Source organism: Indolivaga alginatilytica (genome assembly GCF_003201355.1).
In the GTDB taxonomy this organism is placed as follows: domain Bacteria; phylum Bacteroidota; class Bacteroidia; order Bacteroidales; family Dysgonomonadaceae; genus Dysgonomonas_A; species Dysgonomonas_A alginatilytica.
The window spans coordinates 230,687-280,998 of the sequence record NZ_QICL01000002.1 but is presented as its reverse complement, the minus strand read 5'-3'; the positions used below and the strand labels follow the sequence as shown (position 1 = coordinate 280,998).

Here is a 50,312-nt window from a genome sequence, read left to right as displayed (position 1 = left end):
TTCATATTCCTGTCATTTTAAAAGTCAAATAGACTTGGTTGGTTATTCATTTCTACTCGTTTGGCTTTCTTCTTGGGTTGCATCGCTCGGTTATAGGCTTCGTTATGTGCTTTTTGGATAGCTTCTTGCCGTGCCTCTTCTTTTTCTTCTTGGGTCAAAACTACCGTATGATTAACTACTACCTTACAATTAATCGGATTGCCAATTTCAATATCTGTTTCATCATAGTAATGAACCGCCATTGAGAAAATTTCTTCCCTCGTAAATCCATTGCAACCGCTTTTTTGAACAGCATTGAGGATGTAAGTAATACAGTCGTCAAGGTTCTTGTTTTCTTTTGTATATGCCCATTCAAACAATGTATCGCTTGCTACTCGTTCTTCCAGATAGGCTTGTATGGTATTCTTAAAATGATCGGTTGATTTCATGGTTATTCTGCTTTTAGGTTTAAAATTGTGTTTAACTCGCTTCTCTTATTTTTGGAAAATATCCACCCTGCATGCTTCTGCTCATTGTGGCTCAGTCTCGGATTGAATTTTCCTCCCATCGCTTTGAGTAAATCTTTGATTTCTTTGGTGTCTCCGAAAAGGGCGATTGCTTTCTCCGAATAATCCACTATCTCAAAACAGAGGTTATCAGATTCTATCTGTATGGATGCTTGTTCGTTCTCCTTTTCGTGTCTGTTCGGTTTAATATGGATGCCATCTGAACATCCTGCGATATACGAGAAGCCTTCTACTGCCTGTTCCTTATTACCGATAGGTTCTTTCTTGATTATCCAACCGCTGTAATAGCTTTCTCCTAAATAGTAACCTTTGCCCATGCTGTATTTCTCCCTGTTCTCATAGGCTTGGTTATACTCGGATAGGTGGATGGTTTCTTCAAAATTGGATGCACATTTTCTCATTTCAGAAAATATATCTCGTGTATGTTTGGAAAAACCAAGTATAACGGTACGCACGGTGGATGCTCCATAATAGTCGGTCTGTGAATCGGATTCGTTCTGTTTCAGGCAAGCGATAATGATAGCTTTGGTATCTTCGGGTAAGTTATCTCTTAACCATTCCCGACCAATTACTTTTACTGCTTCCCTGCGTTTTTCTTCTGCTCTCTGCTGTTCCATTTCATCTACTTGCTTGGCTTGTGCTTTGGCTAAAAGTTCGGCTACTTCTTCGTTAGTCTTGAATGTCGGGTTCTTATCATCGTAATACATACCGATACCGAATTTCTCACTCAATGGACGGATTAATTCACTGGTATGAAAAGAATAGTCTTTGAGGTTGATTAGCTTGTAATGTACTCCCCATTGGTCTTTCTTAATTTCATAGACTACATATTTTGAATAGCTATACCCCTCCAACTGTACGATTTGATTTACGCTTACTGTTTGAGTATCTGTATCTATTTCTTTTCCTGCGAATAGTAAAAATTGCTTTGTCATGGCTGTAATTATTTGTATAGGTTAATAATTGAAATGTTATTTGCTTTTGCCCTGCGGACAGTATAAGCCGTTCCGCTTCTGTATGTTCCATCGTGGTAGGCAATAAGCAGGGATGAATTATGTATCATGTAGTCGTTACGGCGAAGAAAACAACCATCATAGTATTGGCTTGACAGGATGATATTTACTGTGGCTCTGTCTGCTATATCGATATAGCGTAGTTTGTCTTCTTTGTCAAATGCTCTGTGATGCCCTGTGTAGGGAACGACACAAAAGAGTTGTATATCTGCAAACTCCTGTTGCAACTCCACTACTATTTCTGCTGCCAGCAAATCGAATCCTACTGCACCCCCTACAATAAATGTTGTATAGCCATTGTGGTACTGTTGGCGGACTGTATGTGTTAATTCTTCTTTCAAGGGAGCAATATTGTCAGCATTGATATGGCGATGCCCTGTAAATGCTACTGTTTTAGATTTATCTATGTTAATTGTTTGCATGATGATTTGGTTTTAAAGGATAAATACTACGATTGCCATGCAGATAAGAATCAGACAAAGCAGGGATACAAGTGAGAGTATAATCCGAATCGACAAACGGATGATTTTAAGGATGCTACGGAGAAGTATATATATTCCTGCCATCCACAGAGGTGATGCTCCCGTTTTGGTCACACACCACACGCAAATACCCAACAGAGCCACTGTCAACACCCATTTTATGCTAAGTGGAAAGTAGGAAATATTGTTTTCTTTATTTTTTTCTGTTCTTTTCATATCCATCGACTTTTTTTTTCTGCCGGAGCGGAGCCAGTGAGGTTTCTATTGTTTCGTAAGGCGGCAAAAGGTCAGATTGGCGGTATGACAAATTTTTTGAAGAAAATACGCTCGCCGTGCAACGGAAAGAGGAAGATTATTTTCAAAACCCCTTGCGGGCCTGAATTTTACGTCGTACCGGGAATCTGGAGTACCTTAGCCGAATGAACAGGGAAAGCTCACCGGGTTTGTTTCGTGCGAAGAGGAGATGAGATAGGAAAAGAATGGAAAAATCGTTGGAGCGAGAATCATTATCAGGCTGGTTTATCAAAACCAGCCAATGAAGGCTAGTGTACAACCAAAGATGTACTCTTGCTAAGTCTATCCGAGACTATCTTTCCGATAGTATGAAGGGCAGTATCCGGTGCTAACGGATATGATAGATAGTGACCAAATACGAAGAAGGAAGGGAAGAGGGTCGCAGGATAAGTTTATAAAAAAAACGGAAACGGTTTTTATTTTATGTTCGATAAATTATATACCTTTGTTAGTGAAAGAGCTATTTGAATCTATGAAAATCAAAGTAGAGTAATGAGTCTCGGTTGTTTCTAAGTCGTTACCCATTCTCTTTTTTACGATTGTAATATTCTGTAAATTAGATAGGTATATTATTTCTGAGTAGTCTTGATGTTTGTATGCCCCATCATCTTGCTGACCGACTCTATAGTAAATAATTGATATAAAGTTGATTATGTAGTAAATGAGCTTTGTCTTAGTCGTGGCTTTTTCTGATTTTTAGTGTCTTGACTTACGAACAAAATTACTACCTTTTACCGCACATTATCATTCGGCAGTCCTTGATTAAAGAACAAAATACCTACTTTGTGGTTCTATTAGGAGTAACCAATTATATAATAAATCAAGAATGACAGTATATAAATATTATTCAGTGCTAGTACTGCTATTCGTATCCTTATCCATAAATGCTGCAAATGACAAAGAGGCTATTTATAATGCCTTTATAACAGGAAATATGGCGGAATGGAAAACTATTATAACGGATATTGAATCGCGCAAATTAACTTCTGTTTCCGATAAACTGGAACTTATAAACTATTATTATGGATACATCGGTTACAGCCTTGGTATAAAAAATAAGAAAGAAGCAGCAACATATGTCGATAAAATGCAGGCTATCTTGGATGAATTAACCCAATCGAACCCTAATACTGCTGATGTCTATGCCTATAAGGCGGCTTTGGTTGGTTTTAAGATTGGCTTATCTCCTTACAAAGCTCCTTTTATTGGAAAATCGAGTGGAGAGAATGCTAAAAAAGCACTCGCCATAGATGCTGATAATATTCAAGGAAATATAGAACAGGCAAATGTTTTGTATTATTCTCCATCCGCTTTTGGCGGAGACAAAGCAAAGGCAAAAGAGTATTACAAAAAAGCTGTATCTCTTTTCGAGAACAATCCTACACTACTAAAACAAAATTGGTTGTATTTAAGCCTGCTTACCAAGATAGGGCAGATACAGGAAGAGGAAAAAGATTTCAAGAGTGCAAAACAAACTTACGATAAGATATTGACCATAGAGCCCAATTATTCTTTTGTTAAGAACGAGTTATTGCCGAATCTAAAGAAAAAAATGTAAGCTATTCGATAAAAACATCCCTGTCTTTCCATCTCAATGACCTCCGTTTGCGATGCAGTAACGCAATGCTTATAATTTTTAAGAAAATAAAGTGCTGATGCACCATATACAGGAGATTGTTTTTGATCGACTGTTTACTCGCTTTTGATATAAATACTCTTATCAGAACGATAGAGCAGACGTACATTGCCGATGCGTAGCCTCCCAGCAAAAAGTAAAGTACTACGGGAGATAGGGTCGTGAAGGCGGCAAACAATAACCCTGTTACAATGTTTCCACCAAAAAAATCAAAGATGTTTTTAGAAAATCCGTCAATAGACTCATTCAGAGCGTTGTACATATTGCATTGTATATCTTCGTTGCCAAGAATAGTACTTACACGCATTTTCTTTTTCTTGTAATACCTGCAAATAGCAATATCCTCTACCTTGTTTGCTTTATGTACCGCATGCGGTTCCAGTAGTTTGTAAGCCTGTGCCTCAAACAACATAAACTGCCCGTTGGCAGCCGAAAAAGAAGTCCAGCTCGACCAGCGAATCAAAATCAGAGGTAACAAACTCAATAATATCCAGTTCATAAGCGGAATAGCAAGCAGCGTCTCTTTATTGCTGATTATTTGTTTGGGGAAGATAGACAACAACTTAAGCCTTTGTTTCTTCATCAAATAAACCGATTGTTCTATCAACTGACGACTTACTCTTACATCTGCATCTAAAAATAAAAAGTACTCTCCTGTGGCTTTAAAAGCCAAATTATTGCAGGCAAAATTTTTCCCTAACCATCCATTTCCCAACTCCCCTCCCTCTATAAGTTTTATATTGCGATTTTTACATATCACTTGTTTGACAATGTTTGCAGTATTGTCGGTCGAACAATCGTTGTATACGATTACTTCATAATTAGTGTAGGATAGATTCTCAATATCAGCTAACAGTTTACCTATATTTGCTTCTTCGTTTCGGGCAGGTATCAGTATCGAAACTTTCGGATGATTTTCAAGACGAACACCCTGCGGAAGATACACATTTGTCAACAGATTAACGGCAGACACGAGCAGCCTGATGAATCCTAAAAACAATATGGCATATCCTATATATATCATTTCTCAATCTGGTTTTTAATACATTCGTGTGCAAACCGGGTAAAGTCTTGCTGAATAGTTACGATGTCTATTTTGTTCCCCACATAGTACGGTGTGAAGTAAATATTCAATGAAGGCTTCTTATAAGAGAAGTAATCCACCAAATTTACATTAAAAACGATTTGTACTTCGCCGTTCAGTTTCTTTAAAATATATTCCACTCCTTTCTCAAAAACAAAATCGTGTGTATATAATGTCTGGATTTCTCCCTGAGGAAAAATCAGTATCATATTCTCTTTTTGCTTTAATAAATCAGTTGTATATGCTAAACTTTCTGCTATATCCCGACTGTTTTTTCGGATCGAAAAAGCTCCTCCTTTATTAAGAATCATGAATTTGCGAAGCTGTTCTTCGAGCATCATTACATACAATTTTCGCTTGAATATTTTCTTGTTAAGCCACACTTGTATAAAACCATCCCACCACGAGAAATGGTTTGCAATCAGCAATACAGGCTTTCCATTGTCTTCAAAATCACCTATTACATTTACTTCTCTGAAGTATCTCTTGAGTTGTATCTTTGCATATAAATCAAAGAAGCGAACTCCTAAATATGTTCTATTGGCTTTTATCATTTTATAAACAACAGGCTAAAAATACTTATTATACCAAAAAATAGCATTTGAATCCAAAACAAGGCTCCTGCGGATTTATTATCGACCGAAATCTTAAATGATACCAGCAAAGTGTGATAGAATAATGCGGCTAAGAACCAGGTTACAAAATTTTCGACAGGCGGATAGAATGTCTTGAAATGCCACATCTGCATGGGTGGGGCTGCCAACTCCAGTATTAAATCATAGCCAATCATTAGCGAAGCTCCACCTATGATTTTGAGATATGCGTTATCTGTCAAACGAGAAATAATAGACTGCGAAGCATATACGAGAAATACCCAATTGAGCCCGATAATCAGAGGAGTATTCCATAATTTCAGTCCTAAACTTACATCATATTGATATTCACCAAACAGAACGCCCGAATTGACGCCTGCCACTTCGAGAAAGAAAGAACTGAAAGCAATAAATGTGAATACTAAAATAGTAGACTTATTCCATTTTTTGTGATGGAAAAGTATGCAAGCAATAACCAATATAAGTGTAAGAGCAGTAATGCTGAAAAATAACTCCCGTGTGTAAGGTATTATAAATAGTAATAAGCCGACAAAATAAAAACGCAAGAAGGTTTTAGGTAATTCTTCTTCCGAAATCATTTTTTTCAACACCTCGTTTTTCATGCCTATTATCTAATTTTCAATAACTACTGAAGATATTTCTTTACATACTATTTCGGAGCTGGCAACACAAAGCGGAATACCGCCGCCCGGATGTACGCTTCCTCCTACAAAGTATAGATTTTTTATGCTGCTAAGCAAATTGGGATGTCGTAAAAAAGCGGAGAACATCGAATTGGATGCCGTTCCGTATAAAGCACCGCCATAACTGAGGGTGTTTTTCTCTATTGTCAGCGGCGACCCGATACGTTCGAAGTCTATATACTGCTCAATATCGGTATTTAAAGCCTTATTTATTTTTGTTATGATGTTTTTCCGTGCATCACTTATCAGTTTGTCCCAATTCTGACCGCAATCAGCAGGCACATTAATCATCACAAACCAATTTTCGGATCCTTGCGGAGCATCGGATGGTACGACCTTCGAACTGATAAATATATATACTGTAGGGTCGTCAATAATAGTTTTACTCTTAAAGATATGGGTAAACTCATCTCTATACCGATTACTAAAGAGAATATTATGCACATCGAGATTGTGAAATTCTTTTTTTATACCCCAATAAAATATCATAGCTGATGAAGAGGGTACGGCATTGTTCAACCGTTTTTTTAACGGATGATTCAGCATATTATTTGCCAGATATTTAGCGTCAACGTCCGATACGATTGTATCGTATAAATGAATTTTGTCGTTTACCCGAATGCCTGTTGCTTTCTTATTCTCAACCACAATCTCGGTAACTAAACTATTGAATCTGAATTCTACACGCTTTTTTAGTGCCAGTTCGTAGAGGCTTTGCACAATGGCATACATTCCATTTTTTGGAAAAAAAGCACCGATATTGTTTTCCAGATGGGCAATCATATTCAGCGTGGCAGGAGCTTTATATGGGTCAGAACCATTATAGGTTGCATATCGGTCGAAGAGTTGCACCAGCCTTTTGTCATTAAATGATTTTTGATTTGCCTCGTGCATTGTTTTGGTAAAATTCAGCTTATGCAATTTAAATACTATATTCCTGAAAGGTGGCGTATTGAAATTCGATAATTTATGAAAATCGTTAAATAGAAAAACGGGGGCACTTATTGTATATAATTCCTCCGACTCTAATAAACGCTTTTGTATATGTTCGTATTTTTCAATTGTTTTCGATTCAATTTCTACCTTTAGCTTTTCTTTATCGTGGTAAAAGTTGAATTCCATACCATCAGGAAAGAAATACTTACAATTATTATCAAGTAATTCATAGGGCAAATAATCTTTCAGATTTTCGCCGTTTTCAGCAAAAAGATCTTCCAGCAGGTGGGGTAAGGTAAACAAAGAGGGACCTGTGTCGAAACGATAGCTATGCTCTTTTATTTCTGCTATTTTACCTCCGGCAGTCGAGTTTTTTTCGTAAACGACTACCTGATGCCCTTTATTTGACAAACGGATAGCCGAAGCCAGCCCTCCAATACCCGATCCTATAATTGCTATATTCATACCAATTGCCTTTCTATATATTCATGGTACCCCTCTATGATAATTTTAAACCAAGCAGTGTATCCATCGGGATTTCTTACTATATCTTCTCTGATGTCATTCAGATACATATACTTAAAATCATTTACTTCATCCTTATTTATAGAGGGTAAATCATCCGTAAACCCGATAAAAACATGATCTATTTCATGTTCAGTCAACTCATTGTCAAAAGGAGCTTTATATTGAAATTTAAATAAGAACTTCAGTTCTGCATCTATTCCCATCTCCTCTTTGAGTCTCCTGTGAGCCGCCTCTTCGGGTGTCTCATCCTGATAAGGATGGCTGCAACAGGTATTCGTCCACTTGCCCGGCGTATGGTATTTCCCGATTGCACGTTGTTGCAGTAACAATTGTCTTTGCGAATTAAATATTAGTACCGAAAATGCACGATGCAACACCCCTTTTTGGTGTGCTTCAAGTTTCGACATATATCCAATTGTTTCGTCGTTTTCATTAACAAGAATTACCATATTGTTAGTTTAATTTCGTCGTTATATATGCTCTGCAAAGCAGAAATAGTTTTTGATGATTAGGTACACTGATTCGTTTTTTCATTAATTCGTCAGGGTTTGTTTTTTCAATCATCTCTGTTAATTTGAGGTAATACAGATAAGCTGTATACACTCCTAGTTTCGATTCATTTGGCAATCTTTTTATACCGATCATCGCTTGTTCGTAATCTTTGTATATATCTTGTAATATTATATCTTTTGTCTTTTTATTCAAGGGTTGATTTTTCAGTATCGGAAAATATGTTCTACACAATTCTTCTGTATCATGTTGTAAATCCCTTAGAAAATTGACTTTCTGAAAAGCTGCCCCCAATCGCATGGCATAAGGTTTCAGTTCATCGTAATATTCTTTATTGCCTTTTACAAAAACTTTAAGGCACATCAATCCGACAACTTCTGCCGAACCGTAGATGTATTCGTTAATTTCCTGCTCGTCAAATTTCTTCTTTTTCAAATCACTCCGCATACTTTTCAGAAAAGATTGTATCAGGTCATCTTCTATCGAATAAGCCTTTACTGTTTGCTGAAACGAATTAAGTATCGGGTTTAAACTAATTCCATGCCTTAACGCTTCGTAGTAACACTTTTCGTAATTATCGAGTAAAAACTCCTTATCATGCTCATGAAAGGTATCTACTATTTCGTCGGCAAATCTTACAAATCCATATATGCTATATATAGCATCTCTTATAGACTCATCCAAACAACGGACTCCTATGGCAAAAGATGTACTATACTGCTTGGTTACCATCTTACTGGTCTCGAATGAGATCTGATTAAATAGTTTTTCCATAACCTGTTTCCTTTAAATAAGAATTTGCTAATTCTGAAACAATCTTACCGGAAATAATTGCCGGAGGTACTCCCGGGCCGGGAACAGTCAACTGTCCTGTATAAAATAAGTTTCTCACTTTTCTGTTTTGCATCTTGGGTTTTAAGAAGGCTGTTTGTAATAATATATTTGATAAGCCATAAGCATTGCCTTTATAGGCATTATAATCCCGAACGAAGTCGCTTGTTGTAAAGCTCTCATAGAATAGAATTGATTCTTTTACTGATTGGTTAGTCAGCCTTTCAAGACGTTCTATTATTTTATCAAAATACTGCTGCCTGATCTCTTCCGAATCCTTCAAACCGGGAGCGATAGGTATTAAAAAGATGGCAGCCTCTTTGCCTTCTGGGGCAAAGGAGGTATCTGTAATACTGGGGAAACTGGCATAGAATAAGGGATTGTCAGGCCATACAGCTTTGTCATATATTTGCGAAGCGTGTATCTCGAAATTTGAGTCGAAGAATAATGTGTGATGAGATACATTTTCCAGTTTATTATCGAATGCCACATAATACATAAGGGCAGAGGGTGCAAAAACACGCTGCTTCCAATATTCTTGGCTATAATTACGATATTTGTTTTCGAGAAGTTTTTCAGTATGCTGGTAGTCGGCTCCCGATATAACTAAGTCTGCTGGATAAAATACGCCATCTACTGTAACTCCTGTCGTTAAATCATTCTCTACATTGATTTTTTCGACTGCACTATTCGTTTTTATGGTTACGCCATAGCTTTCTGCCAATTGCTTCATCGCTTTTACTAGTTCGAACATTCCTCCCTGTATATGCCACGTACCCAATACCATATCAGCATGGTTCATAAAACAATAGAATGCAGGTGTTTTACTTGGTTTTGCTCCCAGAAAAAGTACCGGAAATTCTAAAATTTGTCTGAGCTTGGGACTTTTTACTCCTTTTCTAATTTTATGACTGATGCTCTGTAGGAATTGAAACATACGCATAGCTGTAGCAGGCATAATCAACTCAAATATGCTCTTTCCAGGCTTATAAACAACTTTATTGATAGCTACATCGTAATTGAAGTGAGCTTCTTTCAAATACTTTTGTAAAAATTTACTGCTTCCGGCTTCCACCTTTTCAAATAGTTGGTATATTTTATTCAAATCTGCCGAAATTGATAAAGAATCATTTTTGCCAAAGTAAACTTCATAGCCGGGATCTAGCCGAATCAGCTTATAATAATCGGATGTTTTTTTATTAAAGTCAGCGAAGAACGAATCGAATATATCGGGCATCCAATAGAATGTAGGACCCATATCGAAAGTAAAGCCCTGTGTTTTCAATTGTCTGGCTCTACCCCCAATCATTTCATTTTTTTCTAAAACTGTTACCTGATAGCCTTCTTTGCCTAAATAACAAGCGGCAGAAAGGCTTGAAAATCCAGAGCCAATGATTATAATTTTTTTCATACTTATGATTTACTCCGGATGTTGATAAGGTTACCTATCTTTAAAATAATGTTGTAATTGAAAGTATATAAACAATATCTACAGATCGTTTATAAAACATAAATATAACAATTAGAGTTCGTTTTTGTTTTGAATCTTATGCTAGATGAGAACTATAAACATGTAAACAAACCTCATATATTTAACTTTGATATTTAATATAAAGGCTACAGATATCAAAGTTGTTATTGCAAATTTGGGAAAATCAAGTTTTCAAAATACTGAGAATAAATCTATTCTTATTCTACTATAATTATTTTCACTCATTTTACTCTTTTTTTAAATAATCCGGTAGACTCCTTTTCAATTATTCTAAACACCCTTAGTATAAGACAAAACCAGCGTTAAGGAATAATAGACGTCCTAGATAGTTTTGTATTTACTTAACATCAAAGTATGCGTAATTGTAAGTAGATTTATATCCACATGGCCCGATATCACGAAAGCAGAAGAACCAAACTATGAGCAATTTTAACAAAGAATATACAGTGTAAAAAAATGCAATCACCTATATAGGGTTTATGCCAAAGTAAGGATGAAATTAAAATTTAAACTTTATTTGTCTAATATTCAGAATCTTAAGATCTTATTGGCATTTTTCAAAGACCCTACATCTTACAATATAGTTTTTTATCATCTTTGTTTATTTAACTAGCTTAATTTTAACATCTAATTATGACAAATATTCTACGCAGAGTATATATCTAACATATTACATGAGACCAAAATTATGAAACGATATCTGTTCAGCTTCCTTCCTTTGAAAAGGACTCCAAAATAGCAAGCTAATTGAGCAGCACAAACTATTTTGGCTATAACTTGTTATGTTATAATATGTTTAAATACAAATCATGAAAGAGATTTCAATATTCTGGTTTCGTAGAGATTTTAGCATTGATGACAATGCCGGATTATTTCATGCCCTTAAGCAAACCCAGAATGTTATGCCAATATTTATTTTCGACCCAAACATCCTTAATATGTTTGAAAAGCCTTTGAATAGGCAGGTGCAATTTATTTATGATAATATACTCAGGCTTAATGATGAGCTTCAATGTCATAAAAGCTCTATTTTAGTATCCTACGACCAACCTTTAAACTTCTTTCAAAACCTGGCATCTAGATATCGTATCAAAGCAGTTTATACAAATGAAGATTACGAACTAGCAGCGATAAAGCGAGACCAAGAAGTAGAAGAATACCTCAAAACTAAATCCATTTTGTTTTATTCCTTTAAAAATCAAGTCATATTTAGTAAAGATGATATTCTAAAAAGCGATGGTAGGCCTTACACCATCTTTACTCCATACAGCCGAAAATGGAAAGAGACATTTAAGAGTGAAGATTCTAAAATGTATGATTGTAAAGTTCTATATAACAATTTATATAGATTTGAAAGCAATGAAATGCCTACTTTGGATGACTTAGGTTTTTCGTGCACCAAATTGGAGTATCCGCAAATCGATATAAGCGATGATCTGATTCGAGATTATGGCAAATACAGAGATTTCCCGGCTTTAGAAGCGACATCACATTTGGGTGTTCATTTGAGGTTTGGAACTTGCAGTATAAGAAAATTAGTAGAAAGAGCCAAATCCTTGGGTGAGGTGTTCTTAAATGAATTGATTTGGAGAGAATTTTATCAAAGCATAACCTATCACTTCCCACATATAGCTAAAGGTTTATCATTTAATAAAAAATACGATAACATAATATGGCGCGATAACGAAGACGAGTTTGCTGCCTGGTGTGCGGGCAAAACAGGTTATCCCATCGTCGATGCCGGAATGAGACAGCTCAATGCCACAGGTTTTATGCACAACAGGACAAGAATGATAACAGCATCGTTTTTGGTAAAACATTTACTGATTGATTGGCGTTGGGGCGAAGCATATTTTGCAAACAAATTGCTCGATTTCGATTTTGCCTCCAACAATGGCGGATGGCAATGGTGTGCGGGATCGGGGTGCGACGCCTCACCTTATTTCAGAGTGTTTAACCCCGAATTGCAGACAAAGAAGTTCGATAGAAATATGGAATACGTAAAAAGATGGGTGCCGGAATTAGGCACAAATTTATATCCTAAACCATTAGTCGATCACGATTATGCGCGAAAAAGAGCTATCGAAATATATAAAAACGCTTTAACTGTGGAACGATGAAGATACTTTTGACCGGAGCAACCGGATATATAGCGCAAAGGCTTCTACCTGTTTTAGTAGATGCTGGGCACACAATTGCATGCTGTGTTAGAGATAGGAACAGATTCCATTACGCTTCTGAGTGGGAAAAACAAATATTGGTAATTGAAGTTGATTTTCTCAATCCGCAGTCCTTGTCAAACATACCTGAAGATATTGATGCAGCCTATTACTTGATACATTCGATGTCAACTTCTTCGGGTAACTTCACAGATATGGAACAGCAATCGGCTCGTAATTTTATAGGAAGGATCGAACAAACCAATGTCAAGCAAATCATCTATCTCAGCGGTATTGTGAATGACAGCCACCTATCTAAACACCTGCAATCCCGCAAAAATGTAGAGTCCATATTAGCCTCTGGTAATACACCCCTAACTGCACTCAAAGCCGGTATAATTATAGGTTCGGGAGGGGCTTCGTTTGAGATTATCCGAGATTTGGTCGAAAAATTACCTTTTATGATTGCACCACGTTGGCTTAAAACAAAATGTCAACCCATTGCGATCAGAAATGTGATTCAATATTTGTCAGGTGTTTTGTCCAACGAAAGAACTTATAACAAGAGTTTTGATATAGGAGGTACTGATGTACTCACATTCAAACAAATGTTGCTCCAATTTGCCGAAGTACGCAAGTTAAAGCGGGTTATTTTGGTAGTACCTTTAATGACACCTAAACTATCATCCTATTGGCTCTATTTTGTCACTTCCACAAATTTCAATTTAGCTCAAAACTTAGTAAAAAGCATGTCGGTTGAAGTGGTATGTGAGCCAAACAATCTCAACGAATTGATAGATCTAGAGCTAATACCCTATAAGGAAGCCGTAAAACTGGCATTTGATAAAATTGAGCAAAACCTGGTTCTATCGAGCTGGACAGATGCTTTATCAAGTCAAACCTTGTATGAAGGTATTGCCAAACATATATCAGTGCCAACGATGGGGTGCTTCAAAGACGTGAAAAAGGCAAAATTGATTGATCCTGAAACTGCACTGAATAATATATTCTCAATTGGAGGTAACCAAGGCTGGTATTATGCTGATTGGCTATGGAAAATACGTGGTGCAACCGATAAGTTGTTTGGAGGAATCGGACTGAGACGTGGCCGTAAAAATGATACGGATATTTCGGCTGGTGAAAGTCTTGATTTCTGGCGGGTATTGGTTGCTGATAGAGATAAGAAGCACTTGATGTTGTATGCAGAAATGAAGTTACCAGGCGAGGCTTGGTTAGAATTTAAAATAAACCATAACAACGAAATGATACAAACTGCCACTTTTAGACCAGTAGGTCTTATGGGCAGATTGTATTGGTATTTATCGTTTCCTTTCCACGTATTTATTTTCAGAGGGATGGCTAATAATATTGCAAAGCATTATAAATCAAAAAGCTAATGCTAACATTGATCTCTATGGTTTGAGCTGGAGCATATTTTGTAGAAACGAGTTCCTACCATCTACTGTTTTCAAACATCTAGATCTAGTTTATTAAATAGCCTTCCTTATTGGGTATAGAGCTTCACTTATATCTACAAATCAGCATAACCATAACTAAATATTGCTGTCATGGATACCAAAGCAACGTTTAAAGCAGTGAGAGCAGAGCGAAAGTTTATTTGAACTCTGCCGAATCGTGATAATCGACTAATGCTATTGAATAAATAGGTCTGCAACCTTAAAGTTCCGTTAATGTGAATTTACCTGCTATGCGACCGGACAATATTATCATATCCTCTGCTATCTTATCAAGGGAAAGTTCGGCATAGCGTTGAGTCGTTTTTATGAATTTATGCCCGAGCATACGGCTCACAGTTTCGATAGGCACTCCCTCCGAGAGCGTAATCAGACTGGCGAACGTGTGCCGGGCGATATGGACGCTTATTTTTTTTGTAATGCCGCATCTTTTGGCAATAGCATTCAGCCCCGAATGTACTGTCATCTTATTGGGGATTATAAGCACTTTTCCATCTATCGATTCGCCCCTGTATTTTTCTATGATTGCCAGAGGAATATCCAATAAACGAACCCGATAGTCAACTCCTGTTTTTTGTCGTTTGGAAATGATCCACTGACTGCCGTCTTCCGCTGTTTTGATTTGATCGTATGTCAGATTCTTCATATCAATGTATGAAAGACCGGTGAATACTGCAAAAATGAAAAGGTCTTTCGATAGTTTTTGCTGCGTAACTCTTGGTTCTGACGATATAAACTTATCCAGTTCCTCCCTCGTTAGTGATTTATGAACTATTTCCATTGTTTCAGGCTCAAATCCGCTGAATGGCTCCCGATAGATGATCCCCTGGTTAACTGCATTTCGTACAACTTTGCGGAAGTAAATCAGGTATATACCACTTGTGCCGATCGAAAACTTTTTGTCTACCCGTAGGTATTGATAATAGTCTTCTATATGTGAGCAGGTCAATGCCCTGAATGGAATATCGCTCAGTTTGAGTTTTTTATGTATAAAACTTTCCAACGCATTATAGGCATGGATGTATTGCTCTGATGCTGCCCGGCTGTAATCAATGCCGACCCGTTGGCAAATCGTTTCATTCATTGTTCTGAAATGATCCAGGACGGTGGCTTGTGAGCAAGCAATACCCTGGCTTGCATTTTTCAGGTCTTTTGCTTCAACTGTCAGATGAATTTCTTTCAGCTCTTTATAGCGGGTATGAATGATTAGATTTACTCTGTTAATTTCCCGGTTGATGGCTAATGCCTGCTTACTCTTACCCGTCATTCTGCCTGCTTTGGTATCCCAGAGTTTAGCATCGGCATCTATTTTCAGACTGAATTGTGCCATCGTTCTGTCAACCCCGATACGTCCCATTACAGCGGATAAGCCGCTCTTTTTTGTTTCATTTTTTTTCAGGTAAAACAACACCTTTAATTCGGATTTCATCATGCTCATTTTTTGTGTATTAAAATTACATTCAAATGAGCTATATGAATCTATGAGAAAAAGAGACGATCAGCGTATAAAACTCCCAGCGAAAATTTGATTGCTCATCAAGCTTTTGTTTTGCTCTTTTGGCTGCTTAGACGAGTTGTTTTACTATCTTTGGCGTTGTATTTCATCACAAAAAAAGGGTAACGAATTGGTAACGCAAAGACTGCGTTAAACCGCTTTTTATACCTCTTTTCCCTTTTGTAATGTAATGCAAACAAATGCAGTATTGGCTGATGTACAACTGGTTGTAGTTAAATTTTAATAATCTGCTTTTATGTCGTACTTTTGTAACCTTTTCAATTATTAATCACTAGTAAACAACACATTAACAAATTTCAAAAAGTAACACTCAGTAGTCACCTTTGTCACCTTAATTGTTTACTTTTTGTTGCTAATGACACTTTTTTATAGCACTTTTCAGTTGCTGATTGGCATTAATAGTAAATATATAATACAACCTTATTTAAGTATAACACTTAGTTGCACTTATGCTTACCAGAGTATAACAAAAGGTCTAAAACCTTAAAAAGCATTTTAGACTACAAAAGTATTTCAATAAACGAAAAAAAGAAGTATTTTTGTTACGCAAACGTGAGAATTAAAATTTAGGACATATTATTTATTCAAACTAAAATAAACAAACATGAGAATCGAACGTATTTTCGGACGTGAAATCTTGGACTCAAGAGGAAATCCAACAATCGAAGTTGACGTAACACTAGAGTGTGGTGCATTTGGACGTGCTGCTGTTCCTTCAGGAGCATCTACAGGAGAGCATGAAGCTCTTGAACTTCGTGACGGAGACAAAAAAAGATACTTAGGTAAAGGTGTACAAAAAGCTGTAGAGAACGTAAACAATGTTATCGCTCCTGCACTTATCGGAGACTGTGCTTTGGATCAAAGAGGTGTTGACCTTAAAATGATCGCTCTTGACGGAACTCCTACTAAATCGAAATTGGGTGCTAACGCTATTCTTGGTGTTTCCTTAGCTGTTGCTAAAGCTGCTGCCAATGCTCTAGATATTCCATTGTACCGTTATATTGGTGGTACTAATACTTATACTCTTCCTGTACCTATGATGAACATCATCAATGGTGGATCTCACTCTGATGCTCCTATCGCATTCCAAGAGTTTATGATTCGTCCGGTTGGTGCTGCTTCATTCAAAGAAGGTTTGAGAATGGGTGCTGAAATTTTCCACGCTCTTGCAAAAGAATTCAAAAGCAGAGGTCTTAGTACTGCTGTTGGTGATGAAGGTGGTTTCGCTCCTAAATTAAACGGTACTGAAGATGCTCTTGAATCTATCCTTAAAGCTATCAAAGCTGCAGGATATGAGCCAGCTAAAGACGTAACTATCGCTCTTGACTGTGCTGCTTCTGAGTTCTTCGACAAAACTGCTAAAGTTTACGATTATACTAAATTTGAAGGTCCTAACGCAGCAAAACGTACTTCTGCTGAACAAGCTGCTTTCTTGAAAGAACTTTCTGAGAAATACCCTATCGATTCTATCGAAGATGGTATGGACGAAAACGATTGGGACGGATGGAAAAACCTTACAGATGCAATCGGCGACAAAGTACAACTTGTTGGAGACGATTTATTTGTAACTAACGTTGATTTCTTAAGAAAAGGTATCGAACTAGGTTGTGCTAACTCAATCCTTATCAAAGTTAACCAAATCGGTTCTCTTACTGAAACTTTAGATGCTATTGAAATGGCTCACCGTGCAGGTTACACTTCAGTAACTTCTCACCGTTCGGGTGAAACTGAAGATGCTACTATCGCTGACATCGCAGTTGCAACTAACTCAGGACAAATCAAAACTGGTTCATTGAGCCGTTCTGACCGTATGGCTAAATACAACCAACTACTTCGTATCGAAGAAGAATTGGGTGACAAAGCTGTATATGGTTACAAACGTGTACAACGCAAAAAATAAGAAGTAATTCTTAATTTATTAATATAAAAATCCCCTCTTAGAAAATTCTAAGAGGGGATTTTTTTGTAAACCGTTTTGTCTAAATTTAATTTGATTATTTTACTACGAATACAATATTGATATAATCATCGTAATTAGCTTTTTTAATAGTGGTGTAACTCATTACTCCATTAGCCGTGATTCCACTGATCGTGATTCGTGAGGGATTATGATAGGTTACATAATAATACAGATCGGTAGCATTGGCAAACTGAGGTACCGAAGTCGGTGCCCCCTCACTCGCAAACTCAGGCGTAGCAAACTGACTTTTATAAACAGCGAACAAGTCGATAGTTGAAGAACCCAGCGTTACTGTAGGAATATTTATTGATGGCATATAAAGAAAGCCCCGATTAAACAAAGTCAGACAAGTCCATTGGGGGGCCAACTCACTTCCTAAATTCTGAGATATACAGTTTTTATCAGTATCGTATACCAAAAGACTATGTGCAGGATTAATGATAGATGTCTTCTGCACAGTATTCATCTGAGGAATCAGTAATCCCTTATTATTACTTGAAGAAGGACTGTTTATATCCAATGCGGTACTTATATCGGGTGTATCTGAATAAATCCCGACCTGGCTGTAAGCCGGATACACAAAGAAAATAAGCAAACTTAGAAATACTATTTTTTTATACGTTATACGATCCATTATCAGTTATTTTAGTTGTTGAGCAGTATTAAGTAAATCTACCCGTATCATTGGATTAGTCTGAAATACACAATCTACCACATTGGCAGGCAAAGTCGTCTTGGAAAGAGCTGTTCCATCAGCCTTATAAGGCGCAATAGTAATAATATATTTACCTGTTGAGGCATAATTATGCGTTTGCCTGTATGTGGTAGTACCGGTTACTATATTTTGTGAAACCGTACCTGAGTTATCCCCGAAGTCCCATACGAGCCGGGAAGGCTGGTCGCTTAAAGGACCTGACATACTTATCTCAACCGTGAATTTAAAATCGTTGCCTGTACACAGGAATGATTTTTCCTTAATGTCCGCAGCAAACCACGATGCAGCAAAAGAAGGAAGACCTATCTGCACAGTTCCTGAGACAAAACCATTTGGAGTTTGGTATATTCTCAGGTTGTCGAAATCATCCGGATTATCTATTATACGCATGTTTGTCGTATTATGATGAGGCCAATATATACGTTTATCCGGACCCAGCTGTAAAGCACTGGTATAGGGAGTTGTAATCGCATAATACTTCTGAGTTACCTTAGATATATCGGATGTTGCAAAAAGCTCGTCGGCTTTATATACATAAAATCCGGATCCAGTAGCTAAATAAACCAACTTTTGGTTCGGAGAAAATTCAACTCCATATGGGCTATTGAAACCGATCTGTAGCTTGATATTGCTGAATTTTCCTGTGGAATTGTCAAAATCTCCCCAGACGAAGGGGCGATTCGCACTGTTGAAAGTGGACCACACGAAGTGTTTTCCGTCCGCTGTGATTTTTAGATAGCCGCATGCTATACCACCCGCAACAGACACCGGTGATGTTGTTACTACAGGCGACGTTGAAACTCCGCTACTGGTCAATAACCATGCATTAAAATAAGTAGGGTTGCCTCTTCCCGAAGCGAGTATCCAATAATCGGTTCCATTGGCATGCCGTACAGACGTTACGCTCTCTCCGGTATTACCCATTGCACCTTGAAACCGGATGTTTTTTTGGCTTGCCACAACATCGCCTAATCCTCCGCCCAGAGTCATATTAACTATCGAATACGACACATTATTCGCATCATTCATCCCCAATGTCACGGCCATATATTTATCAGGATCGCCCGGATACGGAACTATTATACCTGATTGTGCAGAAGAGTTGTTTCCGGTCATTCCACTTCCGTTAACCATTGCCTGATTATTCTTATTCCAGATTGTCATTCCGTCTGAGTAGAAAAGTAAGTTTCCATTAGCATCGGATAAACTGAAACAACCTTCCATTGTACTTATAGAGGAAGAAAAGCTGTTAGGCAAACCGGTTAAGGTTGCATCCGGAGTACCTGCCAACCCTGTTACGGCAACATCCCGTGTCGTATTCCATGTTAAACCACACCTAAGTCCAAAAGCCCAGTTGTAGGTCTGCTTCTGGGCATGACCTGATAAGTACATCACTACTATTAGAAGTAGTATCAGTATTTGTCTCATCGTTTTTAATCTTTTATTTAATCACAAATACTACATTCATAAACGAAGCGTAATCGGCTTCCTTTATAATATCGTAATTCATAACCCCACTTGCATTCAAGCTATTTATTTTTAAGACAGCGCTATCATAATACGTTATATAGTAATATAATTCGTTAGCAATAGGAAAATAAGGTATGGAGACAGGAGCATTTTCGCTCCTTACAGTAGGTGTTGCAAATTGCTTTTTATATTCGGCATATAAATCAAGAGTTTTGTTTTGCAGCAATGTCGAAGCATCTACGACTATAGAAGGCATATAAAAAAAGCCTGACTGATTATCTTTTTGAGATAAACAGACCCATTGAGGTACAGTGGCAGTACCCACATTTTGAGAAATACATTTGAGGGTTGTATCATAAACCAATAGTCCCGAAGCAGGACTTACAATTGCTCTTTTCTGACTGGTAGCCATACGGGGAAGCAATACCCCTTGATTAGTACTTTCTACATCCAAAGCTGCGCTCGAGTGTGGAGTAGTCGTATTTACCCCTATCTGAGCGTTAATTCCTAGAGATAGTAATATCCCGAGAATTAGTAAAAAATTCTTTTTCATTGTCGTTTTTATATGTATATGATAGTATATTAGTGGAGTCCTTTTGATAAATAGCAGAATAATATGTTAATTCATAGTTTAATAATCAAGTGAAATAATATTAAGGAATATATTAATAAGAAATAATACACCAATAAGAAAGAACAGTTATTCCAGTTCTAAATATTATCATATTATTTATAACAATATATATAGACAACAGCTTTCTTTATTGAATTACCACGCAGTAATCCCATCGATGATTGTTAATTCATCAGACACCTCGTAAATTAATATATGTGAAAATAGTGTCGTTTTTATCTTATAATATATCACAACAAATGTAATCGTTTTTTTTGAAAAAAAAATAATTAAATGCAATAATAATAGGTACAAGCCATATGAGAGGCTAAAATAAGGAAACTACTATTTAACAAAGAAGCCGGTATTAATTTTTAATACCGGCTTCTTTGTTAATAAAAGATTAACATTAGCTATAGTCTCTTTTTACTTGAAGTCAGATTCCACACACACTAAAGTAATCGTTATAATCATCTATCGAACGCCTGATAACTTCGTAGGCTACTTCAACGCCATATACGTGAGTAAGAATACATTTTCGTTCGCTATCACCCGGAATATCCTTATAAGTTGTAAAGTAGTGTTTCAAACGATCCAGTACTGCAAAAGGTATGTCTGTAATATCCCTGTAAGAGCTATAGATAGCGTCATTATCAAGAACGGCAATCAGTTTATCGTCGGCCTGCCCATGATCTATTAAACGGAAACCACCTATCGGACGTGCATTTACAATAATATCACCATGTGTAATATCTTTCTCCGTCAACACACAAATATCTACAGGGTCGTTATCCCCCACTATATCCGTCCTGTTGAGCCCCTGATTACTCAATTCTGCCACTCTGGATCCACTTATAGTCTGTGGTAGAAATCCATACAAAGCCGGTATGACATTCGAATATTTCTGAGGACGGTCTATACATAAATATCCGGTCTCCTTATCGACCTCATACTTGACAGTATCGGTAGACACAATCTCAATAAATGTTTTTACCACTTCAGGAGCACGGTTTCCTAAAGAAATACCATGCCAAGGATGCGACTTATATTTTCTTATCATCTTTTATATGAGTTTACAGGGTTCTTCTTAGGCGTTTTGTATTCAAATGTGAAAAATATACAAACATATCTCAAATATAGAAACTAAATTTTCTTCTTTTTATTATATTGCTACGTTTTTTGTTTCACAAAACAAAAAAAGACTACCTTTTATCTATATTTCGAGGATGATGTTCAATTATTTCTTGACGAAGATACTCCCTATCCATATGTGTATAGATTTCCGTAGTGGTTATTTTTTCGTGCCCCAGCATTTGTTGTATTGCTCTAATGTTTGCCCCTCCCTCTAATAAATGAGTTGCAAATGAATGCCTGAATGTATGCGGACTGATATTCTTTTTTATTCCTGCCAGTTCGGCATACTGTTTTATAAAGTGAAATACCATTATACGGGATATAGGCGTACCTCTCTTACTGAGAAAGACCATATCCTCTGATCCTTTCTTCACATCCAAATGTTTACGATCGAGCAAATAATTTCCGATCTCTTTAATCGCTATAGGTGATATAGGTACTAAGCGCTGCTTGCTGCCTTTACCTTCAACCCGAACAAATCCATCATCCAAGAATAGGTCTGAGAATTTGAGATTAGTCAGTTCCGAAATACGCAACCCACAGCTATATAGTACCTCAATAATTGCCCGATTACGTTGTCCTTCTTTTGTTGACAAGTCTATTACGGATATTATATTTTCTATTTCTTGAAGGCTCAACACAACAGGAAGTTTAAGTCCTATTTTAGGAGTCTCCAATAATTCAGTCGGATCATTCTGAATATAACCATCTAAGATTAAAAAGTTAAAAAAAGACCTCACTCCTGATAAAACGCGAGCCACGGAACGGGCATTAATTCCCAGATCATACAATTGTGTTACAAACTGTTGCAGATTCTCTAAACTTATATCTTGTATTTTAAGATTTTCTGCTTCAAAATACTGCAACAGTTTGGATAAATCATCCAGATATGCTTCGATTGAATTTGGCGATAAAGCCTTCTCTAACAATAAATAGGACTTATATTTTGAGATTAAACCCGCAGACTTATTTACTTCTTCTATAGATGCCATACATATTATTCATTATAACCAGCTTATTTGTCACATTACATCCAATGCAAATGTATACTTTTCTATCACGGTTACACAAAAATATTTCTATTTAGATATCATCTGATTAAATATCTTTATATTTGTATCATATTAATTTTTCAGATTCAATATGGAACAGTTAAAGAGAATAGGAAGATACATCCTCCAAAAATTCAGCAAAATACAGCTGGCAATTATAGTTGTCCTTATTATTTGTTGTTTTGTTATTGGAGATAGTAACATCTTCTCTCGTTTCGGCTATGATCTGGAGATTCATAATTTGAAAACTCAAATCGAATATTATCAGGAGAAAACAGAAACTGATAAGCGAAAATTAAACGAACTTCGCTCTGATAAAGACAATATTGAGAAATTTGCACGCGAAAATTATTTGATGAAAAGAGAAGACGAAGAAGTATTTATCATCGAATAAACTACAGACCTACAACTTATGACCAAACCCAAAGATTTTATATTTAAGCTTTCGGCTCTACTTATATTAGCAGCTGCAATATCTTACATCTTCAACCCTGCCGTAGCAGCATATATTATGGCTATAGGTGTACTCGGTTTCGCAGGTGTAACTTTTACGACTCCATATCCGGGGAAAAGCTTAAGAGGAAAACGTTTATTCAGTATTCAGATATTCGGAATTGCTTTTATGGCAATCAGTACATACTTAATGTTCGTACAAAAAAATGAATGGGTAATTTCGATGCTTGTAGCAGCTTTCTTACTTCTCTATACCACACTTATGCTTTCGAAGGAATACAAAAAGGAGAAAGACGAAAACAAATAAGCCTCAATCTATTGAATAAACATAAGTTGTTATCTGTTCCATTTTTCGTTTTCGCTTCTTTAATTTAGCAGCAGTAAACCACGCTTTAGGATTACTTAAGTTTAAACCTCCAATTATTACCCCAAATCCATTATCTGAAAGTCCGGGAGGATTAATCACCATATTTTCCAATCCTATTTTTATCGAATTATTTAAATAATCAACCGTGTATTTTTCTTTTTTCTCATTATCAACGAGTTTATAAGTAGAGAAGATATCTTCTCTCGATATTATCGTTTTATTTTCGGAAGCCGACAGTATCGATGATTTTAACTGGTCTTTTCGCTCCTGCTTTAACCCGATTTTCGAGGTCTCCAGATTCTGACTTCTTGCACATAAAACCAGAGAGAATAATATTCCCAATGATAAAAAAAACTTAGTGGAGCAGGTATTTTGTGGCATCAGATTCGTTATTATATAAGTCGGACAACTTCAATTACCTTCCCAAGATAGACATTAATCATTTAAAGCCCAATAGCGTTAACACTATATAAGACTACGATCAGATGCCCAAGGATTCGTGTATAAACATTCGAAATTCAGAAACCAATTAAATACAATAAGCTTCCTTATTGATAGAGAAACATCTTTAATTATGATCTCTAAAATCCTTCTTTTTAACTAAATTACTCTAATATTATTGGTACATTTGTAACTCGATTTATGAAAGTCTTATGAAACATTTCAGTATATACTTAGGGACATTGTGCATTATTGCAATGTCTTTGTTTTCTTGTAACACAAAGAAAACCCCAACGCATGATAACAGTATGGAGCTTGATACAATCCATTCCGTACAAAACTATCATTGGGATAACGATTCTACACAGCCATCATGCAATTTAAAGTTGACTTTTATCTACCCAGTATCTTTTGATGATAAGGCAATATTAGATTCTCTTCAACGCATTTTCATCTCTTCTTTCTTTGATGAAACCTATGCCCTTTTTACTCCTCAGGAAGCAGTAGACAATTACGCCAAAGCCTATATAGAAAACTACAAAGAAGATATAAAGATATTCGCAGAAAATAACGATGCTCATGATGATAGTGAAGAGTATTTCTCATATTATGAGACAACTTCAAATCAAATAACCTTCAACAAAGGGGATATTCTTGTGTTTCAAATTACTCAGTCTAATTATAAAGGAGGAACAAGTTCTTATGAATTTCTTAAGAACCATGCAATTAATTTGAAAACGGGAAAACTTATAACCGAAGATGATATCTTCAAACCCGGATATGAGAAGCTCTTAACTACTATCTTTAGAGATTATTTGATAAAATCAAACAAAGTACAGTCACTTAATGAACTTGAAGACTTGGGGTATTTTGGTATTGAAGAAATGGTTCCTAACGATAATTTCCTATTGGATGACAAAGGAATAACATATATTTTCAACAAAGGTGAATATTCTGCTTATAAACTTGATGCAATTAAAATATTTATTCCCTATAACGAGATAGAGCTGGTCTTAAAAGACGATTCTCCAATCTCTCATTTTTTTTCAAAATAAAATATCAATGGATATACTATTAAAATATTTCCCAAATCTCACAGATAAGCAGAAAAGTCAATTTGCAGCATTATACGATTTATATCTCGATTGGAACTCTAAGATAAATGTTATCTCAAGAAAGGATATCGAGAATCTGTATATACATCACGTTCTTCATTCTTTGGCTATTGCCAAAGTAATCAAATTTAAAGAAGGGAGTAAAATTCTAGACGTAGGAACAGGTGGGGGCTTTCCGGGAGTGCCATTAGCTATACTTTTCCCCGAATCAACATTCTTATTGGTTGACAGTATCGGAAAGAAAATAAAGGTAGCTACAGAAGTCTCAAACGCGATTGGCTTAACCAATATCAGTTTCAGACATTGCAGAGCCGAAGAAGAAAAAGGAAAATTCGATTTTGTGGTGAGCCGAGCTGTAATGCCTTTAGGAGATTTAATTAAGATTATCCGTAAGAATGTATCACAGGAACAAAAAAACCCTCTTCCCAATGGTCTTATCTGCTTAAAGGGAGGTGAGCTGGAGGGAGAGATATCTCCATTCCGAAAATATGCAGAAGTGGACGAACTTAAGAATTTTTTTGATGAAGAATTTTTCGACACAAAAAAAGCTGTATACGTTCCCATATAAGTTCGCCGACCTTTCTTTTACTTTGGTAAAAAGAATACCCGGAGCCCGTTAAAAGTATAGATACAACACTAAATAGGTATTACAACCTAATTGCATTTATGATGAATATCAAAATTTTCGAATTTAACCCTATAGCAGAAAATACATACGTATTGTATGATGAAACAAACGAGTGTGTTATTATTGACGCCGGCTGTTTTTATCCTGATGAGAAACAGGAGCTTCTCGATTTTATTCTGGACAATAATCTGGTTGTAAAACACCTATTAAATACACATTTACATTTTGATCATGTATTCGGCAATAAATTTATTCTGGATCAATTTCATCTAAAAACAAAAGCCCATCAGGCTGATCAGTTTTTACTTGAAGGCATGCCTGCACAGATGAGGATGTTCGGATTTAAAGATGGTGAAGACGCTCCGGAAATAGGTACGTATATAAAGGAAAATGACACAATTGAATTCGGCAATCAAAAGCTATTGGTTTTGGAAGTTCCGGGGCATTCACCCGGTAGTGTTGCGTTTTACAGCGCCGAAGGTAATTGTGCAATTGTAGGAGATGCCTTATTTAGAGGCAGTATCGGTCGTACCGACTTAGCTCAAGGAAATCAAGACCAACTTCTGCAGGCAATACGTCAAAAGCTATTCACCCTACCTGCCGAAACAGTTGTTTATCCCGGTCATGGACCTAAAACAACTATTGCTCAGGAAATGAGAAGCAATCCGTTTTTTGGAGGCAGATAATTCCGACTCTATTAAAGAAACGATATACATACAAGTATAACTATAATAAAGAAAGAGATTACCTTAGGTAATCTCTTTCTTTATTATGTATAACCTCTTAATGAGGCTAGATATAGTACTTATCTGATTCTATTCAATGACTGAATCAATTTTTCATCAGCCTTGATCTTCGATAATGCCAGCACTGTCAATATCAATGATATTGCAGGAAATGCCAGCCCATACTCTACTTTCGAGAATTCGGCACTCAATGCTGTTTGCCCAGCATACAAGTAAAACACAAACGCTGCATAAAAAAGAATGATACATACTATCGATGTATAACACATCTTTATTTGTACTTTCCGTTTCTTAAACAAGAATATAACCACGAAGCTCAACAAAGCACTCACAACCGAAAGAGCAGCTACAACCCATGTCGGATAAGAAAGAGTTATTGCATCTTCGAAAATCCCTATACTCTTAAAAAGATAGAAACTATCGGGCGTACCTAGTAATACAGCCAGAGGACTACATACAGTTACAGCCATAAGAATGGCTGCAATTAGTAAATATACGGATTGTATACGTTGTATCATTTAAAAATTATCTTTGTCCTTATTTGGATTTCTATAATATACTTTACCTTCAGTATATTCCTGAGCAGCAATTAAAGCAGCTTTAGGTAATTTTTCGTAATATCTGGAAATTTCGATTTGCTCACGGTTTTCGAAAACCTCTTCCAAATTATCACTATAAGAAGCAAACTCCTGAAGTTTTCTATCCAGATCCTGTTTCATTTCTACAGCTATCTGATTTGCTCTCTTACCGATAATACGTACTGTTTCGTAAACGTTTCCTGTATCTGCAGACAAGGTCATCATATCTCTGGTGATTGTATTGCTTGGTGCATTTGTCTTCTTGTAATCCATAACTTTAATTCGCTATAATGAATGTGATGTTTATTTACTTTCTAATTTCTTTTCGTTTTCTATTTCTTCATCTGTCATACCTTCGATCTTTAGATCAAGCGCTCTGACAGCCCGACGATAATATCTGTCTGCCTCTCTTTTATATTTCCCTTCAGGAAACATATTCAAATAATTATAATGTTCGTCAATAACATCCCTATAACGTTCGGCTGTACGCTCTACAATACTCTGCGATGCTACTTCATGACGAGACCTTAAAATCAGAATCTGAAATTCTTCTCTATATTGTGAGTATGGATAAGTTTTTAGAGCTTCCCGTGCAGTAATTACACATGACTCGTAATTATTACCCATGTAATTACCTAAATTGAAATACAAACGGCATGCCATAAGTTCTTTAAGAGCTAATTTTTCCTGCATTTCGAATAAATAATCCTGTACTAACTGTACTTTATCACTTTGCGGATATATTTCTAAGAAAGTCTGGAATTCCTGCATCGATTTATATGTATTAGTCTGATCCAATCTAACATCTGGAATATCTAAGTACAAACCATAAGCGGCATTAAACCTAGCCAATTCGGTAAACTCTCCTTTAGGATAAGTTGTATAATAAGCCTTGAAATACTGTGTTGCTGTTGTATAATCTTTATCGTAGAAAAAACTCTGAGCTAACAGAAATAATGACTCTTCGGCATGAGATGTCCCCTTAAATATAGGAACCAACTCTTCCAATAATGTGGATGCTCTACCATACTTCTTCTCATCAAAATACTTCTTTGCATAAGTGTACTTCAATTCATAATCGGTGCTTTTAAGTATTTTGTTGTATTCGCCACACGAAGTAGCCACCAACAGAGTAAGTACAAATACTAAGAGAATTCTTATTTTCATTATTTCAGAATGAGATTTTGAGTCACAAATTTAAGTAAAGCTTTTAGATTTTGAAAATAAAGTTTTTTTTTTAAGTTATTTTGAGATACTTACCTTTTTAGGTTTCCCTCGAAAACAACCCTAAGCACCACTCATCTCCAAGAATATCAACATATTATCTACATAATCTCTATTATTCGATAACCTAGGAACTTTATTCTGTCCGCCTGCTTTTCCTTTATATTTTAGCCAATTATAGAAACTGTCTTTAGGTAAAACACGAATTACCGGATCTTGAAGTGATAAATTATGGGATCTTTTTGCCTCATAATCCGAATTTGCCTTCTTTAAAGCATTATCCAAAGTTACTCTAAATAAATGGATATCCGCAGGTTCTACATCGAATTCGATTAACCACTCGTGCGCTCCTGCCGAATTGTCCCCAAAATAAATTGGAGCCGCCGTATACTCTACAATATGAGCGCCTGTAACAGCGCATGCCTCACTCAAAGCACTCTCCGCATTATCAATAATAACCTCTTCACCAAAAGCATTGATAAAGTGTTTGGTACGACCTGTTATTTTAAATAGATAAGGAGTTGTAGATGTAAATTCGATAGTATCTCCAATCATATATCGCCAAAGACCTCCATTTGTAGTGATCAGGACAGCATAATTCTGACCTATTTCAACTTCTTCAAGCGTCAGAGTCGTTGGATTATCAGAATCCCACTCACTCATGGGAACAAACTCGTAATATATGTTATTGTCGAGCATCAAAAGCATATCCTTTGAATCACCCGAATACTGTGAACCAAAAAAACCTTCGGATGCGTTATAAGTCTCCCAATAAATCATCGAATCTTTATTTATAAGCTTCCGATACTGATCTTCGAAAGGGGTAAAACTAACTCCTCCATGAAAAAACACTTCCAGATTAGGCCATAAGTCGGTCAATTCACGACCTGTATCCACTGTAATCTTTTTCAAAAGAACCAATAACCAAGAAGGAACTCCCATAAAGGCTCTCACATCTTTTCTTATAGCATAATCGGTTAACTCCTGCAATTTTGACTCCCAATCGGGAATAAGAGATATTCTTTCGGGAGTCCTGCTATACTTTGCCCAGAATTTTAAGTTCTTAATGAGTATTGCCGAAATATCTCCGGTAAAAATTCCATCTCCAATATTATTAACCTGCTTACTGCCTCCTAATACAAGAGTCTTCCCTAAGAAAAACTTAGCCTGGGGATTACTATGTGCATATAATGCAAGCATTTGTTGCCCACATTTGTAATGACCTTGTATTAGAGATTCTTGGGTTACAGGAATATATTTACTCTTATCGTTTGTAGTTCCCGATGACATGGCAAACCATTTCACAGGTTTATTCCAAAGTACATCTTGCCGCTTATCTATCAGAATTTTTTCGAGATAGGGTTTCAAATCCTCGTAATGAAAAACAGGAACCGATTTTCTGAAATCGTCTTTGTTTTTAATAGACGCAAAATCATACTGGACTCCAATATAAGTATTGGTTCCAGATTTGATAAGATAGTTAAGTATTTTTTCTTGTGTAAGAATTGGGTTATTTATAAACTGCTCAACCTCTCTGTACTTAAAATCCAAATATTTATGTACTAAAGATGAGATCATCCTATTTTACTAATTTTTCGCAGTCTATCTTCGTCCATTATTTTTATTTTTCGCCCATCCAAAGCAATAATATGCTCATCTACAAATGTAGACAATGTTCGGATCGCGTTTGAAGTAGTCATATTTGACAGGTTAGCTAAATCTTCTCTCGACAGGTAGATGCTGATAGTAGCACCATCTTCTTCCAAACCATAATTTTCCAGCAAGAAAACCAATGACTCGGCAAGCCTCCCACGAATATGCTTCTGAGTAAGACTAACTACCCGTTCGTCAGCAATACCAAGATCGGTAGATAATTCTGTAATAAAATACATTGCCAACTTGGTGTTTACCATAACTAGCTGCTCTATAAGTACCATAGGAATAAGACAAACCGTAGAAGCCTCGAAAGCTGAAGCATTTGTCACATAAGGTTCTTTAGCAAAGTAAGCCCGGTATCCAAAATTCTGGACAGGGCGTATCATTCGGATAATCTGGCTACGTCCGCCAACCCCGTTCTTAAAGATTTTAACCTTCCCTTTTAAGAGACACATCAAATCTTTGGGAACCTCTTCTTCACAATAAATGATTTCATTTTTTTTGAGGTGAAGAATCTTCGCTGCATCTTTTACGAGTTCACGTTCATTTTCCTCCAGAAGAGCCCACATGTCAGGGATGCTAGCTTCAAAGCTGATTACATCTCCCTTATCTTTTATCATATAACGCCATTTTTACTAGGTATCTGATATATAAGACACCGAATATAGGAGCAAATATAAATATTATTTATTCATTATCTGAGTTTTCGAGGTGATAAAAAAATGATATAAAAATTACAATAATATATTCGCCCTTAAAATCGAAGGTCAAATAGCATCAACAATAATTTAATATTCAACAAATTAATCATATTAACTCGGGAATTGATCATAACTAAAATGAAAAAGAGAAATAAATTTGAATATTGGAATAATATAAACTATTTTTGTGCCACTAAAAAAATTATCTTTATTCTGAGTCAGAAGCGATATAGCTGGATTTAGTAGATCGACCGAATTAATTACATAACAATATATAAAATACAAGCGAAAGATGGATACATCTCTTATAAACGTAGATAGCGTAAATGCTATACTTAAGGTAGACGTAAAGAAAGCTGATTATCAAGGAAAAGTCGATGAGGCTATCAAAACTTTTCGCAAAAAGGCGAATGTACCGGGATTCCGTCCGGGAACTGTACCAGTAGGTATGGTTAAAAAAATGCACGGAAAATCGATCCTTGCCGAAGAGGTGAACAAATTAGTTGGTGAAGGAATCTACAATTACATACAAGAAAACAAACTTAATATATTAGGTGAACCTCTTCCTAACGAAGAAAAACAACAACCTGTTGATTTTTCTAAAGAAGAAGATTTCGAGTTTTTCTTTGATATTGCTCTTGCTCCTGAAGTTAAATTGGCTTTGAGCAAAAAAGACAAAATCACTTATTACAAAATAGCAGTAGGACAAGATTTAGTTGACAAACAAATCGCTTCTTACAAAGCAAACTACGGTAAATACGAAACTGTCGAAGAGGGCGCTAAACCAACTGACCTTCTTAAAGGTGAAGTAGTAGAGCTAGAAGGTGGCAAACCTAAAGACGGTGGTATCCGCGTAGAAGGAGCTGTTTTGATGCCTTCTTATATGAAAGACGAAGAAGAGCAAGCTAAATTTGCAGATGTAAAGAAAGGTGCAACTATCGTTTTCAACCCAGGTAAAGCTTACGAAGGAAACGAAACTGAAATAGCTTCGTTCTTACATATCGAAAAAGATGCAGTAGAATCTATTGCTGCTGAATTTTCATTCACTGTAAACGAAATTACTCGTTACAAAGAGGCTGATTTGGATCAAGCATTATTCGACAAAGTATTTGGAGAAGGAACTGTTACAACTGAGGCTGATTTTATCGCTAAAGTAAAAGAAACTCTTCAAACACAATTAGCTCCAGATAGCGACTACAAATTCTTATTGGATGCACGTGTATTACTTGAAGAAAAAGCAGGTAATCTTGAATTCCCAGATGCATTCCTAAAAAGATGGTTAATGGCAACAGGTGCTGACAGAACTGCAGAATCTCTAGAGGCCGATTACCCTAAAATCATCGAAGATCTTAAATTCCATTTAATCAAAGAACAATTAGTGAAAGAAAACGATCTTAAGATCGAAGAAGCTGATGTTCGTGCTGTAGCTCTACAAGCAGCTCGTGTACAATTTGCTCAATACGGAATGATGGGTATGCCTGATGATGTTCTTGCAAATTATGCAAACGAAATGCTTAAGAACAAAGAAACTTCTCGCAACTTGGTTGACAAAGCAATGGAAGAAAAAATCGTTGCATGTCTTAAATCTATCCTTGGAGTAGAAGAGAAAGAAATGAGTCTTGACGAATTCAAAAAATTCTTCGAAGGAGAAGCTAACGCTGAATAAAGACCCCTATTCATAATATTGCAATAAAAAAATAAGGTCTATACGAAGAGACCTTTGCCTCTAATCTTAAGAAAGACAAAGTTTTTATTTGTTGGTTTCCAATAATTATTTATAACTTTGTTTTAGACTAAGCTCCAATGGCAAAGGTCTCTTTTTTATTTGCTGCACAACAAGGTCTAAGACCTGTTTATTGCTTCAACAGGTTATTAAGTTATAATCTAAATAACATACAAAATAGTTACTGTAACTTACGACATTAAAAGTTAGGCATAAAATTTGCAGTCTCCTAGATGAATTAATAATTAAAGATATAAACAACTATGAATGATTTTAGAAAATACGCAACCAAGCATATTGGTTTGAACGGATTGGCTCTCGATCAATACATGGATATAACCAGCAGCTATATTTCACCAACCATCATTGAAGAACGTCAACTTAATGTTGCGCAAATGGACGTGTTCTCACGTTTAATGATGGACCGTATCATTTTCCTTGGTACCGGTATCGACGATTATACTGCCAATGTTATTCAGGCACAATTACTTTATTTAGATTCTGCCGATTCGGGTAAAGATATTTCTATCTATATCAATTCACCGGGAGGATCAGTATATGCCGGATATGGAATATACGACACTATGCAATTTATCAGTAGCGATGTATCTACAATTTGTACAGGTATGGCAGCTTCTATGGCAGCAGTACTGTTGGTTGCAGGACAAAAAGGCAAACGTTTCGGCTTGAAACACTCACGTACCATGATACACCAACCTCTAGGTGGTGCACAAGGGCAAGCTTCTGATATAGAGATTACTGCTCGTGAGATTGCTAAAGTAAAACAAGAACTATATGCTATTATAGCAGATCACTCCGGACAAACTATCGAAAAGGTTGCTCAGGATTCGGATCGTGATTATTGGATGAATTCTACTGAAGCTAAAGACTACGGTATGATTGACGAAATATTAGTTCGAACAAAATAATGCATACATATCATTGTTAATGACTTAATAATTGGCTGCTTAATTTTTTAGGCAGTCAATTATTCGTTTGTAGACATTCGCAATAGATAATAAATACATTTCAAAAACAGGTCTGTGACCTTAAATAAAAAATATGGCTAAAAAAGGAACAAACGATACCTGTAGCTTCTGTGGACGACCAGATAGCGATGTCAATTTATTAATTGCAGGAATATCAGCTCATATCTGCGACAAATGCGTAGATCAGGCATATCTTATAGTGAAAGATTCTCTAAAATCAGACAAGGGCTTTGGAGGTTTACTTGACAGAAAGACATTGCCAAATCCAAAACAAATAAAAGAATTCTTGGATCAATATATTATTGGACAAGATGATGCTAAACGCTACCTCTCGGTTTCGGTATATAATCACTACAAAAGATTATTACAGGAAGTCGGCGAAGATGATATTGAGATCGAAAAATCTAATATTATCATGGTAGGACCTACCGGAACGGGTAAAACGATGCTGGCACGTACAATCGCAAAACTATTACATGTACCATTCGCAATAGTGGATGCTACTGTATTGACCGAAGCGGGATATGTAGGGGAAGATATCGAAAGTATATTGACCCGTCTTTTGCAAGCTGCCGACTACGATGTTGCTGCTGCAGAACGTGGTATCGTATTTATTGACGAAATAGATAAGATAGCCCGTAAAGGAGATAACCCTTCTATCACTCGTGATGTAAGCGGCGAAGGTGTACAACAAGGTTTATTGAAATTATTGGAAGGTTCTATAGTGAATGTTCCACCTCAGGGAGGACGTAAACATCCTGACCAAAAGATGATAGCCGTAAATACGAAAAATATACTTTTCGTATGTGGAGGTGCTTTTGATGGTATCGAGCGTAAGATAGCACAACGTCTGAATACTCGTGTTGTAGGATATTCTTCTGCTCTGAAAAATGCAGACATTGACAGGAAAGAATTATTGAAATATATAACTCCTCAGGATTTAAAATCTTTTGGATTAATTCCTGAAATTATTGGTCGTCTGCCTATTCTTACTTATTTGAATGCGTTGGATCATTCGGCTTTAAGAAGAATTCTGACCGAGCCTAAAAACTCAATTATCAAACAATACCTGAAATTGTTTACAATGGATGATGTGGAATTGACCTTTGACGAAGATGTATATGATTACATAGTGGACAAAGCCGTTGAGTATAAATTGGGAGCCAGAGGGCTTCGTTCAATAGTAGAAACAGTGATGATGGAAGCCATGTTTACCATCCCATCGAGCAAAGAAAAGAGCTTGCATATAACAAAAGACTATGCTATAAAGCAATTGGAAAGCTCGAATCTGGACAGGCTGAAAAATTCTTATGAATAAATCTCATTTTTCTATTAAAAAAAAATCTTTTTCTATTGTATTTTTGACTTAAGAAGTTATCTTCGTATGATATAAGTGAACAAAAGTATTTAATGATATACTTTCAAATCAAAACAGGCTCTGGTTGATATACTACCAAAGCAATAAAGAGGTCTTAGACCTTCATTACATTTTCAAAAATAACGAGTGTAGGTTATGCCTATTTTTGATATTCCATTTATGCGATTTAATTAAACTATGTCAAAACGAGAAGATCTATTAATTGAAAATCTGAAAAAACATTTTGGATTTGATAAATTCAAGGGTAACCAGGAGGCTATCATTCAGAATGTTTTGGCGGAAAAAGATACTTTTGTTTTGATGCCGACAGGAGGTGGCAAATCTCTTTGCTATCAGCTTCCTGCAATATTGATGGAGGGTACAGCTATTATTATATCCCCATTGATTGCATTGATGAAAAATCAGGTCGATGCCATGCGCAACTTCAGCGAAGAAGATGGGATAGCTCACTTTTTGAACTCATCGTTAAACAAGGCTTCCATTGAATTGGTAAAAGCTGACGTAGTATCGGGCAAAACAAAATTATTATATGTAGCTCCCGAGTCTTTAACGAAAGAAGAAAACATCGATTTTTTGCGACATATCAAGGTGTCGTTTTATGCGATAGACGAAGCACACTGTATCTCGGAATGGGGACACGATTTCAGACCCGAATACAGACGTATCAAACCCATTATTATGGAGATCGGGCAACGTCCGCTTGTAGCCTTAACCGCTACAGCAACACCTAAAGTACAGCACGACATCCAGAAGAGTCTGGGTATGTTGGATGCAAAAATTTACAAATCATCTTTTAATCGCGAAAACCTTTATTACGAAGTTCGACCCAAAACAGAGAAAGTAGATCGGGACATTATCCGTTATATTAAATCTCAGGCTGGAAAATCAGGTATCGTATATTGTTTAAGCAGAAAGAAAGTAGAAGAATTCGCAGAAATTCTTCGTGCCAATAATATAAATGCGCTTGCATATCATGCAGGGTTAGATGCCTCTACACGCGGAGAGAATCAAGACTCGTTCTTAATGGAAAAAGTGGATGTAATTGTAGCCACTATTGCTTTTGGAATGGGAATTGACAAACCCGATGTCAGGTATGTGATCCATTATGATATGCCCAAAAGTCTCGAAGGATATTATCAGGAGACAGGACGTGCAGGACGTGACGGAGGCGAAGGGCAATGTGTTGCATTCTATTCTTATAAAGATTTGCAAAAACTCGAAAAGTTTATGCAAGGAAAACCTGTAGCCGAACAGGAAATAGGCAAGCAACTTCTTCTTGAAACTGCAGCTTATGCTGAGACAGCGATGTGTCGTAGAATAGTTCTATTACATTATTTCGGAGAAAAATATAATCAACATAATTGTGGTAATTGTGACAATTGTATAAACCCTAAAAAACAAGTGGAAGCTCAAGATTTATTATTAACAGCGATAGAAGCTGTGCTAGCATTAAAAGAAAAATTTAAGACCGAGTATGTGATTAATTTCCTTAGAGGGAAAGAAACATCTGAGATTGAAACCTACGGACATCAAGAGTTAGAGGCATTTGGATCTGGCGAAGAGACAAACGACGAAACTTGGAATGCCGTTATAAAACAGGGGTTAATTGCGGGTTATCTGGACAAGGATATTGAAAACTACGGTTTACTGAAAGTTACCAAAAAAGGAAAAGACTTTTTAAAGAAACCAGTTTCATTCAAAATTGCTCAAGAAGAGGATTTTGATGATGAAAATGATGATGAGGTAGTTATCAAAGGCGGTGGCGGAAGTTCGGCTGTCGATCCTGTACTATTCTCGATAATGAAAGACCTTCGTAAGAAGATGTCTAAAAAGCTGAATGTTCCTCCTTACGTAATATTTCAAGATCCTTCATTGGAATCGATGGCTACCATCTATCCTACAAGTATCGACGAATTACAAAATATACCGGGTGTGGGAGCAGGTAAAGCTAAAAGATACGGTGCTGAATTTGTTGAAATCATCAAAAAGCACGTAGAAGAAAACGAAATTGAACGCCCTGAAGATTTACGTGTTAGAACAGTAGCAAATAAATCGAAGCTAAAAGTAGCGATAGTTCAAAGTATCGACCGTAAGGTTGCACTCGATGACCTTGCTGAATCAAAAGGTATAGAATTTCCAGAATTATTGGTAGAACTTGAAGCGATTGTTTACTCGGGTACCAAAATAAATATCGATTATTTCTTGAATGAAGTGATAGACGAAGATCATATGGCAGACATCTTTGACTACTTTCAGGAAGCCGAATCGGATGATCTTGAAGATGCAATTAATGAACTAGGCATGTTTACAGAAGAAGAAATTCGTCTGGTAAGAATCAAGTTCATTTCCGATATGGCAAATTAATTGCAGTTAACAGCCATCAGTTAACAGTTCACAAGACTAGCTCTTGCATCTTGTTTATTTGTCAACTCGTTTACTAAAAGAATAAATGAAGAGAGCTATTTTTCCGGGTACATTCGACCCATTTACAATTGGTCATGCATCACTGGTTCGAAGAGGATTAAACGTGGTTGATGAGATTGTTATCTCAATTGGAATTAACGATAGTAAAAGAAGTTATTTTTCCTTGGAGCAACGAATCAAAATGATAGAAAAATTGTATGCGGATGAGCCTCGTGTTTCGGTAGGTTCGTACGATTCCCTGACTGTTGATTTTGCAAACAAGGTAGATGCAAAATTTATTATCCGAGGAATAAGATCCGTTAATGATTTTGAATACGAGAAAACTATTGCTGACATGAATCGCAATATCTCGGGTATCGAAACATTGGTACTCTTTACTGAGCCTGAGCTTACTCATATTAGCTCAACAATCGTTCGGGAACTTTTGCGTTACAAACACGATGTCAGTAAATTTATACCGGATGGAATTGATATTAATACAGACTAAGACCATTAAATTGGAATAAAATAAAACTATCCAAAGAGTCAAGTAAGAGCCTTTGCTTGACTCTTTTCTATAAAATAAGGTCACAGACCTTTTATTACTTTAGAACTATAACTATTATAACCTGTTATAATTCTAAGATATATCACTTAATACTTTTATTTACTTAAAAGAGAACGCAGTATGAAAAAGACACTGTTATTGATAATAACCTGTACATTTATTTTTGTTAATACGATTTCGGCACAATACGCGATGAGTCAGGGGACTAAGAAATTAGCCACGACTATGACTTTAATAGAGAGAATGTATGTTGATACTGTTGATGACGAAAAGTTAGCAGAAGATGCAATCGTAGCCATACTAAAGGAACTCGATCCTCATTCCTCTTATCTAAGTGCTGAAACTGTAGCCGATATGAATGAACCGTTGGAAGGTAATTTCGATGGAATAGGTATATCATTTAACATGATCTCAGACACGCTCTATGTGATAGAAACAATAGCCGACGGCCCTTCGGAGCGCGTAGGCTTACTACCGGGCGATCGTATCATAGCAGTGAACGATACAGCCATTGCAGGCGTTAATATGAATACACGTGATATTATGAAGCGGCTGAAAGGACCAAAAGGAACTAAGGTGAATATAAAAGTGCTTCGCCGAGGTGTCCAAAAACCAATAAGTTTTCAGATAGTACGTGCAAAAATTCCTATTTATAGTCTGGATGCAGCCTATATGATTGATGATAAGACGGGATACATTCGTTTGAGCCGTTTTGGGGCTACAACAGTTGCCGAATTTAAAGAAGCCTTAATTAAGCTTTCAGCTCAGGGATTACAGAATCTAATTCTGGACTTAGAAGGTAATGGCGGTGGCTATTTAAATGCTGCGACAGAACTTGCTGATGAATTCTTAGATAAAGATAAACTTATTGTTTATATGGAAGGTACTCATCAAGCCAGAACCAGTGACTCAACAACAGATAGAGGTTTGTTTGAGAAAGGTAAATTAGTAATTCTGGTTGATGAAGGTTCGGCTTCGGCTAGCGAGATCGTATCGGGAGCAGTTCAGGATTGGGATAGAGGTTTAATTGTGGGCAGACGTACATTTGGAAAAGGTCTTGTTCAAAGACAGTTTCCCCTACCCGATGGATCTATGATTCGTTTGACAGTAGCACGTTATTACACACCTACCGGACGTTCTATTCAGAAGCCATATACACATGGAGATCAGGATTCGTACAATAAAGATCTGATTGACAGATACAACAGAGGTGAAATGATGAATGCGGACAGCATCCATTTCCCTGATTCTTTGAAATATAAAACACTCGTAAACGAGCGTACCGTATATGGTGGTGGAGGTATCATGCCCGACTATTTTGTACCAATAGATACTGCTGAGTATACAGAATACAGCGGGCGCATAAATGCAATGGGTATCATCTATCGACTGTCATTACAAACAGTGGACTCTAATAGAAAAGAGCTTCTGAAGAAATATCCGACTATCGAGAAATTCAAAAAAGAATATGAGGTATCGGATGAATTACTTTCCAAAATGGTAAAGATGGCAACCGATGATAAGATAGAATATAAAGAAGATCAGTATCTGAGATCTAAAGAGCAATTTAAGCGCAGAATAAAAGCCTTAATGGCAAGAGATCTATTCAACACTGAGGGATATTTCAAAATTATCAATGATGAAAGTGAAATCTTCAAAAAGGGTCTTGAAATTATAAACAGTGATACTGAATACAATAAATTACTTCAATAAGAAGTATCAAGAAAGAAAAGAATAAACATCAATAGATTATGACAGCAAGAAAAGTGTATAAAGAAATTTCAAAAGCTCTAACTGATGCAATTAACAGTTTGAACGAAGAGTATGCAGGTAGTTCTTTAACTGATATATTTCTTGTTGTCGATAAAGATAGTGGCAGCCTATCAGTTTTTGATGACGAAGAAAACTTATTGTCTCAAATCATAGTGGAGGCATGGGCTTCAGAAGATGACGACCAAATTATTGCCCGCCAATTAAGAGAGGTTGTGGAGCAATTCGACATGGATAATAAGTTTGACTCTCTTGATGTGTTTAAGCCATTCTCTATTAATATTGCTGATGAAAATCTAGTGGTTCAGGAGGAATTATTGGTTATTGAGGATGATTCAATTATCCGAATCGAAAATGATTTCCTAAGCCGTATCGACAAAGAATTCGACGATTTTTTAGATAAACTGCTGAAAGAATAAGATTACTCCTTATTCCCGCACAGCTACTCCAAGATAGATTAAAGTCTCAGACTTTTTTATTACTTTGGCTAGTGTAATAATCGCAGATGGTTATGGCTCAAATGTAGCAATAAATAGATGAATTTACTTATAGGATGAAACAATTAAATATTAATATAAAGAATAAACGAGCAACTTTCGACTATGAGTTACTCGATACATACACTGCCGGAATAGTATTAACCGGAACCGAAATTAAATCAATCAGATTAGGAAAAGCCAGTCTGGTTGATACTTTTTGTATATTCGAGAAAGATGCCCTCTGGGTAAGGAACATGAATATTACTGAATATTTCTACGGTTCATACAATAACCACGTAGCTCGCAGAGACCGTAAACTTCTACTCAATAAAAAAGAACTAAAAAAAATTCAGAGATCTGTTAAAGAAACAGGCTATACAATTGTTCCTACACGCCTATTTCTTAACGACAGGGGATTGGCAAAATTAAATATTGCAATTGCACGAGGTAAAAAGCAATATGACAAACGACAAACTCTAAAAGAAAAAGACGATAAAAGAATGATGGATAGAATAATGAAAAAGTAACGTGGAATGAATTATAATAAAAAAAGAATAACGGAAGATAATACTAATAAGATTATTCTGGGATTATCTCTTCTTATTTTTTTCATCTTAGTTTTTTTACTAAATCGATTATATCCCATCCATTCCGATGATTGGATGTACTCATTTATATTCAATGAAACTCCTCCCAAACGAATTGAGAGCGTGCTCGATATATTTGTATCACAATACAATCATTATCTGTATTGGGGCGGACGAAATGTAGTTCATTTCATCGATCAGCTTTTGTTATTGCTGAATCCTATTATCAGAGAGATACTTAATAGTATAGCTTATGTTCTTTTCGCATTCATAATATACAGAATAGCCAATAACGGAAGACCAACTAACCCCTATTTATTTTTACTTATCAATTTATTGCTCTGGTTATTAACACCGGTATTTCCTCAAACAGTTATTTGGATTACAGGCAGTAGCAATTATTTATGGGGCACCTTAATCATCGTTGCATTTCTATCATACTATTATAGCTTTTATTTAAACGAAAAAAAGGATAAAGGCGTTCTTAGAAACATTCTGTTTTTAATTTTTGGAGTTGTTGCAGGATGGACAAATGAAAACTCCGCCATTGCACTTATTTTTATTCTATTCAATATACTTCTGTATTTTAAGATAAGAAAGATTAAAATTCCTTTATGGGCTACCTATGGCTTTATTGGAGTTTGCATAGGTTGCATCATTATGTTGTTAGCACCCGGTAATTTCATCAGGTCAAAAGATACTCATGCAGCGTTTAATCTGACTGACAAACCATTTATGGATGTATTGCAGTACAAAGCCCGAAATATATATTGGATATACAAATATGTCAATTCAATAGGTATTCTTATCGTAATATATGCATGCTTCACGTTTCTCTTTTTCTGTCAGAATAAGGATAGCAGGAATTACAAAGCGTGGTTTGGCTCATTATTGTTTTTCACAGCAGCTCATGTCTCGGCTTTTGCAATGATTGGCTCGCCTATATTTCCACTTCGTGCAACATTCTGCCTGTCAAGTTTTATGATCATATCAATATCTATACTCTATGCAAATATCAGTTTGAGTAATCTGACTCTTAAAATCGGAAATATTTTGATATTGATCGGAGGAACTGTTATCTTCGCATTTACTTATTCGGTGAGATACCAAGTATTATCTTCTCTTTCCGATAGATATCAAGTAAGAGAGTTATACATAGAAGACCAAAAAAAGATAGGTAATAAGGATATTGTATTGAAAGAATATCCAATTGTACTCCCTCCTGAATTTGATTTTGAAGATATCTCGGATAATCCGAAATCTTGGCGAAATACGATGTGCTCCGACTATTATAAATTAAATTCTATAAAACGGACAAATCCGTAAACAGCACTAACACCTCGCAATGGAAAAAAATTATAGACAAATCACCTGTCGTTATCAGATAATAGATACGTTTCATTCGGTAGAAGGAGCAACAAAATCTATTTTGAATACATTTTTTTGTTTCTAGAGGTCTTATTCTTCTGCTGAATATTACCTCTCCATTGTATGCTGAAGCTTTGGGATATACTTTTATCACTAAATTTGGGTTAATTCGAGAAATAACAAATAAATAATTACTATCAGACTAAGACTTGGCATTAGAATTAAAACCGGCCATGTCAGCACACTAAGTAATAAACTCATGAATAATTTTATTTTTAATCATCTGGATTATGTACAAATACACACAAGATATGATTACCCTTTATCAAAAAATAGAGAATAAATTATCTGAAAAGAAAGTCGTCTTTTCGATTTTCGGCATTCTTATTTTATCTTTTTTCTCCCTTATACTTTTGCTGAATATTTTATATCCGATATACGGTGATGACTGGCGCTACTCATTTATTGGAGGGACAGACGTCACAGAAAGGGTAACAAGTTTTTCTGACATTCTACAATCTCAATATTGCCATTATTTTGGGCATGGAGGTCGATCCGTCGTACATGTACTGGCTGAATCATTATTGCTTATAAATGGTTATTGGATGGATATTCTGAACAGCATCGCTTATATTATTTTCACATATGTTATCTATAAAATAGCCAATTTGAATAATAAGATTAATATGTCTCTATACTTTTTTATTAATATATTAATCTGGTTCTATCAACCCTCATTTGGGCAAACTTTTTTGTGGATAACAGGTAGTGCTAATTACCTCTGGGGTACTCTTATTATTATCTCTTTTCTTTATTTTTATTGCCGTGCTTTTATATCAGAACAAAGTGAAAATTCTATATCTAAAGATATTCTATTCTTTCTTGCTGGAATAATTGCGGGTTGGACAAATGAAAATACTGTGATTGGCATGATATTTATTATTTTCAGCCTCATTATTTATCTCAAAATAAAAAAGATAAAAACGCCAAGATGGATGATTTACGGAGTAATCGGCGTTCTTATTGGATTTATAATTATGATTATAGCTCCGGGAAATTATATAAGATATGATTCAGCCACTATAGATAATACTCTCATAAAAGAATCTAAAATCATTTATTATTTTACACGAACATTACCAGTCATAGGAGAGTTCTATAAGATAATACTACCTTTAGTATTAATATACTTGCTAATACTAGCAACATATATACACTTTGAGAAGAATTGGAATCAAAAGATCGTATTTTTATCATTCATACTCTGTATTGCCGGAATTATTGCAGACTTAGCAATGATTGCCTCTCCTGAGTTTGAACTTCGAGTTTTATTTGGAGCAATTACATTCTATATAATTGCCATTGGATTACTATATGCCAATATAAAGATAAACTCGATGTATCTATTCACGATAAAGAGTATTCTTATTATTTACTCTATTATTAATTTTGTTCCGCTATATACAAAAGGTTATAAGGATGTAAATAATTTTAGTAGAATAATGAAGGAGAGAGAAGTGATTATAGACAAACAAATAAATAAATCCGATTTTGAATTTGTTTCTGATGAAAGGTTCGTTCCTAAGACCAAATTTACAATGCTGTATGATATGTCACCCGATCCAAACGCTTGGGACAATTTCTGCTATAGTAGATATCATAACATCAAATCTATTAAAGTAAAATAGAATAGAATACTAAATAAAAAAGAATACTAATAATGCTACAGATTAAAGATATACTAAAAGACAGAATACTTATATTAGATGGTGCCATGGGTACCATGATACAACGATATACCCTTACTGAAGAAGATTTTCGTGGAGACAGATTCAAGAATTCCACGAATCTACTGAAAGGTAATAACGATTTACTGTGTCTTACACGTCCTGATATAATTGAAGCTATCCACTGCGAATACTTAGAAGCAGGAGCAGATATTATAGAGACTAACTCGTTTAATGCAAACTCTATTTCGATGGACGACTATAATATGTCGGACTTGGTTAAAGAAATGAATATTGCAGCAGCTCGTCTTGCACGTAAGGCAGCAGATGAATATACAAAACGTACACCTAATAAACCTCGCTTTGTAGCAGGATCAATAGGTCCTACTAATAAGACTGCATCTATGAGTCCTAAAGTAGAGAATCCTATCTACCGTGCTGTGACTTTTGACGATTTGCATCAAGTATACAAAGAGCAAATAGAAGGTTTGATTGATGGTGGAGTTGATCTGCTTTTAATAGAAACTATATTTGATACACTGAATGCTAAAGCAGCTCTTTTTGCGGCAGCAGAAGTTCGCAGAGAACGAAATATAGAGATACCGATCATGATTTCGGTAACGTTATCAGACAAAGGCGGGCGTACTCTTTCGGGGCAAACAACCGGTGCATTTCTTGCATCTGTCAGCCATATCGATTTCCTTTCAATAGGTCTTAACTGCTCATTCGGAGCATCTGACATGAAACCTTTCCTTAAGGAATTGGGCAGACTTGCACCTACATATGTATCGGCATATCCTAATGCAGGTTTGCCAAATCAATTTGGAGAGTATGACGAGACTCCCGAAATTATGGCTAAACAGATCAAAGAATATGTAGATGAAGGTCTTGTTAATATTCTTGGTGGATGTTGTGGTACTACCCCAGATCACATAGCACAATACGTAAGCTTAGTTGAAGGAGCAACTCCTCATAAACCTGCTGAAAAGCCTAAATACATGTGGCTTTCTGGTTTAGAGCTATTAGAAGCTAAACCAGAAATTAACTTTATAAATGTTGGTGAGCGTTGTAATGTAGCCGGTTCTCGTAAGTTTCTTCGACTTATTAAAGAAGAAAAATACGAAGAAGCGCTAACCATTGCCCACAGACAAGTAGAAGATGGTGCTCAGATTCTTGATGTAAACATGGACGAAGGTCTATTGGATGGAGTCAAAGAAATGACCACTTTCCTTAATCTTGTAGCATCCGATCCCGATGTATCACGTATTCCAGTAATGGTCGATTCATCTAAATGGGAAGTACTTGAAGCGGGTCTTAAATGTCTGCAAGGTAAAGCTGTTGTAAACTCAATCTCGCTGAAAGGTGGAGAGGAAGAGTTTCTTCGTCAAGCACGTTTGGTTAACCAATACGGAGCAGCCGTAATTATTATGGCATTTGATGAAACAGGACAAGCTGACAGATTCGAAAGACGTATCGAAATATGTGAGCGTGCTTATAAGTTACTTGTAAATGACGGATTTAATCCGATGAATATAATCTTCGACCCCAATATATTAGCCATAGCTACGGGGATTGAAGAACATAGAGGGTATGCAGTTGATTTTCTTAAGACCATTGAATGGATAAAAGCAAATCTACCTCATGCTAAAATAAGTGGAGGTGTTAGTAACCTTTCGTTCTCGTTCCGCGGGAATGATTATATACGGGAAGCTATGCACTCGGTATTCCTTTACTATGCCATCCAAAAGGGTATGGATATGGGTATTGTGAATCCGGGGCAGTCGGTTATATATGATGACATCCCCACAGACCTTAGAAACCTCATAGAAGACGTTATCTTCAACAGAAGGGAAGAAGCTACCGATGAGCTTATTGATTACGCTGAGCGTATCAAGAATGAGAAATCGAACCAGCCTGAGCAAAGAGTAGAAGAATGGCGCAGCTATGCCCTAGATCAGCGTTTAGAATATGCTCTGATTAAAGGTATCAGCGACTTTATGGAAGAAGACTTAGAAGAAGCTCTAAGAGTATATCCAAAAGCTGTAGACATCATTGACAAGCCTCTTATGTCAGGTATGAACAAAGTAGGAGATCTGTTCGGATCTGGAAAAATGTTTTTACCACAGGTTGTAAAAACCGCACGTACAATGAAACGTGCTGTAGCCATACTTGAACCTACACTCGAGGCTCAAAAAGATTCTAAGTCGGTTTCTAACAGTGCCGGTAAACTTGTTATCGCAACCGTGAAAGGCGATGTTCACGATATCGGTAAAAATATCGTAGCTATCATTCTTGCATGTAACAACTATGAAGTTATCGACCTTGGAGTAATGGTTCCACCGGAAGTAATTATCCAAAAAGTAATAGAAGAGCAACCAGATATACTATGTCTTAGCGGACTTATTACTCCATCCCTCGAAGAAATGAGTATTGTTGCTCATGAGATGGAAAAAGCTGGATTTACAATTCCTCTTATGATTGGGGGTGCTACGACTTCTAAACTGCATACAGCAATAAAAATTGATCCTAAATATAACAACGGTTCGGTAGTATATGTGAAGGATGCTTCGCAAGCTCCATCGGCTGTTGCTAAACTTATCAACCCAGCCTCTAAAGAATCTTTTATCCAAGAGATAAGAGACGAGTATCAGGATCTGAGAGATTCAATGGTGACAAAAAAAGTAGAACTTGTTCCACTTGATGAAGCTATAAAGAATTCATTCAAAATTGATTGGGCAAATTACACACCATCTACTCCAAACAACTTAGGACGTCATATAATTCCTCATATTCCAATAGAGGAGATTCTTCCATATATCGATTGGAAGTTCTTCTTCCATTCTTGGAATCTTTCGGCACGTTATCACACTGTACAACATCTAGATGGCTGTCCTAGTTGCAATACTGAATGGCTGAACACTTTCCCAGAGAAAGAAAGAGAGAAAGCTCAAGAGGGTATGAGTTTATATCGTGATGCCAAGAAAATGTTAGATCAGCTAATCTTCTCAAAGGCTGAGTACATCAAAGCTGTATATGCCATTCATGAAGCTTATGTAGATAATGAATGCATCTATATCAATGATATTTGCTTCCCGATGTTGCGTCAACAAAAGAAGAACGACAAAGGGGTGTATCTTTCTCTTTGTGATTTTGTTCTACCAAAAAACAGTGGCAAAAAGGATTATGTAGCAGGATTTACTGCAACAGCAGGTGTAGGTTCTAACGAATTGCTAAGTCAATACGAACATCAAGGAGATGAGTACAATGTATTGTTATTAAAATCATTACTCGACCGTTTGGCTGAAGCCACAACTGAATACCTTCATGCTAAAATTAGAAAAGAATTCTGGGGATTTGCTCCGGATGAAGATATCACAATAGATCAGATGTTTACTCTTAAATATCAAGGGATCCGCCCGGCAGTAGGCTACCCTTCTATACCCGATCAGTCTATCAACTTCCTATTGAATACCGATCTTTTACAATCGACAGAAATAGGTGTTGAACTAACTGAAAACGGTGTTATGCTACCTAATGCTTCGGTGAGTGGATTAATCTTTGCTCATCCACAATCCAGATATTTCAGTATCGGACAGATTTCAGAAGAGCAAGCTGAGAATTATATCCAACGCAGAGGAGAGAAAGCTGAGCTAACCAGAAAGTTCTTAGCTGCCAATATGATGTAGGTCTCAGACCTTTTTATTGCTTTGTTAAGGTAAAACTGTATCCGTTAGGTATAACTAAAAAGGTACAATAATAACAAAGAAGCCGATGAAAATAATTTTCATCGGCTTCTTTGTTATTATAAGAATTAAAAGGTCTGATAACCTCTTATGATAGTAGTTTCTTTACAGTATCAGAAATTGCTTTTCCAGGAGCTAATCCTGCTAATTGTTTTGTAGCAGCGCCCATTACTTTACCCATATCGGCTGCACTTGTTGCTCCGACAGAAGCTATAATCTCTTTCAATTTAACTTCAAGTTCTTGTTCTGTGAGTTGCTTTGGTAAATAGTGCTCTAGTACAGCTATTTCTTCCAATTCTTTCTCAGCTAGCTCAGGACGATCTTGCGACTTGTAGATATCTGCACTGTCTCTTCTTTGCTTTACCATTTTTTGAAGAATCTTCACAGCAACTTCGTCCGACAATTCGCCATCGCTATCTTTAGCTGTTTTTGCTTCAATAAACTCTTTTTTCGCTCCGCGTAATGCTTCTAATTTGATCTTATCTTTAGCACGCATTGCATCTTTAATATCTTCACTTACTCTATCAAACAAGTCCATATATGGTTGTATTTTTAAGGCCTCAGACCTTAGTTAAATAAATCTGTTGGCTTTTTAGTTTCGGGCTTATAGTCGTTCGGATTGAAATCTTCTCCTCTTTTAAATACAGGAGTGTTTTCCAATGCTTCAACTATCTTATCATCATCCAGTTCTTCGGTCGATAATATAATAGGACGTGGAGTAAAGAATGATTTAACATCCATAGTTTTAACTCCGTCTTTCCCGTAATGCTGCTCAATCATTGTATTGATACGGCGTTTCTCTTCTTCTTCTTTGATGAAACGTTCCTCTTCCAAGCGTTGCTCTTCTTCGGTCATTTCTCTCAGATGATCTCCTATACCCGGTATGCTCGACATTCCAAAACCTGTTGCCAGCAAAGTAATTTTAACCTTACCACCTAAGCTTTCTTCTGTTGCTGTACCCCAGATAACTTCAATCTCTGGACCAAAGCGTTTCATGAATTCAGATACAGATTCCATTTCTTCAACAATAAGTGGAGTTTCTGCTCCTGCATAAATGTTGAATAGTATCTTTTTTGCTTTAAATACATCATTGTTATTCAACAATGGTGAATGTAATGCGTTTCTGATAGCTTCTTCTACTCTGTTTTCACCTTCGCCCATACCACTACTCATGATGGCTACACCACCATCTTTAAGGATGGTTTTAACATCGGCAAAGTCGAGATTTATATGTCCGTGTACAGTTATAATCTCAGCAATACCTTTTGCTGCAATAGCTAAAGTATCATCAGCTTTGGCAAATGCATTCGGAATCGTAAGATCCGAATATATATCTATCAAACGCTCATTGTTGATTACCAATAAGGCATCTACATTCTGAGCAATATCTTCAACACCTCTAAGGGCTTGGATTATCTTTTTACGACCTTCAAACACAAAAGGTATTGTAACAATACCAACGGTCAAAATATTCATATCTTTTGCAATACGGGCTACAACAGGAGCTGCACCGGTTCCGGTTCCCCCCCCCATACCTGCCGTAATAAATACCATTTTGGTACCATCAGCCAGAAGTTCTTGTATGTCTTGGCGACTTTCTTCGGCAGCAGATTTTGCTACCTCGGGGCGGTTACCTGCTCCCAGACCTTCGGTTGTACGTCGACCAAGTTGTACACGGGTTTCAACGGGAGATTCATGCAATGCCTGATTGTCTGTATTACAGAGAGCAAACGATACGTCATGTATTCCCTCATTATACATATGATTCACGGCATTTCCACCACCACCACCTACACCAATTACTTTGATGATAGTCTGGGTTTTTCGCGGAAACTGAAATTCTAATATCTCGTCATTCATATAGCGTATCTTCTTTATTTATCACGTTTGTAAGGTTGCAGACCTTGTATTGCTTTTCTAGGTCTAATACCCCTAATTAGCTATTAATTCGAATGGAGGACTAAAAGTTGCAGATTAATTAATCTTCATCTTTAAACATAGTTCCACCTAAGTTCTGTATTTTACCGAAGAAATCAAAAAGACCGGGTGATTTTTTATCTTTCACCTTTTTTCCTTTTCTCGATCTTTCTTCGTACTCCGGCTCTTCGTCTTCGTATTCTTCGTCATCATCATTATCCACAGGTGGTTGTTCATGATGTGCTGATGAATTTTGATTTCTTTCTGTGGCTTCGGAATAACTACCACTTTGTGCTGAATCTAATGGACGTGGACGGTTGATATAATCAACTTTAGGAGCTTCTACTTTTTCGCAGTTTTCATTTGCAAATAACAATAGTCCTAAACATTGAGCATATGCAGGATTTTGCAACAAATCGGCTGCGTTATTAATATACAATCGTTTTGCTGCTCCTTTTTTAACTGGCATCTGTGCTTTTTCTTCTAAAAACTCAGGTAACCCTGTCAATTGAGAAGCACCTCCCACTATTATTATACCGGCATCTAATTTGCCTGCATAACCCGATTCTTTTATCTGATTAAGGATGTTTAAAATAATCTCTTCTTCACGAAGTTGGATTACTTTATTCATCTCCTTTACGTCAACTTCTGAATTAGAAGAAGATGTTGCTTGTTTATTTTTATCCTTGCCTACTCTACCGTATTTTATTTTATACGATTCGGCAGCTGTGTCTATAAAACCTAGTTCTTTTACATCTTTAGAAATGGTGCGACCTCCAAATGGTATCACTGCCATATAGCGAAGAAGACCTTCCTTATATATTGATAGTGTAGTTGTACCTGCACCAAAGTCGATAAGGGCACAGCCTGCTTGCTTATCAGTCTCATCCAGAACGATAGCTCCGGCTGCAACGGGTCCAACAATAAATCCGGCAATGTCTAACTGATTCTTTTCAGTAATACATTTTATCAGGTTACTCTTGATATTAGGACGACCTACTATAAGACGATAACGCCCTTCTACAAGAGTTGCAGTTTTACCAATAGG

The 50,312-nt window shown here is 36.4% G+C and carries 46 protein-coding genes (1 of these 46 cut by a window edge); 20 read left to right on the top strand and 26 right to left on the bottom strand.

Annotated features, from left to right (window positions below; genetic code table 11):
* Positions 1 to 17 precede the first annotated feature (17 nt).
* The 4 genes from CLV62_RS03925 to CLV62_RS21470 are packed head-to-tail and all read right to left on the bottom strand — an operon-like array spanning position 18 to position 2,217.
* Complete coding sequence (locus tag CLV62_RS03925) at positions 18 to 428, bottom strand: PcfK-like family protein (RefSeq protein WP_110309486.1); 411 nt, start codon at positions 426 to 428, stop codon at positions 18 to 20.
* A 2-nt stretch (positions 429 to 430) separates the two neighbouring features.
* Entirely contained in the window at positions 431 to 1,441 is a 1,011-nt protein-coding gene (locus tag CLV62_RS03920) for a fusion protein (RefSeq protein WP_110309485.1), read from the bottom strand.
* Between the two features lie 8 nt (positions 1,442 to 1,449).
* Positions 1,450 to 1,941 (bottom strand): SLOG family protein, encoded by a 492-nt coding sequence (locus CLV62_RS03915; protein WP_110309484.1) that lies wholly within the window; start codon positions 1,939 to 1,941, stop codon positions 1,450 to 1,452.
* A 12-nt stretch (positions 1,942 to 1,953) separates the two neighbouring features.
* Positions 1,954 to 2,217 (bottom strand): hypothetical protein, encoded by a 264-nt coding sequence (locus CLV62_RS21470; protein WP_146212695.1) that lies wholly within the window; start codon positions 2,215 to 2,217, stop codon positions 1,954 to 1,956.
* A 904-nt stretch (positions 2,218 to 3,121) separates the two neighbouring features.
* On the opposite strand from CLV62_RS21470, the gene CLV62_RS03910 reads away from it, so the two are divergent.
* On the top strand, positions 3,122 to 3,853 hold the full coding sequence (locus tag CLV62_RS03910) for a tetratricopeptide repeat protein (RefSeq protein WP_110309483.1): 732 nt from the start codon (positions 3,122 to 3,124) through the stop codon (positions 3,851 to 3,853).
* 1 nt (position 3,854) lies between these two features.
* Here the strand turns inward: CLV62_RS03910 and CLV62_RS03905 are convergent, their stop codons facing one another.
* The 7 genes from CLV62_RS03905 to CLV62_RS03875 are packed head-to-tail and all read right to left on the bottom strand — an operon-like array spanning position 3,855 to position 10,528.
* Positions 3,855 to 4,955: a glycosyltransferase gene (locus CLV62_RS03905; protein ID WP_110309482.1), complete on the bottom strand. Its 1,101-nt coding sequence runs from the start codon at positions 4,953 to 4,955 to the stop codon at positions 3,855 to 3,857.
* The gene (locus CLV62_RS03900; RefSeq protein WP_110309481.1) at positions 4,952 to 5,569 is read right to left on the bottom strand and encodes a lysophospholipid acyltransferase family protein; all 618 of its coding nucleotides are present in this window, start codon (positions 5,567 to 5,569) and stop codon (positions 4,952 to 4,954) included. Before CLV62_RS03900 ends, CLV62_RS03905 begins: the two co-directional genes overlap by 4 nt.
* Complete coding sequence (locus CLV62_RS03895) at positions 5,566 to 6,231, bottom strand: carotenoid biosynthesis protein (RefSeq protein WP_110309480.1); 666 nt, start codon at positions 6,229 to 6,231, stop codon at positions 5,566 to 5,568. The genes CLV62_RS03900 and CLV62_RS03895 overlap by 4 nt, the downstream gene beginning before the upstream one ends.
* A 9-nt stretch (positions 6,232 to 6,240) precedes the next feature.
* Positions 6,241 to 7,713: a 1-hydroxycarotenoid 3,4-desaturase CrtD gene (crtD, locus tag CLV62_RS03890; protein ID WP_110309479.1), complete on the bottom strand. Its 1,473-nt coding sequence runs from the start codon at positions 7,711 to 7,713 to the stop codon at positions 6,241 to 6,243.
* A complete protein-coding gene (idi, locus tag CLV62_RS03885; RefSeq protein ID WP_110309478.1) occupies positions 7,710 to 8,225 on the bottom strand; it encodes an isopentenyl-diphosphate Delta-isomerase in 516 nt (171 codons plus the stop codon). The genes crtD and idi overlap by 4 nt, the downstream gene beginning before the upstream one ends.
* A 4-nt stretch (positions 8,226 to 8,229) precedes the next feature.
* Positions 8,230 to 9,060, bottom strand: a complete 831-nt coding sequence (locus tag CLV62_RS03880) for a phytoene/squalene synthase family protein (protein WP_110309477.1) — start codon at positions 9,058 to 9,060, stop codon at positions 8,230 to 8,232.
* Positions 9,044 to 10,528 carry a phytoene desaturase family protein gene (locus tag CLV62_RS03875; protein ID WP_110309476.1) on the bottom strand — a complete coding sequence of 495 codons (1,485 nt, stop codon included), beginning with the start codon at positions 10,526 to 10,528 and terminating at the stop codon, positions 9,044 to 9,046. The genes CLV62_RS03880 and CLV62_RS03875 overlap by 17 nt, the downstream gene beginning before the upstream one ends.
* An 890-nt stretch (positions 10,529 to 11,418) precedes the next feature.
* Between CLV62_RS03875 and CLV62_RS03870 the strand changes: the two genes are divergently transcribed.
* A complete protein-coding gene (locus tag CLV62_RS03870; RefSeq protein ID WP_110309475.1) occupies positions 11,419 to 12,729 on the top strand; it encodes a cryptochrome/photolyase family protein in 1,311 nt (436 codons plus the stop codon).
* On the top strand, positions 12,726 to 14,165 hold the full coding sequence (locus CLV62_RS03865) for an SDR family oxidoreductase (RefSeq protein WP_110309474.1): 1,440 nt from the start codon (positions 12,726 to 12,728) through the stop codon (positions 14,163 to 14,165). The genes CLV62_RS03870 and CLV62_RS03865 overlap by 4 nt, the downstream gene beginning before the upstream one ends.
* Positions 14,166 to 14,445: 280 nt before the next feature.
* On the opposite strand, the gene CLV62_RS03860 is transcribed toward CLV62_RS03865, so the two are convergent.
* Positions 14,446 to 15,675 (bottom strand): site-specific integrase, encoded by a 1,230-nt coding sequence (locus tag CLV62_RS03860; protein ID WP_221409211.1) that lies wholly within the window; start codon positions 15,673 to 15,675, stop codon positions 14,446 to 14,448.
* A gap of 688 nt (positions 15,676 to 16,363) precedes the next feature.
* On the opposite strand from CLV62_RS03860, the gene eno reads away from it, so the two are divergent.
* Positions 16,364 to 17,659 carry a phosphopyruvate hydratase gene (gene eno / locus CLV62_RS03855; RefSeq protein WP_050710335.1) on the top strand — a complete coding sequence of 432 codons (1,296 nt, stop codon included), beginning with the start codon at positions 16,364 to 16,366 and terminating at the stop codon, positions 17,657 to 17,659.
* A 94-nt stretch (positions 17,660 to 17,753) separates the two neighbouring features.
* Here eno and CLV62_RS03850 read toward each other — a convergent pair whose 3' ends face one another.
* The 5 genes from CLV62_RS03850 to xerD all read right to left on the bottom strand — a co-directional run bounded on the left by CLV62_RS03850 (position 17,754) and on the right by xerD (position 22,643).
* A complete protein-coding gene (locus CLV62_RS03850; RefSeq protein WP_110309472.1) occupies positions 17,754 to 18,353 on the bottom strand; it encodes a hypothetical protein in 600 nt (199 codons plus the stop codon).
* 6 nt (positions 18,354 to 18,359) lie between these two features.
* Positions 18,360 to 19,862, bottom strand: coding sequence for a hypothetical protein (locus CLV62_RS03845; RefSeq protein ID WP_146212694.1), 1,503 nt, complete (start codon positions 19,860 to 19,862; stop codon positions 18,360 to 18,362).
* A gap of 13 nt (positions 19,863 to 19,875) precedes the next feature.
* Positions 19,876 to 20,457 carry a hypothetical protein gene (locus tag CLV62_RS03840; protein WP_110309470.1) on the bottom strand — a complete coding sequence of 194 codons (582 nt, stop codon included), beginning with the start codon at positions 20,455 to 20,457 and terminating at the stop codon, positions 19,876 to 19,878.
* Positions 20,458 to 20,953: 496 nt separating this feature from the next.
* Positions 20,954 to 21,577, bottom strand: coding sequence for an inorganic pyrophosphatase (locus CLV62_RS03835; protein ID WP_110309469.1), 624 nt, complete (start codon positions 21,575 to 21,577; stop codon positions 20,954 to 20,956).
* A gap of 142 nt (positions 21,578 to 21,719) precedes the next feature.
* A complete protein-coding gene (xerD, locus tag CLV62_RS03830; RefSeq protein WP_110309468.1) occupies positions 21,720 to 22,643 on the bottom strand; it encodes a site-specific tyrosine recombinase XerD in 924 nt (307 codons plus the stop codon).
* 151 nt (positions 22,644 to 22,794) lie between these two features.
* On the opposite strand from xerD, the gene CLV62_RS03825 reads away from it, so the two are divergent.
* Positions 22,795 to 23,097, top strand: coding sequence for an FtsB family cell division protein (locus CLV62_RS03825; protein ID WP_110309467.1), 303 nt, complete (start codon positions 22,795 to 22,797; stop codon positions 23,095 to 23,097).
* A gap of 18 nt (positions 23,098 to 23,115) precedes the next feature.
* Positions 23,116 to 23,463, top strand: coding sequence for a hypothetical protein (locus CLV62_RS03820; protein WP_110309466.1), 348 nt, complete (start codon positions 23,116 to 23,118; stop codon positions 23,461 to 23,463).
* 3 nt (positions 23,464 to 23,466) lie between these two features.
* Here CLV62_RS03820 and CLV62_RS03815 read toward each other — a convergent pair whose 3' ends face one another.
* Positions 23,467 to 23,904 carry a hypothetical protein gene (locus tag CLV62_RS03815; RefSeq protein WP_110309465.1) on the bottom strand — a complete coding sequence of 146 codons (438 nt, stop codon included), beginning with the start codon at positions 23,902 to 23,904 and terminating at the stop codon, positions 23,467 to 23,469.
* Between the two features lie 272 nt (positions 23,905 to 24,176).
* Here CLV62_RS03815 and CLV62_RS03810 point away from each other — a divergent pair, with 272 nt between their 5' ends.
* The 3 genes from CLV62_RS03810 to CLV62_RS03800 all read left to right on the top strand — a co-directional run bounded on the left by CLV62_RS03810 (position 24,177) and on the right by CLV62_RS03800 (position 26,393).
* Positions 24,177 to 25,019, top strand: a complete 843-nt coding sequence (locus CLV62_RS03810; RefSeq protein ID WP_110309464.1) for an RsiV family protein — start codon at positions 24,177 to 24,179, stop codon at positions 25,017 to 25,019.
* Between the two features lie 7 nt (positions 25,020 to 25,026).
* Positions 25,027 to 25,647, top strand: coding sequence for a 16S rRNA (guanine(527)-N(7))-methyltransferase RsmG (gene rsmG, locus CLV62_RS03805; protein ID WP_110309463.1), 621 nt, complete (start codon positions 25,027 to 25,029; stop codon positions 25,645 to 25,647).
* A 101-nt stretch (positions 25,648 to 25,748) separates the two neighbouring features.
* On the top strand, positions 25,749 to 26,393 hold the full coding sequence (locus CLV62_RS03800; RefSeq protein ID WP_110309498.1) for an MBL fold metallo-hydrolase: 645 nt from the start codon (positions 25,749 to 25,751) through the stop codon (positions 26,391 to 26,393).
* Positions 26,394 to 26,512: 119 nt separating this feature from the next.
* On the opposite strand, the gene CLV62_RS03795 is transcribed toward CLV62_RS03800, so the two are convergent.
* The 5 genes from CLV62_RS03795 to CLV62_RS03775 form a co-directional block, all read right to left on the bottom strand.
* Positions 26,513 to 26,971 (bottom strand): DUF4293 domain-containing protein, encoded by a 459-nt coding sequence (locus tag CLV62_RS03795; protein WP_110309462.1) that lies wholly within the window; start codon positions 26,969 to 26,971, stop codon positions 26,513 to 26,515.
* A complete protein-coding gene (locus tag CLV62_RS03790) occupies positions 26,972 to 27,304 on the bottom strand; it encodes a DNA-directed RNA polymerase subunit omega (protein ID WP_050711371.1) in 333 nt (110 codons plus the stop codon).
* Positions 27,305 to 27,334: 30 nt separating this feature from the next.
* Positions 27,335 to 28,198, bottom strand: a complete 864-nt coding sequence (locus CLV62_RS03785; RefSeq protein ID WP_110309461.1) for an outer membrane protein assembly factor BamD — start codon at positions 28,196 to 28,198, stop codon at positions 27,335 to 27,337.
* A 120-nt stretch (positions 28,199 to 28,318) separates the two neighbouring features.
* Positions 28,319 to 29,833, bottom strand: coding sequence for a GH3 auxin-responsive promoter family protein (locus tag CLV62_RS03780; RefSeq protein WP_110309460.1), 1,515 nt, complete (start codon positions 29,831 to 29,833; stop codon positions 28,319 to 28,321).
* Positions 29,830 to 30,531 carry a Crp/Fnr family transcriptional regulator gene (locus CLV62_RS03775; protein WP_110309459.1) on the bottom strand — a complete coding sequence of 234 codons (702 nt, stop codon included), beginning with the start codon at positions 30,529 to 30,531 and terminating at the stop codon, positions 29,830 to 29,832. Before CLV62_RS03775 ends, CLV62_RS03780 begins: the two co-directional genes overlap by 4 nt.
* 373 nt (positions 30,532 to 30,904) lie before the next feature.
* Between CLV62_RS03775 and tig the strand changes: the two genes are divergently transcribed.
* From tig to metH, 11 genes are all read left to right on the top strand, one after another.
* Complete coding sequence (gene tig / locus CLV62_RS03770; RefSeq protein ID WP_110309458.1) at positions 30,905 to 32,278, top strand: trigger factor; 1,374 nt, start codon at positions 30,905 to 30,907, stop codon at positions 32,276 to 32,278.
* Positions 32,279 to 32,598: 320 nt separating this feature from the next.
* Complete coding sequence (gene clpP / locus CLV62_RS03765; RefSeq protein ID WP_050711304.1) at positions 32,599 to 33,264, top strand: ATP-dependent Clp endopeptidase proteolytic subunit ClpP; 666 nt, start codon at positions 32,599 to 32,601, stop codon at positions 33,262 to 33,264.
* Between the two features lie 133 nt (positions 33,265 to 33,397).
* Entirely contained in the window at positions 33,398 to 34,642 is a 1,245-nt protein-coding gene (clpX, locus tag CLV62_RS03760; RefSeq protein ID WP_110309457.1) for an ATP-dependent Clp protease ATP-binding subunit ClpX, read from the top strand.
* 237 nt (positions 34,643 to 34,879) lie between these two features.
* Complete coding sequence (gene recQ / locus CLV62_RS03755; protein WP_110309456.1) at positions 34,880 to 37,066, top strand: DNA helicase RecQ; 2,187 nt, start codon at positions 34,880 to 34,882, stop codon at positions 37,064 to 37,066.
* Between the two features lie 85 nt (positions 37,067 to 37,151).
* Positions 37,152 to 37,613, top strand: coding sequence for a pantetheine-phosphate adenylyltransferase (gene coaD / locus CLV62_RS03750; protein WP_110309455.1), 462 nt, complete (start codon positions 37,152 to 37,154; stop codon positions 37,611 to 37,613).
* A gap of 180 nt (positions 37,614 to 37,793) precedes the next feature.
* Entirely contained in the window at positions 37,794 to 39,386 is a 1,593-nt protein-coding gene (locus CLV62_RS03745; RefSeq protein ID WP_110309454.1) for a S41 family peptidase, read from the top strand.
* 38 nt (positions 39,387 to 39,424) lie between these two features.
* A complete protein-coding gene (locus CLV62_RS03740) occupies positions 39,425 to 39,862 on the top strand; it encodes a hypothetical protein (RefSeq protein ID WP_110309453.1) in 438 nt (145 codons plus the stop codon).
* Between the two features lie 134 nt (positions 39,863 to 39,996).
* The gene (gene smpB, locus CLV62_RS03735; protein WP_110309452.1) at positions 39,997 to 40,449 is read left to right on the top strand and encodes an SsrA-binding protein; all 453 of its coding nucleotides are present in this window, start codon (positions 39,997 to 39,999) and stop codon (positions 40,447 to 40,449) included.
* Positions 40,450 to 40,455: 6 nt separating this feature from the next.
* Complete coding sequence (locus tag CLV62_RS03730; RefSeq protein WP_110309451.1) at positions 40,456 to 41,835, top strand: DUF3329 domain-containing protein; 1,380 nt, start codon at positions 40,456 to 40,458, stop codon at positions 41,833 to 41,835.
* Between the two features lie 332 nt (positions 41,836 to 42,167).
* Positions 42,168 to 43,565: a DUF3329 domain-containing protein gene (locus tag CLV62_RS03725; RefSeq protein ID WP_110309450.1), complete on the top strand. Its 1,398-nt coding sequence runs from the start codon at positions 42,168 to 42,170 to the stop codon at positions 43,563 to 43,565.
* A 32-nt stretch (positions 43,566 to 43,597) separates the two neighbouring features.
* The gene (gene metH / locus CLV62_RS03720; RefSeq protein WP_110309449.1) at positions 43,598 to 47,290 is read left to right on the top strand and encodes a methionine synthase; all 3,693 of its coding nucleotides are present in this window, start codon (positions 43,598 to 43,600) and stop codon (positions 47,288 to 47,290) included.
* A 145-nt stretch (positions 47,291 to 47,435) separates the two neighbouring features.
* Here the strand turns inward: metH and CLV62_RS03715 are convergent, their stop codons facing one another.
* From CLV62_RS03715 to ftsA, 3 genes are all read right to left on the bottom strand, one after another.
* Positions 47,436 to 47,885 (bottom strand): GatB/YqeY domain-containing protein, encoded by a 450-nt coding sequence (locus CLV62_RS03715; RefSeq protein ID WP_110309448.1) that lies wholly within the window; start codon positions 47,883 to 47,885, stop codon positions 47,436 to 47,438.
* Positions 47,886 to 47,914: 29 nt separating this feature from the next.
* A complete protein-coding gene (ftsZ, locus tag CLV62_RS03710) occupies positions 47,915 to 49,207 on the bottom strand; it encodes a cell division protein FtsZ (RefSeq protein ID WP_110309447.1) in 1,293 nt (430 codons plus the stop codon).
* 118 nt (positions 49,208 to 49,325) lie between these two features.
* A protein-coding gene (gene ftsA / locus CLV62_RS03705; RefSeq protein ID WP_110309446.1) for a cell division protein FtsA crosses the window boundary here: on the bottom strand, positions 49,326 to 50,312 show its 3' portion. The gene runs 426 nt beyond the window's last position; 987 of the gene's 1,413 nt are visible here — the last part of the coding sequence; the start codon falls outside the window, past its right edge; its stop codon occupies positions 49,326 to 49,328.

Bases quoted from the DNA above. Each gene is read 5' to 3' on its own strand.
- CLV62_RS03835 (WP_110309469.1), bottom strand. From the start codon at position 21,577: ATGATAAGAAAATATAAGTCGCATCCTTGGCATGGTATTTCTTTAGGA.
- CLV62_RS03825 (WP_110309467.1), top strand. From the start codon at position 22,795: ATGGAACAGTTAAAGAGAATAGGAAGATACATCCTCCAAAAATTCAGC.
- CLV62_RS03795 (WP_110309462.1), bottom strand. From the start codon at position 26,971: ATGATACAACGTATACAATCCGTATATTTACTAATTGCAGCCATTCTT.
- CLV62_RS03740 (WP_110309453.1), top strand. From the start codon at position 39,425: ATGACAGCAAGAAAAGTGTATAAAGAAATTTCAAAAGCTCTAACTGAT.
- clpX (WP_110309457.1), top strand. From the start codon at position 33,398: ATGGCTAAAAAAGGAACAAACGATACCTGTAGCTTCTGTGGACGACCA.
- CLV62_RS03725 (WP_110309450.1), top strand. From the start codon at position 42,168: ATGTACAAATACACACAAGATATGATTACCCTTTATCAAAAAATAGAG.
- CLV62_RS03850 (WP_110309472.1), bottom strand. From the start codon at position 18,353: ATGGATCGTATAACGTATAAAAAAATAGTATTTCTAAGTTTGCTTATT.
- CLV62_RS03865 (WP_110309474.1), top strand. From the start codon at position 12,726: ATGAAGATACTTTTGACCGGAGCAACCGGATATATAGCGCAAAGGCTT.
- ftsZ (WP_110309447.1), bottom strand. From the start codon at position 49,207: ATGAATGACGAGATATTAGAATTTCAGTTTCCGCGAAAAACCCAGACT.
- CLV62_RS03780 (WP_110309460.1), bottom strand. From the start codon at position 29,833: ATGATCTCATCTTTAGTACATAAATATTTGGATTTTAAGTACAGAGAG.
- CLV62_RS03815 (WP_110309465.1), bottom strand. From the start codon at position 23,904: ATGCCACAAAATACCTGCTCCACTAAGTTTTTTTTATCATTGGGAATA.
- CLV62_RS03790 (WP_050711371.1), bottom strand. From the start codon at position 27,304: ATGGATTACAAGAAGACAAATGCACCAAGCAATACAATCACCAGAGAT.
- recQ (WP_110309456.1), top strand. From the start codon at position 34,880: ATGTCAAAACGAGAAGATCTATTAATTGAAAATCTGAAAAAACATTTT.
- CLV62_RS03900 (WP_110309481.1), bottom strand. From the start codon at position 5,569: ATGATAAAAGCCAATAGAACATATTTAGGAGTTCGCTTCTTTGATTTA.
- clpP (WP_050711304.1), top strand. From the start codon at position 32,599: ATGAATGATTTTAGAAAATACGCAACCAAGCATATTGGTTTGAACGGA.
- idi (WP_110309478.1), bottom strand. From the start codon at position 8,225: ATGGTAATTCTTGTTAATGAAAACGACGAAACAATTGGATATATGTCG.
- coaD (WP_110309455.1), top strand. From the start codon at position 37,152: ATGAAGAGAGCTATTTTTCCGGGTACATTCGACCCATTTACAATTGGT.
- rsmG (WP_110309463.1), top strand. From the start codon at position 25,027: ATGGATATACTATTAAAATATTTCCCAAATCTCACAGATAAGCAGAAA.
- CLV62_RS03860 (WP_221409211.1), bottom strand. From the start codon at position 15,675: ATGATGAAATCCGAATTAAAGGTGTTGTTTTACCTGAAAAAAAATGAA.
- CLV62_RS03775 (WP_110309459.1), bottom strand. From the start codon at position 30,531: ATGATAAAAGATAAGGGAGATGTAATCAGCTTTGAAGCTAGCATCCCT.
- CLV62_RS03820 (WP_110309466.1), top strand. From the start codon at position 23,116: ATGACCAAACCCAAAGATTTTATATTTAAGCTTTCGGCTCTACTTATA.
- smpB (WP_110309452.1), top strand. From the start codon at position 39,997: ATGAAACAATTAAATATTAATATAAAGAATAAACGAGCAACTTTCGAC.
- CLV62_RS03800 (WP_110309498.1), top strand. From the start codon at position 25,749: ATGAATATCAAAATTTTCGAATTTAACCCTATAGCAGAAAATACATAC.
- CLV62_RS03785 (WP_110309461.1), bottom strand. From the start codon at position 28,198: ATGAAAATAAGAATTCTCTTAGTATTTGTACTTACTCTGTTGGTGGCT.
- CLV62_RS03840 (WP_110309470.1), bottom strand. From the start codon at position 20,457: ATGAAAAAGAATTTTTTACTAATTCTCGGGATATTACTATCTCTAGGA.
- CLV62_RS03845 (WP_146212694.1), bottom strand. From the start codon at position 19,862: ATGAGACAAATACTGATACTACTTCTAATAGTAGTGATGTACTTATCA.
- CLV62_RS03745 (WP_110309454.1), top strand. From the start codon at position 37,794: ATGAAAAAGACACTGTTATTGATAATAACCTGTACATTTATTTTTGTT.
- CLV62_RS03905 (WP_110309482.1), bottom strand. From the start codon at position 4,955: ATGATATATATAGGATATGCCATATTGTTTTTAGGATTCATCAGGCTG.
- metH (WP_110309449.1), top strand. From the start codon at position 43,598: ATGCTACAGATTAAAGATATACTAAAAGACAGAATACTTATATTAGAT.
- tig (WP_110309458.1), top strand. From the start codon at position 30,905: ATGGATACATCTCTTATAAACGTAGATAGCGTAAATGCTATACTTAAG.
- CLV62_RS03910 (WP_110309483.1), top strand. From the start codon at position 3,122: ATGACAGTATATAAATATTATTCAGTGCTAGTACTGCTATTCGTATCC.
- CLV62_RS21470 (WP_146212695.1), bottom strand. From the start codon at position 2,217: ATGAAAAGAACAGAAAAAAATAAAGAAAACAATATTTCCTACTTTCCA.
- CLV62_RS03915 (WP_110309484.1), bottom strand. From the start codon at position 1,941: ATGCAAACAATTAACATAGATAAATCTAAAACAGTAGCATTTACAGGG.
- CLV62_RS03895 (WP_110309480.1), bottom strand. From the start codon at position 6,231: ATGAAAAACGAGGTGTTGAAAAAAATGATTTCGGAAGAAGAATTACCT.
- xerD (WP_110309468.1), bottom strand. From the start codon at position 22,643: ATGGCATCTATAGAAGAAGTAAATAAGTCTGCGGGTTTAATCTCAAAA.
- CLV62_RS03920 (WP_110309485.1), bottom strand. From the start codon at position 1,441: ATGACAAAGCAATTTTTACTATTCGCAGGAAAAGAAATAGATACAGAT.
- CLV62_RS03730 (WP_110309451.1), top strand. From the start codon at position 40,456: ATGAATTATAATAAAAAAAGAATAACGGAAGATAATACTAATAAGATT.
- eno (WP_050710335.1), top strand. From the start codon at position 16,364: ATGAGAATCGAACGTATTTTCGGACGTGAAATCTTGGACTCAAGAGGA.
- CLV62_RS03870 (WP_110309475.1), top strand. From the start codon at position 11,419: ATGAAAGAGATTTCAATATTCTGGTTTCGTAGAGATTTTAGCATTGAT.
- CLV62_RS03925 (WP_110309486.1), bottom strand. From the start codon at position 428: ATGAAATCAACCGATCATTTTAAGAATACCATACAAGCCTATCTGGAA.
- crtD (WP_110309479.1), bottom strand. From the start codon at position 7,713: ATGAATATAGCAATTATAGGATCGGGTATTGGAGGGCTGGCTTCGGCT.
- CLV62_RS03875 (WP_110309476.1), bottom strand. From the start codon at position 10,528: ATGAAAAAAATTATAATCATTGGCTCTGGATTTTCAAGCCTTTCTGCC.
- CLV62_RS03715 (WP_110309448.1), bottom strand. From the start codon at position 47,885: ATGGACTTGTTTGATAGAGTAAGTGAAGATATTAAAGATGCAATGCGT.
- CLV62_RS03880 (WP_110309477.1), bottom strand. From the start codon at position 9,060: ATGGAAAAACTATTTAATCAGATCTCATTCGAGACCAGTAAGATGGTA.
- CLV62_RS03810 (WP_110309464.1), top strand. From the start codon at position 24,177: ATGAAACATTTCAGTATATACTTAGGGACATTGTGCATTATTGCAATG.